Origin of the sequence: Cellulomonas sp. (genome assembly GCF_017744555.1) — a bacterium.
Classification (GTDB): Bacteria; Actinomycetota; Actinomycetes; order Actinomycetales; family Cellulomonadaceae; genus Cellulomonas.
Genome location: NZ_JAGIBD010000025.1, coordinates 1 through 48,806 on the forward strand (window position 1 = coordinate 1; position 48,806 = coordinate 48,806).

At 73.2% G+C, this 48,806-nt stretch carries 48 protein-coding genes and 1 pseudogene; 27 read left to right on the forward strand and 22 right to left on the reverse strand.

Annotated features, from left to right (window positions below):
- Positions 1-336 (forward strand): annotated as a pseudogene (locus J7523_RS15000) (methyl-accepting chemotaxis protein); the annotation flags it as partial.
- A 98-nt stretch (positions 337-434) separates the two neighbouring features.
- Here the strand turns inward: J7523_RS15000 and J7523_RS15005 are convergent.
- Complete coding sequence (locus tag J7523_RS15005) at positions 435-1,883, reverse strand: lipase maturation factor family protein (RefSeq protein ID WP_291888260.1); 1,449 nt, start codon at positions 1,881-1,883, stop codon at positions 435-437.
- A gap of 178 nt (positions 1,884-2,061) precedes the next feature.
- On the opposite strand from J7523_RS15005, the gene J7523_RS15010 reads away from it, so the two are divergent.
- Together J7523_RS15010 and J7523_RS15015 are read left to right on the forward strand one after the other, a co-directional pair.
- Entirely contained in the window at positions 2,062-3,990 is a 1,929-nt protein-coding gene (locus J7523_RS15010) for an ABC transporter ATP-binding protein (RefSeq protein WP_291888262.1), read from the forward strand.
- Entirely contained in the window at positions 3,987-5,768 is a 1,782-nt protein-coding gene (locus J7523_RS15015) for an ABC transporter ATP-binding protein (RefSeq protein WP_291888264.1), read from the forward strand. Before J7523_RS15010 ends, J7523_RS15015 begins: the two co-directional genes overlap by 4 nt.
- A 45-nt stretch (positions 5,769-5,813) precedes the next feature.
- On the opposite strand, the gene J7523_RS15020 is transcribed toward J7523_RS15015, so the two are convergent.
- On the reverse strand, positions 5,814-7,595 hold the full coding sequence (locus J7523_RS15020; RefSeq protein WP_291888267.1) for an alpha/beta hydrolase: 1,782 nt from the start codon (positions 7,593-7,595) through the stop codon (positions 5,814-5,816).
- A gap of 572 nt (positions 7,596-8,167) precedes the next feature.
- Between J7523_RS15020 and J7523_RS15025 the strand changes: the two genes are divergently transcribed.
- Together J7523_RS15025 and J7523_RS15030 are read left to right on the forward strand one after the other, a co-directional pair.
- Positions 8,168-8,662, forward strand: a complete 495-nt coding sequence (locus J7523_RS15025; protein WP_291888268.1) for an FBP domain-containing protein — start codon at positions 8,168-8,170, stop codon at positions 8,660-8,662.
- Between the two features lie 370 nt (positions 8,663-9,032).
- The gene (locus J7523_RS15030; protein ID WP_291888270.1) at positions 9,033-9,677 is read left to right on the forward strand and encodes an Imm5 family immunity protein; all 645 of its coding nucleotides are present in this window, start codon (positions 9,033-9,035) and stop codon (positions 9,675-9,677) included.
- A 78-nt stretch (positions 9,678-9,755) separates the two neighbouring features.
- Here the strand turns inward: J7523_RS15030 and J7523_RS15035 are convergent, their stop codons facing one another.
- A complete protein-coding gene (locus J7523_RS15035) occupies positions 9,756-10,598 on the reverse strand; it encodes an arginase family protein (protein WP_291888274.1) in 843 nt (280 codons plus the stop codon).
- 107 nt (positions 10,599-10,705) lie between these two features.
- On the opposite strand from J7523_RS15035, the gene J7523_RS15040 reads away from it, so the two are divergent.
- From J7523_RS15040 to J7523_RS15050, 3 genes are all read left to right on the forward strand, one after another.
- Positions 10,706-11,350: a TM2 domain-containing protein gene (locus tag J7523_RS15040; RefSeq protein WP_291888277.1), complete on the forward strand. Its 645-nt coding sequence runs from the start codon at positions 10,706-10,708 to the stop codon at positions 11,348-11,350.
- Between the two features lie 42 nt (positions 11,351-11,392).
- On the forward strand, positions 11,393-12,208 hold the full coding sequence (locus J7523_RS15045; protein ID WP_291888280.1) for a MerR family transcriptional regulator: 816 nt from the start codon (positions 11,393-11,395) through the stop codon (positions 12,206-12,208).
- 312 nt (positions 12,209-12,520) lie between these two features.
- Positions 12,521-14,335, forward strand: coding sequence for a family 43 glycosylhydrolase (locus tag J7523_RS15050; protein WP_291888283.1), 1,815 nt, complete (start codon positions 12,521-12,523; stop codon positions 14,333-14,335).
- 75 nt (positions 14,336-14,410) lie between these two features.
- On the opposite strand, the gene J7523_RS15055 is transcribed toward J7523_RS15050, so the two are convergent.
- From J7523_RS15055 to J7523_RS15075, 5 genes are all read right to left on the reverse strand, one after another.
- The gene (locus J7523_RS15055) at positions 14,411-16,105 is read right to left on the reverse strand and encodes a ricin-type beta-trefoil lectin domain protein (protein WP_291888285.1); all 1,695 of its coding nucleotides are present in this window, start codon (positions 16,103-16,105) and stop codon (positions 14,411-14,413) included.
- A gap of 35 nt (positions 16,106-16,140) precedes the next feature.
- The gene (locus tag J7523_RS15060) at positions 16,141-18,219 is read right to left on the reverse strand and encodes a family 43 glycosylhydrolase (protein ID WP_291888288.1); all 2,079 of its coding nucleotides are present in this window, start codon (positions 18,217-18,219) and stop codon (positions 16,141-16,143) included.
- Positions 18,220-18,482: 263 nt separating this feature from the next.
- On the reverse strand, positions 18,483-18,752 hold the full coding sequence (locus J7523_RS15065) for an HPr family phosphocarrier protein (protein WP_291888290.1): 270 nt from the start codon (positions 18,750-18,752) through the stop codon (positions 18,483-18,485).
- Between the two features lie 81 nt (positions 18,753-18,833).
- The gene (gene ptsP / locus J7523_RS15070; protein WP_291888293.1) at positions 18,834-20,519 is read right to left on the reverse strand and encodes a phosphoenolpyruvate--protein phosphotransferase; all 1,686 of its coding nucleotides are present in this window, start codon (positions 20,517-20,519) and stop codon (positions 18,834-18,836) included.
- On the reverse strand, positions 20,516-21,871 hold the full coding sequence (locus J7523_RS15075; RefSeq protein ID WP_291888296.1) for a PTS transporter subunit EIIC: 1,356 nt from the start codon (positions 21,869-21,871) through the stop codon (positions 20,516-20,518). Before J7523_RS15075 ends, ptsP begins: the two co-directional genes overlap by 4 nt.
- 227 nt (positions 21,872-22,098) lie before the next feature.
- Here J7523_RS15075 and J7523_RS15080 point away from each other — a divergent pair, with 227 nt between their 5' ends.
- From J7523_RS15080 to J7523_RS15105, 6 genes are all read left to right on the forward strand, one after another.
- Positions 22,099-23,109: a GntR family transcriptional regulator gene (locus tag J7523_RS15080; RefSeq protein ID WP_291888298.1), complete on the forward strand. Its 1,011-nt coding sequence runs from the start codon at positions 22,099-22,101 to the stop codon at positions 23,107-23,109.
- Complete coding sequence (locus J7523_RS15085; RefSeq protein WP_203756121.1) at positions 23,106-23,351, forward strand: glucose PTS transporter subunit EIIB; 246 nt, start codon at positions 23,106-23,108, stop codon at positions 23,349-23,351. The genes J7523_RS15080 and J7523_RS15085 overlap by 4 nt, the downstream gene beginning before the upstream one ends.
- A 53-nt stretch (positions 23,352-23,404) precedes the next feature.
- Positions 23,405-23,635, forward strand: coding sequence for a glucose PTS transporter subunit EIIB (locus J7523_RS15090; protein ID WP_291888301.1), 231 nt, complete (start codon positions 23,405-23,407; stop codon positions 23,633-23,635).
- Positions 23,635-24,093, forward strand: coding sequence for a PTS glucose transporter subunit IIA (locus tag J7523_RS15095; protein ID WP_291888304.1), 459 nt, complete (start codon positions 23,635-23,637; stop codon positions 24,091-24,093). The genes J7523_RS15090 and J7523_RS15095 overlap by 1 nt, the downstream gene beginning before the upstream one ends.
- 208 nt (positions 24,094-24,301) lie before the next feature.
- Positions 24,302-25,756 (forward strand): Tat pathway signal sequence domain protein, encoded by a 1,455-nt coding sequence (locus J7523_RS15100; protein ID WP_291888306.1) that lies wholly within the window; start codon positions 24,302-24,304, stop codon positions 25,754-25,756.
- A 76-nt stretch (positions 25,757-25,832) separates the two neighbouring features.
- The gene (locus J7523_RS15105) at positions 25,833-26,312 is read left to right on the forward strand and encodes a nucleoside deaminase (protein WP_291888309.1); all 480 of its coding nucleotides are present in this window, start codon (positions 25,833-25,835) and stop codon (positions 26,310-26,312) included.
- A gap of 19 nt (positions 26,313-26,331) precedes the next feature.
- On the opposite strand, the gene J7523_RS15110 is transcribed toward J7523_RS15105, so the two are convergent.
- The gene (locus J7523_RS15110; protein ID WP_291888312.1) at positions 26,332-26,739 is read right to left on the reverse strand and encodes a hypothetical protein; all 408 of its coding nucleotides are present in this window, start codon (positions 26,737-26,739) and stop codon (positions 26,332-26,334) included.
- 155 nt (positions 26,740-26,894) lie between these two features.
- Between J7523_RS15110 and J7523_RS15115 the strand changes: the two genes are divergently transcribed.
- Genes J7523_RS15115 through J7523_RS15125 form a run of 3 tightly spaced genes read left to right on the forward strand, consistent with a single transcriptional unit; the run spans position 26,895 to position 29,332 of the window.
- A complete protein-coding gene (locus tag J7523_RS15115; RefSeq protein WP_291888315.1) occupies positions 26,895-28,022 on the forward strand; it encodes an ABC transporter permease in 1,128 nt (375 codons plus the stop codon).
- Entirely contained in the window at positions 28,019-28,702 is a 684-nt protein-coding gene (locus tag J7523_RS15120) for an ABC transporter ATP-binding protein (RefSeq protein ID WP_291888318.1), read from the forward strand. The genes J7523_RS15115 and J7523_RS15120 overlap by 4 nt, the downstream gene beginning before the upstream one ends.
- A gap of 54 nt (positions 28,703-28,756) precedes the next feature.
- Positions 28,757-29,332 carry a TetR/AcrR family transcriptional regulator gene (locus tag J7523_RS15125; protein WP_291888320.1) on the forward strand — a complete coding sequence of 192 codons (576 nt, stop codon included), beginning with the start codon at positions 28,757-28,759 and terminating at the stop codon, positions 29,330-29,332.
- A 66-nt stretch (positions 29,333-29,398) separates the two neighbouring features.
- Here J7523_RS15125 and J7523_RS15130 read toward each other — a convergent pair whose 3' ends face one another.
- From J7523_RS15130 to J7523_RS15140, 3 genes are all read right to left on the reverse strand, one after another.
- Positions 29,399-30,370, reverse strand: a complete 972-nt coding sequence (locus J7523_RS15130; RefSeq protein WP_291888323.1) for a squalene cyclase — start codon at positions 30,368-30,370, stop codon at positions 29,399-29,401.
- 56 nt (positions 30,371-30,426) lie between these two features.
- Positions 30,427-30,621, reverse strand: coding sequence for a hypothetical protein (locus J7523_RS15135; protein ID WP_291888326.1), 195 nt, complete (start codon positions 30,619-30,621; stop codon positions 30,427-30,429).
- Positions 30,622-30,742: 121 nt separating this feature from the next.
- Positions 30,743-31,504: a DUF899 family protein gene (locus J7523_RS15140; protein ID WP_291888327.1), complete on the reverse strand. Its 762-nt coding sequence runs from the start codon at positions 31,502-31,504 to the stop codon at positions 30,743-30,745.
- 186 nt (positions 31,505-31,690) lie between these two features.
- Between J7523_RS15140 and J7523_RS15145 the strand changes: the two genes are divergently transcribed.
- Genes J7523_RS15145 through J7523_RS15160 form a run of 4 tightly spaced genes read left to right on the forward strand, consistent with a single transcriptional unit; the run spans position 31,691 to position 33,738 of the window.
- Positions 31,691-32,044, forward strand: coding sequence for a dihydrofolate reductase family protein (locus J7523_RS15145; RefSeq protein ID WP_291888330.1), 354 nt, complete (start codon positions 31,691-31,693; stop codon positions 32,042-32,044).
- 1 nt (position 32,045) lies between these two features.
- A complete protein-coding gene (locus tag J7523_RS15150; RefSeq protein ID WP_291888339.1) occupies positions 32,046-32,657 on the forward strand; it encodes a helix-turn-helix domain-containing protein in 612 nt (203 codons plus the stop codon).
- A gap of 2 nt (positions 32,658-32,659) precedes the next feature.
- Complete coding sequence (locus J7523_RS15155) at positions 32,660-33,397, forward strand: SRPBCC domain-containing protein (protein WP_291888340.1); 738 nt, start codon at positions 32,660-32,662, stop codon at positions 33,395-33,397.
- Positions 33,398-33,408: 11 nt separating this feature from the next.
- Positions 33,409-33,738 carry a DUF1801 domain-containing protein gene (locus J7523_RS15160; RefSeq protein WP_291888341.1) on the forward strand — a complete coding sequence of 110 codons (330 nt, stop codon included), beginning with the start codon at positions 33,409-33,411 and terminating at the stop codon, positions 33,736-33,738.
- On the opposite strand, the gene J7523_RS15165 is transcribed toward J7523_RS15160, so the two are convergent.
- The 4 genes from J7523_RS15165 to J7523_RS15180 form a co-directional block, all read right to left on the reverse strand.
- Positions 33,735-36,245 (reverse strand): PQQ-dependent sugar dehydrogenase, encoded by a 2,511-nt coding sequence (locus J7523_RS15165; RefSeq protein ID WP_291888349.1) that lies wholly within the window; start codon positions 36,243-36,245, stop codon positions 33,735-33,737. The genes J7523_RS15160 and J7523_RS15165 overlap by 4 nt on opposite strands.
- A 77-nt stretch (positions 36,246-36,322) precedes the next feature.
- A complete protein-coding gene (locus tag J7523_RS15170; protein ID WP_291888352.1) occupies positions 36,323-36,628 on the reverse strand; it encodes a hypothetical protein in 306 nt (101 codons plus the stop codon).
- 233 nt (positions 36,629-36,861) lie between these two features.
- Positions 36,862-37,617 carry a class I SAM-dependent methyltransferase gene (locus tag J7523_RS15175; RefSeq protein ID WP_291888355.1) on the reverse strand — a complete coding sequence of 252 codons (756 nt, stop codon included), beginning with the start codon at positions 37,615-37,617 and terminating at the stop codon, positions 36,862-36,864.
- A 181-nt stretch (positions 37,618-37,798) separates the two neighbouring features.
- Positions 37,799-38,209, reverse strand: a complete 411-nt coding sequence (locus J7523_RS15180) for a nitroreductase/quinone reductase family protein (protein ID WP_291888357.1) — start codon at positions 38,207-38,209, stop codon at positions 37,799-37,801.
- 133 nt (positions 38,210-38,342) lie between these two features.
- Between J7523_RS15180 and J7523_RS15185 the strand changes: the two genes are divergently transcribed.
- Complete coding sequence (locus tag J7523_RS15185; RefSeq protein ID WP_291888390.1) at positions 38,343-39,320, forward strand: LacI family DNA-binding transcriptional regulator; 978 nt, start codon at positions 38,343-38,345, stop codon at positions 39,318-39,320.
- 20 nt (positions 39,321-39,340) lie between these two features.
- Positions 39,341-39,484 (forward strand): hypothetical protein, encoded by a 144-nt coding sequence (locus tag J7523_RS15190; protein ID WP_291888359.1) that lies wholly within the window; start codon positions 39,341-39,343, stop codon positions 39,482-39,484.
- Positions 39,485-39,512: 28 nt separating this feature from the next.
- Here J7523_RS15190 and J7523_RS15195 read toward each other — a convergent pair whose 3' ends face one another.
- The 3 genes from J7523_RS15195 to J7523_RS15205 all read right to left on the reverse strand — a co-directional run bounded on the left by J7523_RS15195 (position 39,513) and on the right by J7523_RS15205 (position 43,884).
- Complete coding sequence (locus tag J7523_RS15195; protein WP_291888361.1) at positions 39,513-39,638, reverse strand: hypothetical protein; 126 nt, start codon at positions 39,636-39,638, stop codon at positions 39,513-39,515.
- Between the two features lie 27 nt (positions 39,639-39,665).
- Positions 39,666-43,034: a glycosyl hydrolase gene (locus tag J7523_RS15200; RefSeq protein WP_291888363.1), complete on the reverse strand. Its 3,369-nt coding sequence runs from the start codon at positions 43,032-43,034 to the stop codon at positions 39,666-39,668.
- Positions 43,035-43,500: 466 nt separating this feature from the next.
- A complete protein-coding gene (locus J7523_RS15205) occupies positions 43,501-43,884 on the reverse strand; it encodes an HNH endonuclease signature motif containing protein (protein WP_291888366.1) in 384 nt (127 codons plus the stop codon).
- A 115-nt stretch (positions 43,885-43,999) separates the two neighbouring features.
- Between J7523_RS15205 and J7523_RS15210 the strand changes: the two genes are divergently transcribed.
- Genes J7523_RS15210 through J7523_RS15220 form a run of 3 tightly spaced genes read left to right on the forward strand, consistent with a single transcriptional unit; the run spans position 44,000 to position 46,683 of the window.
- The gene (locus J7523_RS15210; protein WP_291888369.1) at positions 44,000-45,142 is read left to right on the forward strand and encodes a low temperature requirement protein A; all 1,143 of its coding nucleotides are present in this window, start codon (positions 44,000-44,002) and stop codon (positions 45,140-45,142) included.
- Positions 45,143-45,200: 58 nt separating this feature from the next.
- Positions 45,201-45,794: a carboxymuconolactone decarboxylase family protein gene (locus J7523_RS15215; RefSeq protein WP_291888372.1), complete on the forward strand. Its 594-nt coding sequence runs from the start codon at positions 45,201-45,203 to the stop codon at positions 45,792-45,794.
- 10 nt (positions 45,795-45,804) lie between these two features.
- Complete coding sequence (locus tag J7523_RS15220; protein WP_291888374.1) at positions 45,805-46,683, forward strand: RNA polymerase sigma-70 factor; 879 nt, start codon at positions 45,805-45,807, stop codon at positions 46,681-46,683.
- Between the two features lie 45 nt (positions 46,684-46,728).
- On the opposite strand, the gene J7523_RS15225 is transcribed toward J7523_RS15220, so the two are convergent.
- Positions 46,729-47,361 carry a glyoxalase gene (locus J7523_RS15225; protein ID WP_291888377.1) on the reverse strand — a complete coding sequence of 211 codons (633 nt, stop codon included), beginning with the start codon at positions 47,359-47,361 and terminating at the stop codon, positions 46,729-46,731.
- Between the two features lie 143 nt (positions 47,362-47,504).
- Between J7523_RS15225 and J7523_RS15230 the strand changes: the two genes are divergently transcribed.
- Positions 47,505-47,966, forward strand: a complete 462-nt coding sequence (locus J7523_RS15230; RefSeq protein ID WP_291888381.1) for a hypothetical protein — start codon at positions 47,505-47,507, stop codon at positions 47,964-47,966.
- Between the two features lie 8 nt (positions 47,967-47,974).
- On the opposite strand, the gene J7523_RS15235 is transcribed toward J7523_RS15230, so the two are convergent.
- Positions 47,975-48,292 carry an isoamylase early set domain-containing protein gene (locus J7523_RS15235; RefSeq protein WP_291888383.1) on the reverse strand — a complete coding sequence of 106 codons (318 nt, stop codon included), beginning with the start codon at positions 48,290-48,292 and terminating at the stop codon, positions 47,975-47,977.
- A gap of 93 nt (positions 48,293-48,385) precedes the next feature.
- On the reverse strand, positions 48,386-48,806 hold a 421-nt coding region (locus J7523_RS15240; protein ID WP_291888385.1), incomplete at its 5' end, for a nitroreductase/quinone reductase family protein.

The window sequence follows — 48,806 nt, forward strand, 5'->3', positions numbered from 1 at the left end:
ACCGAGGACATCGCCCAGCGCGTCGAGGCCATCCAGGCCGACACCACCGGGGCCGTCGACGCCATCGCGGAGATCTCGTCGATCATCGACTCGATCAACGACTACCAGATGAGCATCGCGTCGGCCATCGAGGAGCAGACCGCGACGACCAACGAGATGTCCCGGGGTGTCGCCCAGGCCGCCACCGGCGCCGGCGACATCGCGTTCAACATCACGGGCGTCGCGACCGCGGCAGCCGTGGGCGCGGACGCGCTGAGCGAGATGGGCACATCGGTGCACGAGCTCGCCAAGCTCGCCGCCGACCTGCGCGGGCGAGTGGAGACCTTCACGTACTGACGGCCGCTCGCCCCGGGCTGAGGCCGGGGGTTGTCGGCGAGTCCGTGGGTTGCAGGGCACGGACTCGGCGACAACCCACGGACTCGCGGCGCGGCCGGTCACCGCGGTCGGGTGCGGCGGGCGAACGTGTCCAGGGACAGGGCGTCGACCAGGAGGCCCTGGTCCTCGCGGACCCAGCGGTCGCCCGTCGCACGGTGCTCGGCGGGCCGGGCGTACCGGTAGGCGTACAGCCGGGCCCGGACCCACCGGGGACGTCCGCCGTCGAACGGGTCGTGCGCGAGCAGCCGCAGCGTCGGGCGGTCCGCCTCGAGGAGCCGCCGCAGGAACGGCAGGAACCAGCGCATCTGCACCGACGACCCGAGCGCCAGGAACCACATCAGCCAGTCGAGCCGCAGGTGGTACGGCGCGTACTGCCGGGGCAGGCGGTGCACGTCGCCGGGCTTGCCGCGGAACTCGTACTCCAGCCACGCGGCGTCGAGCCCGGGATCCCGCTCGAGGGTCCCCTCGACGACGACCTCGGTGCGCCGCCGACCGATCGTGCCGAACGCGCCGTACGTGTTGACGAGGTGGAACACGTTGAACGACGCGTTCATGAGCTGGTGGCGGGAGAACAGGTTGCGCGCCGGCCACCAGCTCAGCACCACGCACAGCGCGGACACGGCGAGCACCACGACGACGAACCCCACGGGCGGGTCGGCGGCCGCAGGGGTCGCGTGGACGCCGACCACGGCCCACGCACGGTCGTCGACCGCGGAGCACGCCAGCACGATCGTCAGCCAGTTCAGCCACGCGAAGTTCCCCGACAGCACGAGCCACAGCTGCGTGACGATCATGAGCGCGGCGGCGACCGCCTGGACGGGCCCGGGCACCAGCAGGAACGGCGGGACGAGGAGCTGGACGACGAAGTTCGCGGCCACCTCGACGCGGTGCAGCGGCCGCGGCAGCAGGTGGAACAGGCGGCTCAGCGGACCGGGCATCGGCTGCGTCTCGTGGTGGTAGTAGAGGGCCGTGAGGTCGCGCCACGCCCGGTCGCCGCGCCACTTGATGAGCCCGGCCCCCAGCTCGACGCGCAGCACCAGCCACCACAGCAGCACCAGCACGGTGACCGGCGGCGCGACCGGGTCGGACCCGAGGAACGCCGCGAGGAACCCTGCCTCGAGCAGCAGCGACTCCCAGCCGAACCCGTAGAACGTCTGCCCGACGTTCACGACCGACAGGTACAGCGCCCACAGCAGCAGGAACGCCACCATCGGCACCCACGGCGCGGCCCGCTGCGGCAACCCGGCCACGAGCGCCAGCCCGACGACGACCCCGACCCACCCGACGGCGACGACGAGCCCGTCGGAGTACCGCCACTGGAACAGGCTCGGCGCCCGCCGCCACGGCACGCGCGCGACGAACGCCGGCACCGGCAGCAGCCCGTGCGACCCGAGCAGCGGCCGGAACTGCCGCAGCACGACGACGAACCCGAGGCCGAACACGGCCGCGACGCCGCGCTGCACCACGGCGCGCGCCACCGTGTACCCCTCGGCGTCGAACCACTCCACCGCGACCACCACCCGCACCACCGACCTGCCCAGCGTCCCGTCGCCCCGTGCCGCACGCGACCCGACGACTCGCGGAAAAGCGTGTCCGGCGTGCCCTCTTTACCGGTAATGTCGCGCGCGGCCGGAGCGCGTGGGGCCGGCGAGCGGCGACCAGACAGGGGACAACGTGGCGGGACCTGTGAGCATCGCGGACCTCGACCGGCTGGGCGCGGACGTCGCGCGGCCCACGCTGCGCGGCCTGGGCGCACGCTGGCGTCAGCGCCGCGCGGCGGCCACCCAGCTGCGGCACCTCACGAGGTACGCAGGCTGGCGGCTGGTCACGGCCACGACGGCGGTGCACCTGCTCGCCGGTGCCGCGCCCGTCGTGTTCCTGGTCGGCACGGGCGCCGCGCTGCAGCACCTCGACGACGGTGGCGCGATGCCGTGGCTGGCGCTCGCGATCGGTGCGTTCCTGGCCCAGCAGCTGCTCGCACCCGTGCAGCTCGTGCTGTCGAAGGCGGTCGCCCGACGGGTCGACGCGGCCTGCCTCACCCGGTTCACGGCATTCGCGCTGGAGCGCGCCGAGCTCGCGACGCTCGAGCGGCCGGAGGTCGCCGACCGGCTGGCCCAGGCGGACGAGGCGTTCGAGCAGTGGACGCTGACGCCGGGCACGGCGGTCGAGGGCGGGCTCGCGCTCGTCGCCCGGTACACGCAGCTCGTGGGCGCCGTCGCGGTCCTCACGGTCGTCGCCGGGCCGTGGGTCGCGGTGGCGGGGGCTGTCGTCGCGCTCGTCGCACGTGCCGGTCAGACGGAGGCGTTCTTCCGCTGGGGCCAGCTCATCCGCGGGTTCCAGCCGCTGCGCCGCCGCGCGACGTACGTCCGCGAGCTCGCGACGAGCACACGCGCCGCCAAGGAGATCCGCACGCTCGGCCTGGTCGACTGGCTCGACGAGCGGTACGCGGCCGAGAACCGGGCGGTGCTCGACCCGCTGTGGCGGTGGCGGCGGCGTGTGTACGGCGTCCCGTTCCTCACGTACACGGCGGTCGCGCTCGCGGGGTCGGTCGTCGCGCTCGTCCTGCTCGCGCGGGACGCGCAGAGCGTGCAGGTGGGGGCCGCGGCCGTCGCCGTGCAGGCCCTCGTGCTGTGCGCGCGGTTCGGCGTGATGTTCCCCGAGTCGGACGTCAAGCTCGTCTACGGGCGCAGCGCGTGGGAGGCCCTGCTCGAGTTCGAGGCGCAGGCCGAGCAGGACGCCGGACCCCCGCACGAGCCGACCGCGGGCCGCATCACGCCCACGGGGACCATCACCGCGCACGACCTCCGGTTCGGCTACCGCCCCGACCGCCCGGTGCTCGACGGCCTCGACCTCGACCTCCCGGTCGGCACGTCCACCGCGCTGGTCGGGGTCAACGGCGCGGGCAAGACGACGCTCGTCAAGCTCCTCACCGGCCTGTACCGCCCCGACGCCGGGACGGTCGCCGTCGACGGCGTCGACCTGCGCGACCTCGACACCCGCGCGTGGCAGCGCGCGTTCGCGATCACGTTCCAGGACTACCTGCGCTACGAGCTGCCGCTGCGCGAGAACGTCGCGATGGGCGCGATCGAGCACCGGGACGACGACGCGGGCATCGAGGCGGAGATCCGCCGTGTCGGCCTCGGCGACCTGCTCGACGAGCTCCCGCTCGGGCTCGACACGCCCCTGACGCGCGCGCTGCCGGGCGGCCGCGACCTGTCGGGCGGTCAGTGGCAGCGGCTCGCGCTCGCGCGGTCGCTGTTCGCGGTGCGGCACGGCGCGTCGGTGCTGGTGCTCGACGAGCCGACCGCGCAGCTCGACGCCCGCGGCGAGGCCGAGTTCTACGACCAGTTCCTCGACCTCACCCGCGGGGTCACGAGCCTGGTCATCTCGCACCGGTTCTCGTCGGTCCGCCGCGCCGACCGGATCGTGGTGCTCGACGGCGGGCGGGTCACCGAGGCGGGCAGCCACGACGAGCTCGTGGCGCAGGGCGGCACGTACGCGCGGATGTTCGAGGTGCAGGCGCGCCGTTTCGGCGGCGGAGACGAGGGCGGCACGGGCGGCGGCGACGCAGGCGACGGCGGCGTGGACGACGAGACCAGGGCGGTGCGGGCATGAGGGACGTGGTGTTCTGCCTCGGGCGGCTGTTCGCGATCGGCTGGCGGCTCGACCGCCGGCGCCTGGTGGTCGGCGGCGGGCTGCTGCTGCTCGGCGCGCTCGCGACCCCGCTCGTGGCGGTCGGTGCGGGCCGCCTGGTCGACGCCGTGACGGCCGGCGCGGTGGGCGACGCGACGACGTGGGGCGTCGTCGTGGCCGTCGCGCTGACGGGCGAGCTCATGCTCGGCCACTTCGCGCACCTGTCCTACTTCGAGCTCGCCGAGCTCACCGAGGAACGGTTCAACCGCGACCTCGTCCGGCTCGTGAACGGGCCCGAGGAGCTCGCGCACGCGGACGACCCCGCGTTCGCGGACCGCGTCGACCTGCTGCGCCAGGACGTCATGCAGCTCCGCGCGACCGTGCAGTTCGGGCTGCAGCTCGGTGCGCTGGTGGTCCAGGTGCTGCTCACCGCCGTGGTGCTGGGGGCGGTGTCGCCGTGGCTGCTCGCGCTGCCGCTCGCCGCGATCGTGCCGGTGATCCTCGGCCGGCGGGCCGAGGCCGGGCTGCAGGCGGTCCGCGAGGCGCAGTCGCCGACCACGCGCGGGATCCGGTCGCTGCGTCGTCTGGCCGCGAGCCCGGCGTCCCAGAAGGAGGTGCGGCTCGCGGGCGGCGCGGGCTTCCTGCTCGACCGGCAGCGGGCGCTGCTCGACGACTACGGCACGGCGATGGCGAGGGCGGACCGCCGGCACGCGGTCCTGCGGGCGTCGGGCCAGCTCGTGTTCGGCCTCGGCTACGTCGCCGCCGTGCTCTGGGTCTACGAGCTCGCCCGCACCGGGTGGGCCAGCGCGGGCGCGGTCGTCCTCACCGTCACGCTCGCGACACAGCTCGGGTCGCAGATGTCGTCGGGCGTCGAGCTGCTCGGCTCGGTGCACCGCGCGGCGGCCGGGCTGCGGCGGTTCCTCGCGTTCGAGGACGAGGTCACGCGGGACGCCGGACCGGCGCGCACCGGCGAGGTCCCGGCGACGACCGGCGACGGTCTTCGTCTGGAGGGCGTGACGTTCCGCTACCCGGGTGCGGACGTCGACACGCTGCACGGCATCGACCTGCACCTGCCCGCGGGCGCGTCGGTCGCGCTCGTCGGCGAGAACGGGGCCGGCAAGAGCACGCTGCTGAAGCTGCTCACGGGCCTGTACCGGCCGACGGGCGGGCGGATCCTCGTCGAGGGCGTCGACCTGCGCGACGTCGCACCGGCCGCGTGGCGGGAGCGGACCGCGGCGCTGTTCCAGGACTTCGCACGCGTCGAGCTGTCGCTGCAGCACAGCGTCGGGATCGGGCGGCTCGCTGCGCTGGACGACGCCGACGCCGTCACGGCCGCGGCGGTGCGCGCGGGCGCGACGTCCACCGTGGACCGCGTCGGCCTCGACGGCGTGCTCGGCCTCGGGTACGCGGACGGCGAGGACCTGTCGGGCGGCCAGTGGCAGTCGGTCGGGTTCGCGCGGACGCTCATGCGCACGGACCCGTTGCTGCTCACGCTCGACGAGCCGGCGGCGGCCCTCGACGCGCTCGCCGAGCAGCGCCTCGTCGACGCGTACCAGGCGACCGCCGCCGAGGTCGCGGCGACCGTGGGCGGGGTGACCGTCTTCGTCACGCACCGCATGTCGACCGTGCGGCTGGCCGACCGGATCGTCGTGCTCGACGGCGGCCGGGTCGTCGAGCACGGCACCCACGCCGACCTGCTCGCCGCGGGCGGCCGGTACGCCGACCTGTGGTCCCTGCAGGCGCGTGCCTACGCGGACTGACGGCCGGGCAGGGGGACGACCTCCCGTCCCCCTGCCCGGTTCACCTCAGGACCGCGGCAGCGCCCCCGGCAGCGGCGGCACCACGGGCGGCAGCGACCGCTCGGGCACCGCGCTCCGCGAGCGGTCACCGGCACCCGGCGCCGCGACGAACGGCTGCACGTCACCCGTGCACGTCGTGCCCTTCGCGGGCGGCGTGCTCGTCAGCAGGTACGTGTCGACCGCGTCGGTCACGCACGCCGACGTGCCGTACGCGGTGTGCCCCCAGCTGTCGCTCGACAGCAGCACGCTGTTCGGCAGCAGGCTCGACGCGGCGACGGCACCCTGGTAGTTCGTCGCCGGGTCCCAGTAGTTGCCGACGACGAGCACGGGCGCGGACGTCCGGTGCGAGTACGTGCCCCAGTACGCGTCCTCGTCGCGCACCGTCCAGGTGGACCGGGCGCACGGCGCCGACGCCCACGTCCACAGCGGTCCGAAGCCCGGCGCGGCCGCGTCGGCACGCGCCGCGGCGGGCACCCAGCTCTCGGCCTTGGCGGGGTTCTTGCCGTCGGTGCACAGCACCGACTGGAACGCCTCGGGCGAGTTGTCGTACGGCCAGGCGAACGAGCCGAACGCGTCGCTGCGGGCCGCGGGCGCCGCCTGCGCCGACGCGTACTTCGCGGCGAGCCGTGCGCGCGCCGCCTCGGCGTCACCCGTGCCGGGGTTCTGCAGCGCGTAGACCGCCGAGATGTCCTGGTCCACCCACGTGTACCCGTCCGGCGAGTACAGGTCGCTGAGCAGGAACGCCGTGAAGATCGCGTACGTGATCTCGAACAGCGGCTCGCCGTTCTCGTCCGTGAGCACGACCGGCTGCGCCTTGAGGGACGCGACGACGTCGGCGTAGACCGTCTCGGGGTCGCCCAGCCCTGCCGTGAGACAGAGGTCCGGACCCGCCGTCGCGCACCGGGCGAGGATCTCGTGCAGGGCCTTCGACGCGCCCTCGCCGGACCTCAGCCGTTCCGTCTGCGGGATGCTCGCCGTGGCCGGGGTGCCCGCCCACGCGACCGGGTCGAGGACACCGTCGATGACGACCGCCCGCACGCGGTCCGGGAACAGGTTCGCGTACACGTTGCCGAGATAGGTGCCGTACGAGAAGCCGAGGTACGTGAGCTTCTGGTCGCCGACGGTGCGGCGCAGCACGTCCATGTCACGCGCGACCTCGGCCGTCGACATCGAGCCCGACAGCGGGACGCCCGTCGTCGAGCACCCCTTGCCGAACGCCTTCGACGACGCGACGTACGCACCCGTCTCGGCGTCGCTCACCGGGAACGGCACGTTCAGGCCGGCCAGCGCGTTCGCCTGCTCGCCGAGGTTCTTGAAGCAGCGGACGTTGTCGCTGTAGTTCGTGCCGCGCGGGTCGAACCCGACCACGTCGAACTTCTCGAGCACGGACGGCGACAGGAACTGCGACGCCGCTGCGGCGATCTGCACGCCCGAGCCACCGGGGCCGCCGGGGTTGACGAACAGCGTGCCGACCTTGTGGGCCGGGTCGGTCGCCGGGACCTTGAGCAGCGCGACCTCGGTCGTCGCGCCGTTCGGCTCGTCGTAGTCGAGCGGGAGCGTGACGGTCCCGCACACGGCGCCGTCGGCGAACGCCGCGGCACAGTCCCACCAGCCCGGGTCGGGTGCGGGCACCCGGTCCACCCGGGCGGCCTCGTACGGGCTCGTCCTGTCGGTCTTGGGTGCGGTCTTGCCGGCGGCGTTCGCTGCCGTGGCGCCGACCGTGAGGGTCAGGCTCAGCGCGGCGAGCGCGACAAGCGTGCGGCGGGCATGACGATGTCTACGGAGCATGCATTCCCCCTGCGTATGGGCCCGCCGGCCGTGCGCCGTTGCGTCCGGTCCGGCCCCTGGGCCGCTCTCACCCTCCCGAAGGCGCGAACGACGGTACAAGGTCCGAGATGTGAAGAATCAGGGGAAATGCCGCACCCGGCGGGTCCGCTCCCACGGCCGCCCGTGGGCCCACCCGGTTGCGCCGCCCGTGTCGGGTTCGTCGGCTCGCGGGGACGCCGTCTACCCTGGAAGGCGCCCGCCCGTCCGGCGGCGCACCATCCCGGGGCGCACGCCCCGGACCGTCGACCACGGAGCGCATCACGATGCAGCGGGGAAGCGAGGCGGCCGTCCTGGCCTGCTCAGCCGCGGGCAGCACGCCCGCCGAGCACGCCTGACGCCATCACGGCAGCACCGCACGACCCACCGGACTCCCCGGTCGGTCCTCGCGGTCTCGTCGGCGTCCCTCGTCGGGCGACCCGACCGTCGGCACCGCCGACCGGTCCTTCGCCCCGCCGCCGCGCCTGTCCCGTCGTCGACCCCCGTAGTCGTCGGCACGCTCGCGCACGGCACCCGCCGCACGAGAACCGAGAACCATGCACCCCCTGACCGAGAAGCAGATCCGCTCGTCCTTCGTGAACTGCTCGCGCCGTGAGGCCGCGCAGCTCACCCTCCCGTCCGACCTGGCGGAGCTCCGCTGGGACCGCCTCGACTACCTGGGCTGGGTGGACCGCAAGGCGCCGCTGCGCGCCTACGTGGTCCTCACGGTCGACGACACGCTCGTCGGCCTGACCCTGCGCTCCCCCGAGGGTGTCGCGTCCCGGCGCCGGGCCGTGTGCGCCTGGTGCGAGGACGTCTACGCGACCGGTGACGTGTCGATGTACGTCGCGCGCCGCTCCGGCGCCGCCGGGCGCAACGGCGACACCGTCGGCACGCTCGTCTGCACCACGTTCGAGTGCTCCGCGAACGTGCGGCGCAAGCCCCGGATCGTCGAGGCCGGCGAGGACCCGGCCGGGCTGGTCCTCAAGCGGATCGACGGGCTGCGCGAGCGGTCCCAGCGGTTCGCCCGGGAGATCCTCCGTGAGGTCTGACCCGCACGCGGTCGCGCCGGCAACCGGGACGAGATCCTGGTTGCCGGCGCGGTCGCCTCCCTCACCTCGGGCCCGGCGATCCCCGGACGGCCCGGGCGCCGGACGTGACCGACGTGACGGACGCCAGCGAGAGGGCTTCGACGAGACGCGGGGCGCCGAGCGCGGTCCTCCGCGCCGCGGTGCAGAGCGACCGATTTCCTGTCCGGCCCCCGGTCCGGTCGGCAAACCGCCCCGGGCCTTCCGGACGAGTCGGTACAGTTCGGGCGCCAGCCCCACGAGAGGTGTCCCCCATGCCTGACCTGCACGTCTCCCCCGCTGCCGGCCCCCACCACCACGACCGGACCTCCCCCGCACGCTCCACGGTCCGGGCATGACGGCCCCCGTCGACCTGCCGCCGACGCTCGTCTCCGGTCTCGTCAGGGCCGCTGCCGCGATCGACCCGGACGGTGAGCTCCCGGCCGCCGCGCGCGGGCGGCTGCACGTGCTCCTCGACGCCGCCGCGGGATCGCACCCGGACGCCGGTCGGCACGTGCGCGCGCGGCTCGCGATCGCCAGTGCGTACGGCAGCTTCCCGCAGCTGAGCACGGCCCCCGAGCTCCGGGACGAGGCCGAGCACCTGGCCGTCGCGGCGGCCGCCGCCCTACGCGGTGAGCTCGGCACCACCACGCTCGAGGCCATGCGCGACGCGGCGGTCGCTCGGGCGACCGGTCTGCTCGGCGCCGTCGACCCGCGCGCGGTGCACGCGCTGCTCGCCTGCGCGGCCGCCGTCTCGACCGTGCTGGACGACCCGCCGCTCGACGACCTGGCCGTCTCCGAGAAGGAGGCCGACCCCGCGGACTGGGAGGCGTGCTTCTACGCGTCGCTCGCCTGGACCGGGGGTGCCACCTGGGAAGGAGTCCACGAACCGCTCGTCCGCGGGCGGTTCTGGGAGTGGTACCTGCTCGTCGCGGTGCCGTTCGCCTGGGACGCCGACGCTCCGCTGGTCCCGTACCCGACGGAGCTGCCGTTCGCGTGACGCCGCCTGGCCGCTGCTATCGGAGAGTGATCGGGTACGGCCCGCCGTCGACGATCCGGGGCGCCGGGGCGCCGTAGGTCAGCGGGCCAGGAGCTCCGCGGCGATCTCCAGCAGCGCCAGCCCGGCCTCGCGCACGCGGCCGTCGTCGTCGAGCGCCGGGTCCCACGAGGCGAGCGTGAGCGACGCGAGCGGCAGCCGCCCGGCCGCACCGCGCACGAGCCCGACGACCTCGTCCGGCTGCAGGCCGCCGGGCGTCGCCCATCGGTTCGCGCGCCCGGCCGACGTGTCGAGCACGTCGAGGTCGACGTGCACGTGCAGCCGGTCGACGCGGTCCGCGAGCGCGTCGAGCACCGGCTGCGCCTGCCCGGCTCGGATCCGGTCGACGGTCAGGTGCTCGATGCCCGCCCCGGCGAGCAACCGCTCCTCGGCGGGGTCGAGCGCGTGGGCGCCGACGAGCACGACCCGCTCGTCGGGCACGGGCACGAACCCCGGCACGGTCGCGACCAACGCCTCCCAGCACCGTCCGGTGATCGCACTCAGGCACATGCCGTCGACGTAGCCGCTCGTGGTGGTCGACGGCAGGTTCAGGTCGCCGTGGGCGTCGAGCCACAGCAGGCCGGTGCGCGCGGGCAGCCCCGCGACGACACCGAGCGAGGTCCCACAGTTCCCCGCGAGGACGACGGGCGACGCGCCGGCGTCCCACGCCGCGCGCACCTCGCGGGCGACCTCCCGCGCCACGGCGAACGACGCTGCGAGCTCGCCGAGGTCGGGCGGGCAGACGACCTCGACCGTGGACACCGCACCGCCCGCGAGCCGCTCCTCGGCTCCGGCGGCGAGCCAGGCGGCCGGTGCGGCGCCGAGGCCCACCCGGTGCCGCGCGGAGTCGTACGGGACGGTGACCAGGCGCAGGACGGCGGGCATCGGACCAGCGTAGGGAGCACCCGGCGCCGGCATCGACCTCTCGGGCGACCAGGCTTACGCTCGGAGGATCCGCCGCAGCCCGCGACGCGCGACCCACGGGAGCCCCCGTGACCGACACCATCGACCGGCCCTCGGTCCTCGACCTGGACCTCGACGACGCGTTCGAGCGTCCCGTCGTCACGCGCAAGCCGCCGCGCCCGCCGGCGCCGCCCGGGCCACCGATCTCGGCCACGTTCCGCTACCCGCCCGGCCCGGTGCCGGACCTGCAGGACGCCCCGCGTGACTCCGAACCGCCGGCCGACCCGTGGTCGTGGCCGTGGCAGGCGTGGTTGGTGCGCGGTGCGTGGGGGCTGTGCGGCTCGCGCGCGCAGTGGGGCCGCTGGGGTGGCCGTGCGTGGTCGGGGTCGGGAGGTGCGTGGTCGCAGCCCTCGCCCGCTCGCACGACGACCTCGACGGTGAGACGGGAGGGCGCGACGGTCGGGTCCGCGTGGCCGTGGACGTGGCAGCGGTCGCGGGTGGCCGCCGGGCTGCTCGGGGTGTTCCTCGGGGCGTTCGGCCTGCACCGGATGTACCTCGGGTACTGGAAGCGCGGCCTGACGATGCTCGCGATCACCGTCGTCGGCGGGTTCTTCACGCTCGGGCTCGCGGCGCTCGTCATGGTCGTGTGGGGGTTCTTCGAGGGGCTGCTGTACCTGTCGGTGCGGCGCGGACGGTTCGCCCGGGACGCCCGGGGACGCCCGCTGCGCGGCTGACCCCTTGACCTTCGAGTCGGGTCGAAGGTCTACGTTCGCGGCATGACCTACCGCATCGCCGAGGCCGCGGGCCTGGTCGGCGTCGCACCGACGACGCTGCGCTACTACGAGGACATCGGGCTGCTCGAGAAGCCGGCCCGGGGCAGCAACGGGTACCGCGCGTACGACGAGGACGACGTGGCCCGGCTCCGGTTCGTCACGGCCGTGAAGAACCTCGGCATCCCGCTCTCCGACGTGCGCGAGCTCGTCGCCGCGTACGCCGTGGAGGACTGCTCGACGGTCGCGCACCACGTCGTCGAGACCGTGGCGGCCCGGATCACGGAGACCCAGGAACGGATCGGCGAGCTCGTCGCCCTCGCGGCGCAGCTCCAGACGGTCGCCGCGCGGCTCGCCGACGCCCCCACCGGCACCGCGTGCGGCGACGGGTGCCCGTGCGCGACGGTCGCCACGGAGCCGCCGCCGACCGCGCGCACGCTCGTGCCGCTCACGCTCCGCCCACGTTCCGAGTCGCGCGGGCACGACGCCACGACGCTGGCTGACGCCGGCTCCGACGGGCGCGCTCCCGACGCGGCTCCCGTCGCCTGCTCGCTCAGCGCCGCGGACGTGCCCGACCGGGTGACCGACTGGCAGACGCTCCTCGCGTCGGCGGTCCGCCGCGAGCCGGTCGACGGTGGCACGGCGCTCGACTTCGACCCCGCCCCGGGCCTCGCCGCCGAGGTGGCCCGCCTGGCCGCCGCCGAGCAGGAGTGCTGCGTGTTCTTCGACTTCACCGTGCGGATGACGGCGGGGCACGTCCGCCTCGAGGTCCGCGCACCGGGCGAGGCCGCCGACGTCGTCGCCGCGATGTTCGGCGCCTGACGCGCGTCGCGCGCACCTGACGCGGTCCGGGCCCGTTGCGTCGCCGCGAAACGATTACGGCGAAATGTGAGCGATAACATCCAGCCGTCGCGCAAGGGCGAGGACGCCCTGAGCCGGACATCCCGGTGCGCGACGAGGGGCGACGACCGCGAGCCGGGCACCCGGCGGGGACCGGCCTCCCGCCTGAGGACCCGACCGCACGCCCGACGTGGCACACCCCCGTCCACGCCGCCGCCGGCCGGCACGGACGCAGCGGCGCCGACCGGCACCGGGTCCGCGACAGCACCCGCTCGTGACACTCGAGGAGCCACGTTGAAGCAGCCACCCTCACGCCCGCCCCGGAGGCGACTCCGGTCGGCGATCGCCCTGCTCGCCTCGGCGGTCTGCGCCGTCGCCCTGCTCCCTGCGCCGGCGCAGGCGGACAACCCCATCGTTCAGCACATCTACACCGCCGACCCGGCACCCCTGGTGTACGACGGCCGCGTCTACCTCTACACGGGGCACGACGAGGACGGCTCGTCGTACTTCACGATGCGCGACTGGCACGTGTTCTCGTCGGCCGACATGGTCAACTGGACGGACCACGGCTCACCGATGTCGCTCGCGACGTTCAGCTGGGCGGACGCCGATGCGTGGGCCGGTCAGGTCGTGCCGCGCAACGGGAAGTTCTACTGGTACGTGCCGGTCCGGCAGCGCTCGACGGGGCAGCGCGTCATCGGGGTCGGCGTCGCCGACAGCCCGACGGGGCCGTTCCGCGACGCGATCGGCCGCCCGCTCGTCGGCAACGGCGAGATCGACCCGACCGTGATGATCGACGACGACGGTCAGGCGTACCTGTACTGGGGCAACCCGCACCTCTGGTACGTCCGGCTGAACGCGGACATGATCTCGTACTCGGGCAGCCCGACCCAGATCCCGCTCACCACCGCCGGGTTCGGCACCCGGACCGGCGACGCGAACCGGCCGACCCTCTTCGAGGAGGGGCCGTGGGTCTACAAGCGAGGCGGGACCTACTACAACGTGTTCGCGGCCCGCTGCTGCTCGGAGTTCATCGGCTACTCGACCGCACCCGGGCCGACCGGGCCGTGGACGTACCGCGGGACCGTCATGCCGACCCAGGGCAGCAGCTTCACCAACCACCCGGGCGTCATCGACTTCGCGGGCGGGTCGTACTTCTTCTACCACAACGGTGCGCTGCCGGGCGGAGGCGGTTACACGCGGTCCGTGGCGGTCGAGAAGTTCACGTACGGCGCCGACGGCAGCATCCCGACGATCACCATGACGTCGACGGGTGCGCCGCAGGTCGGCACGCTCGACCCGTACGTGCGGCAGGAGGCCGAGACGATCGCCTGGGAGTCCGGGATCGAGACGGAGCCGTCGACCGAGGGCGGCATGAACATCGGCTGGATCGAGAACGGCGACTACGTCAAGGTGAAGGGCGTCGCGTTCGGCACGGGCGCGACGTCGTTCTCGGCACGGGTCGCGTCGGCGACCAGCGGCGGCCGCATCGAGGTGCGGCTCGACGGCACCGGCGGTCCTGTCGTCGCGACCTGCACGGTCGGCGGCACCGGCGGGTGGCAGAGCTGGACGACCACCACGTGCCCCGTCACCGGCGCGACCGGCACGCACGACCTGTACCTGCGGTTCACCGGCGGCAGCGGCACCCTGTTCAACGTCAACTGGTGGCAGTTCTCCCGCGGGACGAGCACCGCGACGGCGTACCGGGTGACCAACCGCAACAGCGGGCAGGTGATCGACGTGCAGCAGGGCAGCCTCGCCGACTCGGCGGTCGTGGGCCAGTGGCCCAGCACCGGCTCGGCGTGGCAGCAGTGGCGGTTCGTCGACGCCGGCAGCGGCAACGTGCGGCTGCAGAGCGTCAACAGCGGCAAGTGCCTCGACGTGAGCGGTGCGTCGACGGCCGACGGCGCGGCGGTCATCCAGTACACGTGCCACGACCGGAACAACCAGGTCTTCACCTGGCGTTCGACCGGCGACGGCTACAACCAGCTCGTCAACCTGAACAGCGGCAAGTGCCTCAACGTGGCCAACGGCTCCACGACCGCGGGTGCCGCGCTGGAGCAGCGGTCGTGCAGCACCGCGACCAGCATGCAGTGGACGCGCTCCTGAGCGCACCGCACGACAAAGGCCCGGGGGGCGGCGGTCCGGTCCGCCGCCCCCCGGGCTGTCTCGCGCGCTGGTCGCCTACCCGCGCGACCAGCGCTGGTTCGCGGACGCCGTGCACGTCCACAGCAGCACGGCGGTGTTGTTCGCCGTGAGGTTGTGGTCGACGTCCAGGCAGAGCCCCGACCGGACGCCGCGGATCGTGCCGTCGCCCTGCAGGGTCCACTGCTGGTTGTTGCCGCCGTTGCAGTCCCACAGCTGGACGCGCGTGCCCGCGGTGGCGGTCAGCGGGGCGTCGAGGCACTTGCCGAGCGAGCGGAGCGTGCCGTCCGTGCCGGCGGCCCACGTCTGGTTCGGTGCCGAGTGGCAGTCCCAGATCACGAGGCCGGTGCCGTTCGTGGTCGCGCTTCCCGGCACGTCGAGGCAGCGCCCGGACGACGCGCTGACGAGCGCGGTGCCGGTCGGCGGCGGGGTGGTGCGGCCGGCGCTCACCACGAACAGGGCGACGCCGTGCTGGGCGACCTGCGCGGAGAGCTGGCTCGTCGTCGAGCCGGTCGCACCCGTCCAGACCTCCCGGTAGGTGTACGTCCCCGAGCCGAGCCCGACCTGCCCGAGCGTCGTCGAGATCTGCCGGCTGCCCGACCCGCGGTTGAGCAGCGCGACGGCGACCGAGCCGTCCGCGAGCGGCTTCGCCCACACCTCGGCGTCGCCGTCGTCACGCACCCGGTCCGCCTGGCGCACGAGCGGGTCCTGGTCGATCGCCAGCACGTCGCGGTTGGTCAGGACGGACCGCACGTCGGAGGACATGTTCCGCAGGTCGTTGCCCGCGATGAGCGGAGCACTGAGCATCGCCCACATGCTCATGTGCGCGCGGTTCTCGGTGGCGTTGAGCGCGTTCCGCACCCCGACCATGAGCATGTCGGGGTCGTTGTACTGGCCCGGCTTGGTCCACTCCCGCATGGGCTCCACGATGTCGAGGGCCTCGGTGATGCCGACGAAGCAGTCGGCGGACGGCGAGCACCCCGTCGACCAGGAGGCGGACAGGTCCTCGGACGTGCGCCACATGTCCGCGAACGCGCCCCAGCCGGAGTACGTCGGGGCGGTGTTCGAGTGCGCGCTGTTCGGGTTGATCGAGTAGACGATCGGGCGGCCGGTGGCCTTGAGCGCGTCGCCGAACTTCTTGAAGGTGGCGGCCTGCTCGGAGGCGGTGCCCCGGGGGTCGCACCAGTCGTGCTTGACGTAGTCGACGCCCCAGGACGCGAACAAGTTCGCGTCCTGGGTTTCGTGCCCGTACGACGACGTCCCCGGGAGGTTCGAGAAGTACTGGTTGCACGTCTTCTCGCGCGGGGCGTGGTACAGCCCGAACTTCAGGCCCTTGCCGTGGATGTAGTCGCCCAGCGCCTTCATGCCGGACGGGAACCGGTCCGTGCGCGCCCGCAGGTTGCCGCTGCCGTCGCGGGTGTCCTGCATCCAGCAGTCGTCGACGACCACGTACTGGTAGCCGGCCGCCGCCATCCCCGAGCTGACCATCGCGTCCGCCGTCTCGCGGATCATCTGCTCGTTGATGTTGCAGTAGAACGTGTTCCAGCTGTTCCAGCCCAGCGGCGGCAAGGGTGCCGGCTCCTGGACCGTGGGGGCAGCCGCCGTGGCGACCGGGCCGGCCGCCGTGCCGACCGTCGCGGCGGCCTGCACCGACGTGCCGAGGCCGACGACGGACAACGTCAGGGCGGTCGTGGCCAGCGCGGTGCACCAGCGACGACGACGAGAACTTCTCACGAGAGCACTCCTTTGTGCGGTGGTCATGGTGAAGGTCACGGGGTGGTGAGGTCGAAGCGCTGCACGGTCACCGCACCGCCGAGCGAGCCGGTGGCGTAGTTGAAGATCCCGAAGCGGTACCCCATGAAGAACTGCCAGGCGTTGCCGAGCGTGAACGCGGGCCCGAGCCGGCTGAAGCTCACGCCGTCGGTGCTGTACGAGAACGTCGCCTGCCGGCCGGAGCCAGGACGGATGTCCGCCGTCGCGCGCAGCCAGATCCGCCCGCCGCTGACGGACGCGCTCGCCGCCTCCGTGCCGGTGCCGGTCGTGTTCCAGCTGCCGTCCATCGTCAGGCCGTTCGTCATCGAGACCCGCGTGACGCCGTTGTCGCGCCGCACGCCGATCCAGGCCGACGAGTCCCGCAGCATCGCGAGCCCCGCCCGGTCGCCGTCGCGCATGGTGCTGTAGTCCAGCTCGATCGTCGCGGTGGAGGACGGGCCCTGGATCCGGTGGGTGAGCGTGTTGCGGGCGTTGTAGAGGTCGTTCGTGACGGTGGCCGTCTGCAGCCGCAGCCCGTTGCTCACGGTGAACTTGCTGGTGTCCGGGTTGTGGTTCCACTCCCACCGCGGGCCGAGCGTCGGTCCGGCGAACGTGTCCGGGCCGATCATCGACGCGACGGTCTTCGTCGTCGTGATGTTCGGCTTCGGGTAGGTCGCACCCCAGCCGCCGTTGACGGTCTGCACGGTGGGCCAGCCGTCCGCGCTCCAGCTGATGGGGGCCAGGGCGGGGACGCGCCCGCCGGGGTACGCGTCGACGAAGGCCATGTAGTACCAGTCGCCGTTCTGCGTCTGCACGAGCCCGCCCTGGTGCGGCACGCCCCCGCCCGAGATCGGGCTGGGCATGTTGAGCAGCACCTGACGCATCTCGTACGGCCCGAACGGCGAGGTGGACCGCAGCACGTACTGGCCGTTCGCGGGCCTGGTCAGCCAGATGTAGTAGTAGCCGTTGCGCTTGTAGAACCGGGAGCCCTCGAGCGTGCCGACGCTGGACGGCGTCGTGAACACCTGCTGGCTGCGGACCTGGCTGGTCCCGTCGGCCGACAGCTGCGCGACGCTGATCGTGCTGTTCCCGTAGGCGACGTACATCGTGTCGTTGTCGTCCACGAGCAGCCCGGCGTCGTAGTAGCACCCGTTGATCCGGGCGCGCTTGCTCCACGTGCCGTCGACCGCCGTGGCCGTGTACACGTACGTGCGGTTGAACTCGGTGCAACCGATCCAGTAGAAGGTCTTGTTGCTGGGCCGGTAGTTGAACGCCGACGCCCAGATCCCCTTGACGTAGGCGCGGCCGCCGTTGAGGTCGTACGCGTTCGAGTCGAAGTCGAGGCGCGGCACCGAGTGGCCCGCGTACTCCCAGTTGACGAGGTCGTACGAGCGCAGGATGGGTGCGCCCGGCGAGTAGTGCATCGTCGACGCGGAGTAGTAGTAGGCGTCGCCGACGCGGATGATGTCGCCGTCGGCGAAGTCCTGCCAGACGACGGGGTTGTTGTACGTGCCGGTGGGCGGCGGGGTGGTCGTGCCGCCGCTGCCGACCTTGACGAGCTGCCACTGCTGGTTGGTGCCGTTCCAGTCGGAGTACTGCACGATGTTGCCGCCGTCGGCGGTGGAGGCACCCTGGACCTCGACGGCCTTGCCGCTGTTGCGGCTGATCAGCTGGACGTACCCGTCGACGTCCTGGACGCTGAACTGCTGGTTCGTGGCGTTGTTGTCGGTCCACTGGATGATCGCGGCGCCGTCGGCGGTGGACCTGCCGGTCACGTCGAGGACCTTGCCGGACAACCGCGACTTGAGCCGGTAGTAGCCGCCGCCCGAGTCGACGAACTGCCACTGCTGCTGGTTGCCGTCGTTGCGACTCCACTGGGTGATGCGGGCGCCGTCGTTGGTCGCCAGGTTGTAGACGTCGATCGCCTTGCCGCTGTTGCGGTTCAGCAGCACGTACCACGCGGTGGTGTCGATGCTGGCGGCGGACGCCGGCGAACCGGGGACCACCGCGAGGAGGGCGCCGGCCAGGACGACGGCGAGGGCGGCGAGGAACGCCGTCACGCGGCCGTGGCGCCGGGGGGTGCTGGGGGAAGACATCGTCGGCTTCCTTCGGGTCGGGGATCGCGTCGCCACATGCCGAACCCGTCCCGCAGCGCAGCGCGCGACGTCTCTCCGGCCGGTGGGCGAATCCATGTGAGCGCTAACATCGATCGCTCGACATCGTGCCCAGCCCTCAGGCCACGCGGAACCCCTGGGCGTCGTCCGAAACGGTTAGACGACGCGATCGGCACTCGGGCCTCGCGGCCCGACCGGGCCCGAGCCCGGCGGGCGGCGCGACGGCGCCGGAACCGGTCGGTCCCCTACGCGACCGCCACCTGCTGCAGGAACGTCTCCAGCGCGTCGAGCGACGCGACCGCGCTGTCGTCGTCGGCCGGGGTCTCCAGCACGACCTCGTCGCCGGCGCCGATGCCGAGCGTGATCACCGACAGGATCGACCGGGTCGACGCGGGACCGGAGCCGTTCTTGGCGATGGTCACGGGTGCGGGCTGCCGGGCGGCCTCCGCGACGAAGAGCGCGGCGGGCCGGGCGTGCAGCCCGTCCTGGATCGCGACGACGACGGAACGCTGCATGGGTGCCTCCTGGCGGTCGACGATGACGAGATCGAGCGTACTGGTCTAGACCACAGTCCTACCAGTGCTCTCGGGGACGGATCAGAGACCTAGGTCCTCCAGAACGGGCAGCATCGCCCGGACGGCCTCGCGAGCGGCCTCGGCGCCGTCGGCCGCGAGCGCGACCTGCGCCAGCTCGCGGCACCGCTGCGTGGTGACGGTCGCGAGCACCGCGGCCACGTCCGGCAGCGCGCGCGGCGTCATCGACAGCGACGACACCCCGAGCCCGACGAGCACGGGAGCGAGCGCCGGGTCCGCGGCCGCCTCGCCGCACACGCCGACCGGACGGTCCCGCAGCGCGCCCCCGGCGCACGTCGCCGCGACGAGGTCCAGCACGGCCGGCTGCCACGACGTCGACAGCTGCGCGAGCCGCGCGAGCTCCCGGTCGGCGGCCATGGCGTACTGGGTGAGGTCGTTCGTGCCGATGCTCGCGAACCGCGCGTGCGCGAGCAGGTCCCGGGACCGCAGCGCGGCCGACGGCACCTCGACCATGACGCCCGCCTGCAGCAGGCCGTGCGACGTGCACCGCTCGACGAAGTCCCGGGCCTCGGCGGACGTCGCGACCATGGGCGCCATGACCCACACGTCGGCGTCCTCGGCGCGCGCCGCCGCGGCGATCGCCGCGAGCTGGTCGTCGAGCACCTGGGGGTGGTCCCACGCGGTCCGCAGACCGCGCACGCCGAGCGCGGGGTTCGGCTCGTCGAGAGCCGTGACGAACGGGAGCGGCTTGTCGGCGCCCGCGTCGAGCGTGCGGACCACGACCTTGCGGCCGGGGAACGCCGCGAGCACCTGCCGGTAGGCGTCGACCTGCTCGTCGATCCCCGGCGCGACCGTGCGGCCGAGGAACCGGAACTCGGTGCGCAGCAGCCCGACGCCCTCGGCGCCCGCCTCGGCGGCAGCCGCCGCACCGGTGGTGTCGGCGACGTTCGCGAGCAGCGCGACGGGCATCCCGTCGGCGGTCGCACCGGGCGCGCCCAGCTTCGACGGGCGACGCATCGCACGGCCGGCGCGCGCGACGGCCTCCTCGTCCGGGTCGGGCGTGACCGAGCCGAGCGCGCCGTCGACCAGCACCAGGTCGCCGTCGCGCAGCGACCCGGCGCCGGCCACCGCGACGACCGCGGGGATGCCCAGCGCGCGGGCGAGGATCGCGGTGTGCGACGTCGGGCCGCCGCCCTCGGTGACCAGCGCGAGCACATGGTCGGGGTCGAGGCGGGCGGTGTCGGCAGGGGCGAGGTCGCGCGCGACCAGCACGAACGGCTCACCGGGATCCGGCACGCCCGGCAGGGGCGCATCCGTGAGTGTCGCGACGACGCGGTCGCGCACGTCGTCGACGTCCCGCGCACGCTCCGCGAACAGGCCGCCGAGCGCGACGAGCTGCTCCACGACCACCGCCGCCGCGTCCCACACGGCCCGCTGCGGCGTCGACGCGTGCTCGACGACCCGGCGCCGCGCCTCGTCGACGAGCGTCGGGTCGGCCGCCATCTCGGCGGTGACCGCCAGCACCTCGGCCCCCTCGCCGCGCGCGGTCGACGCCGCCACGAGGAGCGCGTCGTGCACCGCCGCCGCGGCCGCGTCGATCCGGTCCGCCGCCGCCGCCAGGTCGGTACCGGGCGGCAGCGGCTCGGTCGACGGAGCCGGGAGGGGGTCGGGCATCCGCGCGACCACGCCTGCGCGGCGACCGGGGCTGACCCCGACGCCGCGCAGGACGAGGGACGTGCTGCTGGTCATCGCGCGCCGTCGGTCGCCGGCGTGGGCACGGCCGGGGTCGGGACGCCGGGCTCGGGGCGCGGCGACGGGGTGTCGACGTGCTCGACCTGGTCGGCCGTCGGGTCGACGGGCGTGCCGTCGTCGTCCTCACGCCCCGGGGTGCGCAGGTTCCACTTGGTGATGACCCAGCGGAACAGGAAGTAGTAGACGACCGCATAGCCGAGGCCGATGACGATGAGCAGCAGCGGCTGGTGCGCGATCCGGAAGTTGAGCGCGTAGTCGATGACGCCGGCGGAGAACCCGAACCCGTCGCGGATGCCGAGCGCGTTGACGAGCGCGAGCGACGTGCCGGTGAGCACCGCGTGGATCGCGTACAGCGGGTAGGCGACGTACACGAACGCGAACTCGAGCGGCTCGGTGACCCCCGTGACGAACGAGACGAGCGCGGCGGACCCCATGATGCCCGCGATGACCTTGCGGTTCTTGGCCTTCGAGGTGTGCACGATCGCTAGGGCGGCGGCAGGCAGGGCGAACATCATGATCGGGAAGAAGCCGGTCATGAACGTGCCGGCCGTCGGGTCGCCGTGCAGGAAGCGGGCGATGTCGCCGTTCCACACGTCGCCGTTCGCGTCGGTGTACGAGCCGAACTGGAACCACGGCATCGAGTTGAGCAGGTGGTGCAGGCCGATCGGCACGAGCAGCCGGTTCGCGGTGCCGTAGACGAAGCCGCCGAGGATCGTCGAGCCCGTGACCCACTCGCCGACCGCGGTGAAGCCCGCGTCGAACGCCGGGTAGATCAGGGACGCGAACACCGCGATGAGGATGGCCGCGCCGGCGGTGACGATCGGCACGAAGCGCCGTCCGCCGAAGAACGCGAGGTAGGGCGGGAGCTTGATCCGGTAGTACTTCTGGTACAGCAGCGCGGCGACGAGGCCGATGACGATGCCGCCGAGCACGCCGTAGCTGATGAGCTCCTGCTTCTCGCCCTCCGCAGCCTCGCCGAGGATGTACGGCGACAGCGCGTCCGTCACGCCCTTGAAGACGAGGTACCCGATGACGGCCGCGAGGCCCGTCGACCCGTCGGACTTGCGGGCGTACCCGACGGCGACGCCGAGCGCGAACAGCAGCGCCAGGTTGGCGAACAGCGCGTTGCCGGCGGCACCGAGCACGGAGGCGACGGGGAGCATCCACTCCCACGTGCCGCCGACGCCGTTCTTGCCGAGCATGTCGTCCTGGCCGAGGCGCAGCAGGAGCGCCGCGGCGGGCAGGGAGGCGATGGGGAGCATGAGGGAACGGCCGATGCGCTGCAGCTGCGCGAGGCCGGGGATCCCCTTGCGGGGGGTCTCGACGGGGTCGACGACGGCGGTGGTCATGGAGCACTCCTCGCTGAGGTTCGATGAGTAGCCGGTGCGGGGGTGGTACGAAGACGGGCTGGGAGCGTTCGCGGGGGGCCACGCTCGGTCCTGGTCTGGACCAGTTGCGCTCAGAGTGGTCTAGACCTCATCATGTGTCAAGGGTCACACCGCGACGACGCGGAGCCGCCTCCGGTCCGCCGGGGCGGCACAGCCCGACGCCGCGACGAAGGAGTGGACCCCTGGACGTGCAGCAGCCGGCGCAGGACGCCCCGGACGTCGTCGTGACGCCCGCGCCCGCCCCGCCGACCGGCGCCTCGGACGAGACCCCCGTCGCGCACAAGTACCTCGCCGTCCGCGACCACCTCGTCGGGCTCGTCGCCCGCGAGCTGCGCGTCGGCGACGCGATCCCGTCCGAGCGCACCCTCACGCAGCAGTTCGGCCTGTCCCGGATGACCGTGCGCCAGGCCGTCGACGCGCTGGTCACCGAGGGCGTGCTGGTCCGCGAGCAGGGGCGCGGCACGTTCGTCGCACCGCAGCGCATGGACTTCGAGATGCGCCTGACGACGTTCGGCGAGGAGATGCGCCGGCGCGGCATGGAGCCCACGACCGCCGTGCTCGCCGCCCAGACGGTCGCCGCGACGCCCGACGTCGCCGCGGCGCTGGAGATCGAGCCGCGCGCCAAGGTGCACTACCTGTACCGGGTGCGCAGCGCCGACGGCGAACCCATGTGCATCGAGCAGGTGTGGGTGCCCGCCGCGCTCGCGCCCGGGCTGCTCGACGACGGCGCGCCGCCGAGCATGTACGACGCGCTGCGGGCCCTCGACCTCGCCCCCGAGTGGGGCGAGGACACGCTGTCCGCCGACGAGGCCACCGACACCGAGGCGTCGCTGCTCGGGCTCGGCGAGCGGCGGGCCGTGCTGCGGGCCGCCCGCCGGACGTACTCCGCGGCCGGCGCGACGATGTACTCGCGGTCCTGCTACCGCGCCGACCGGTACACGGTGTGGGTGCCCCTGAGCGCGCCCCGCCCGTCGCTCGTGCCGCGCCGGCGCACGCCCGGCGAGCCCGCGACGGCGCGGACCGGCACGGCGACGGACGTCGAGGCCGCGCCCGCCGACGTCCGGCCGCTCGACTTCTCGACGGTCGATGTCGCTCGTACCCCGCACAGCGACGGCCCCACCCCCGCCGGGGACCCGGCGACGCCCACGACGACGAGGCGCGCACCCGCGGCCGCGGCAGCACGAGGAGAACGCGCATGAGGCCCGAAGGCATGGAGCAGGCGGCAGCGATCCTCGCCGCGCTCGGCGGGGTCGACAACATCGACGAGATCGAGCCCTGCACCACCCGGCTGCGCTCGCTCGTGCGCGACACGACGCGCGTCGACGCCGCCGCCCTGCGCGCGGCGGGTGCGTTCGGCGTCATGATCTCCGGCCGCGTCGTGCAGGTCGTCGTCGGCCCGAACGTCGACACGATCGCGAGCGACCTCGACGACCTGATGTGACCCGCACGGGCCCCCGACGCACGCCCCGAGTCCCCCGCACGAAGGAGCACGAGATGAGCAAGGCAGCACAGATCCTCGCGGCCCTGGGCGGCGACGACAACGTCGTCGACCTGGAGCCGTGCATCACCCGGCTGCGCATCGAGGTCGAGGACCCGTCGCGCGTCAACGAGGCCGCGCTCAAGGCCGCCGGTGCGATCGCGGTCGTCCGCTCGGGAGTCGCGTTCCAGGTCGTCGTCGGGCCCGAGGCCGACACCCTGGCCTCGGACATCGAGGACCTGCGCTGATGACGCTGCAGGTCCTCGCGCCCGTGACCGGTGCGGTGCTCGCGCTCGCCGACGTCGACGACCCCGTGTTCGCCGGCGAGCTCGTCGGACCCGGCCTCGCGGTCGACCCGTCGCAGGACGGGCCGTGCGAGGTGATCGCACCGGTCGACGGCGTCGTCGCGAAGCTGCACGCGCACGCGTTCGTGGTCGAGACTCCGGACGGCCGCGGGCTGCTCGTGCACCTCGGCATCAACACCGTGCAGCTCGGCGGCGAGGGCTTCACGCTGCACGTCGCCGAGGGCGACACGGTGACCGCCGGCCAGGTGCTCGTCGCGTGGGACCCGGCGGCCGTCGCGGCGGGCGGACGGTCGCCGGTGTGCCCCGTCGTCGCGCTCGACGCAGCGCCCGGGACGCTCGTCCGACGGGCGAAGCCGGGCGACTCGGTGACGGCCGGGGAGCCGTTCCTGGAGTGGTCCTGACGGCCGTCGCGGGCCCCCCGGTGACGGTGTGAGCCGACACGTGTCACCGACAACATCCGGTGCGGAGGTCGACACGTGTCACCCTTGCGGGTGGGAGCGTGCCCATATCCGATCCGTCTAACTCTTCCGTTGTGCCCGATGCGTCCCTACGGTGGTCACGGGCCGCACCGTCGCGGCCCGTTCGCCCGCCCAGGAGGGGTCCCCCGCGATGCCGGACACCACGATCGATCCCGTCACGAACCAGTCAGCCCGCCGTCACGTCCTGCCGCCGCTCAGCCGGCGCTCGTTCCTGGTCCTGACGGGTGCGGCCGCGGCCGTCGCCGCCGGGGCCACCAGTGCGGCCGCCCGCCCGCTGCCCGCCACGATCCCCGCGCACGGAGGCCCGTCCCACGGCCACGCGCACGGCAACCCGAACGCCGCCCGCCGCGCCGCCGTCGACTTCCTCACGGCCGCCACCAACGCGTACCCGACGCTCAACACCGGCCCCCGCCTGCCCCAGAGCTACGCCGACGAGCTCGGCCTGTTCAGCACCGCGTTCGTCTACGACTCCGCCCTCGCCGTCATCGCGCTCCTCGCCGACGGCCGCCGCGCCGCCGAGCAGACCGCCCGCGCGATCGGCGACGGCATCGTCTACGCCCAGGAGCACGACCCCGGGTACTCCGACGGCCGCCTGCGCCAGGGGTACAACGTCGGGCCGTACACGTTCTACGACGGCAACCCGCAGCCCTACGGCTTCATCCAGCCGGACGGGACGGCGAACATCGGCTGGCAGTTCGGGTTCCTCGGCACGGCCGTCGGCGACATGGCGTGGCCCGGCATCGCGCTGCTGCAGCTGTTCTCCCGTACGGGCGACCGTCGCTACCTCGACGCCGCCGTCCGCATCGGCACCTGGATCACCACGAACACGTGGTCGACGCAGCCGCTCGGCGGGTTCTCGTTCGGCGTCAACGGCTCGAACGTGCCCGTGCCGAACGGGTCCACCGAGCACAACATCGACTGCGTCGCGTTCTTCACGATGCTCAAGCAGCTGACCCACGACAAGAAGTGGGGCGACGCCGTCGCGCACGCCCGCGCGTTCGTCGACCTCATGTGGGACCCGGCGACCGGCTCGTTCTGGACGGGAACCAACGACGGCGTCGAGATCAACAGGTTCCCCGTGCCGCTCGACACGGCGACGTGGAGCTGGCTCGCGCTGCGCGACAAGAAGTACGCCCGCTCGCTCGACTGGGCCGGCTCGGCGCTCGCGACGACCGACGAGGCCGCGCAGACGAACTCCCAGCTGCCCGACGGCGAGACGCTCAGCGGCGTCACGTTCAGCACCGCGAGCCTCACGTCGACCGCGCAGTACAACGGCATCACCGTCAACCCGCAGGGCGTGTGGCTCGAGGGCACCGGCCAGCTCGCGACGGCCCTCCGCGACCGGAGCCGTGGCCGCGACCGGCAGTCCGCCGAGGCCCTGCTCGTGCAGGCCCGGCACGCGCAGGACGTGCTCGGCGTCGGTCAGCACCTCGGCGGCGTGGTCGTCGACGGCGGTGTCGTCGCGGCGTCCTCCCTGCTCGACACCGGGTTCGGGTTCGGGTACTTCCAGGTGCAGCACGTGGGTGCGACGTCGTGGTTCGTGTTCGGCTCGACCGGCACCAACCCGATGCGCCTGCGCAGCTGACCTCGCGGCGACGGCCGGTCGGGACCCACGTCCCGGCCGGCCATCGCCGTGCGCACGTCCCTGACAGGGTGGGGCGATGACGCTCTCCGACACCGACCTGACGTACCTCGCCCGGGCCGTCGCACTCGCCCACGAGGCGCTCGACGACGGCGACGAGCCCTACGGGTCGGTCCTCGTGGACGCCTCCGGCGTGGTCCTGTTCGAGGACCGCAACCGTGTGAAGGACGGCGACCAGACCCGGCACCCGGAGCTCGAGATCGCCCGGTGGGCGGCCCGGCACGTCGCCCCGGAGGACCGCGCCGCCGCGACCGTCTACACGTCGGGCGAGCACTGCCCGATGTGCGCGGCCGCGCACGCGTGGGTGGGGCTGGGGCGGATCGTCTACGCGGCGTCGTCCGAGCAGATCGCCGCGTGGCGTGACGAGTGGGGCGTGCCGGCGGGGCCCGTCGCGGTGCTGCCCGTCAGGACCGTCGCCCCCGGCGTCCCCGTGGACGGACCCGCGCCGACGCTCGAGGACGAGATCCGGTCGCTCCTGCGTCGCCACGCGCTGGGCTGAGGACGTCGGCGCACCGACGTCATCCCATCCGCCCGGCCCAGCGGACGTCGTCCTCGGCGAGCAGCAGCACGTCGCCGGATCTGCTGCGCCACTCCGAGACGTTGCCCCGTGCGCGCTTGGTGTTCCGGATGACAGGTGCCCCGGACGCCGCCATCGCCTTGACGTCCTGCGCGGAGAACCACTCGAAGCCGCAGTACCCGCCGCACCCGCACGAGTCCCAGACGACGACCGCCCCGGCGGCCGCGAGAGCGAGCGCCCTGTTGGCGGTGAGGGTGTCCTCGACGCGCCTGTACTCGCGGCCGTCCGGGTCCGTCAGCACGCCGTCCACCAGCGTCCCCGCGGCGGGGGCCTCGAGGGGCTGCCGGGGTGTCGACTCGACCTCGCGCACGATGTCGGCGAACGACCGCTGTGCGGGGCGTCTCCTCATGCCGCCCATTGTCGCGGAGCGGTACTCGGGCGCGCGGCGCGGGGTGTGGAGGTGGTCACACTCGCGCGACGGGCGGGAAGTTGTTGACGCCGTGTCGATAAGATGTCGACACCGCGTCAACAAGATGCGTGAATCGCTACCCGGGAGGCCCACCCGTGTTCCTCGCACTGCGCGAGCTCGTCTTCGCGCGCACCCGATTCGGGCTCATGGGCGCCGTCGTCGCGCTCATCACCGTCCTCATGGTCCTGCTGTCCGGGCTGTCGTCCGGCCTCGTCGTCGACGGCGTCTCCGGCCTGCAGCGCAGCCCGCTCGACGCGGTCGCGTTCGAGGAGGGCACCAAGACGGACTCCGCGTTCACCCGTTCCGTCGTCACCACGGCCGAGCGCGACGCGTGGGCCGCACGCGACGACGTCGCGGGCGCCGAGCTGCTCGGCACCGCGCTCGTCAACGCGAAGAACGATGACGGCACGCCCGTCGACCTCGCGCTGTTCGGCGTCGAGCGTGGCGGCTTCGTCGAGCCTCCGACCGGTGCGGGCCGTGCGCTCGCGGGCGAGGGCGAGGTCGTGCTGTCCGTGTCCGCGAAGGACGAAGGCGTCGCGCTGGGCGACGTCCTGACGATCGACCGCGTCGGCACCCAGCTCGAGGTGGTCGGCTTCACCACGGACCAGCGGACGTTCGGCCACGTCGACATCGGTTTCCTCGACCTGCGCACCTGGCAGGAGATCCACTCCGCGACGCCGCCCGGTCAGGAGGCGCCCGCCGACGCGTACGACGAGGCGAGCGTCGTGGCGCTGCGCGGCGTCGACGGCGTGCCGGACCTCGCCGCGGGTGACGCCGCGGCCGGGACCGACGCGCGGCCGATCGGGGAGGCCTTCAACTCGTCGCCCGGGTACCAGGCCGAGATCATGACGATGGACCTCATCAAGGGCTTCCTCTACGCCATCTCCGCGCTCGTCGTCGGCGCGTTCTTCACGCTGTGGACCGTGCAGCGCACGCGCGAGCTCGCCGTCATGCGCGCGATCGGCGCGTCCACGCGGTTCCTCGTGCTCGACGGGCTCGCGCAGGCCGCGATCCTGCTCGCCGGGTCGATCGGCGTCGGCCTGGCCGTCGGCCTCGGGCTCGGCTCGCTGCTCGTCGGCAGCGGCATGCCGTTCGAGCTGCAGGGGCAGCCTGTCGTCCTGGGTGGCGTCTTGCTGCTCGTCCTCGGGCTGGTCGGCGCGATCGTCGCCACCGCCCGCATCGCCCGTGTCGACCCCGTGACCGCGCTCGGAGAGAACCGATGACCACCACCACGACCCGCACGGGCCTCGCCCTGACCGACGTCACCCTGACCTTCGGCGACGGAGACACGCAGGTCGCGGCCCTCGACCACGTCGACCTGACCGTCGCCCCCGGCGAGCTCGTCGCCGTCGTCGGCCCCTCCGGCGCGGGCAAGTCCAGCCTGCTCGCGGTCGCCGGCGGCCTGACGCGTCCCACGTCGGGCTCGGTCGTCGTCGCCGGCACCGACCTCACCACGCTGTCGGGCCGGGCGTTGGCCCGCTTCCGCCGCGACCACCTCGGCCTCGTCTTCCAGTCCGGCAACCTCGTGCCCGCGCTGACCGCGATCGACCAGCTGCGTCTGGTGGAGAAGATCACCGGCCGCCGCGCCACGACGTCGCCGGAGCAGCTGCTCGAGTCCGTCGGCATGTCCGAGCACGCGCACCGCCGCCCCGGGCGGCTGTCCGGTGGTGAGCGGCAGCGCGTCGGCATCGCCCGCGCGCTCGTCGCGTCGCCGTCGGTGCTCCTGGTCGACGAGCCGACCGCCGCGCTCGACCGGCGCCGCAGCCACGAGATCGTCGAGCTGCTCGCCCGCGAGACCCACGGGTTCGGCGTCGCTACGGTGATGGTCACGCACGACCACGACGTGCTCGAGCACTGCGACCGCGTGCTGGAGATGGTCGACGGGCGCCTCGCGGCCGTCTGACACGACAGCGGCCGTCCGACACGACAGCGGCCGTCCGACACGACAGGAGGACGCGTGCCACGCATCACGGCGCGCTCGGTTCCCGAGCACCGCGAGGCACAACGCCGCGCGATCCTCGACGCGACCCGCGAGCTGCTCGCGGCCGCACCGGACGTCGAGCCCACCTTCGCGGACATCGCCGCGAAGGCCGGGCTCGCACGCCCGAGCATCTACCACTACTTCCCGTCCCGGGAGGACCTGTTCCGGGCCGTCGTGGTCGAGGCGCTGCCCCGATGGCGCGAGGCGATCACCGAGGCCGTCGAGGAGCACGACGACCCCCTCGCCCGCGTCGCCGCCTACGCCGACGCGAACCTCCAGCTCGTGGCCGAGGGAGAGCACGCCGTCATCAGCGCGCTCGCGTCGTTCAGCCCGCGCGCGTTCGCGGACCCGTGGGTCGCGCAGATGCACGGCGAGCTGCTGGAGCCGCTCGTCGCCGCGCTCCGCGACGCGGACGTCGCGGAGCCGGACGTCGTGGCCGAGCTCGTCAACGCCGTCGTGCACAAGGCGAGTGCGCTCATCGAGGGCGGCGCCGACGTCGCGACGGTGCGGGGCGCGGTCCGGGGCCTGCTGGCTCCCGACGCCCGCCCCTGACCTGCGGGGCCGGACCGCGGCGGCTCCGCCTCGTGGTTCGCGGACGTCACCGTGGAGGATCCTGGCTCACGCGGTGGACTGAGACTCGTCCCACCAGCGGAGCACCCGCAGGGCGAAGAATGTGAGCCACGGCGACGGCTCACCGGGCGGCACGTCGACGTCGAACCACACGCGTCCCGGGTAGCGCCGCCCCTGCAACCACCGCCCGTCGGCCTGCTGGGCACCCCGCACGACTCCGACCGCCTCGGCCATCCGCTGGTCCGGGGCCACCCCGTCGTGCAGCGCCGCGGCCCGGAACCAGTCGGTCGCGTTGAGCGCGGTGTACGTCGACCGGAACGGGTAGGCGAACCACGTGGTCCACGGCCCGACGATCTCCCCGGTCGTCGCGCGGTGCAGCAGCCGACGGGACAGCAGGTACTCCTGTGCGGCGACGCGGGCGGCCCGCAGCTCGTCGTCTCCTCCGGTCGCGACCTCGTACGCGAGCACGCCCTTGAGAGCGTTGAGCGTCGAGTGGAACGACGACCGCACCGAGCCGGTCTCCCACTCGCAGTTCCAGCCGCCCTCGTCCATCTGGTGCTCGACGAACCACCGCGCGAGCCCGGAGACGTCCGCCCCGAGCCAGGCACCGTTCGCGATCGTCCAGCCGTTGATGCAGCAGTCGACCTCGCCGCCCCAGTACGCCGAGCCGTCGTACTCCCAGCGGCTGTGCTCGGCGAGCTTCTCGACGGTGCCCGCGAGCACCGCGGGATCGACGCCCCACTCCCGCAGGGCGTTGAGCGACCACGTCGTCGCGGTCCACGGCTGGCCGGGGTCGTCGTCCGTGGGACCGGCGAACCCCGCCGGGAAGAACGCACCGCCGGCCCACTGCCCGTCGTCGTCCTGCAGCGCGAGGAGCCGCGCGCCGAACCCCTCGGTCGCGACGCGGGCGCGGGTCGCCGTCCACACCTCCGGCGGCGCGTCCGCGAGGTCCCGCTCGACCTGCCAGCGGAGGGCAGGGTCGGTGTCGAGCAGCCAGTCGAGCAGCGCGGGGTCGACCATGCGTGCCACGGTAGCGACGACCACCGACGCGGCGACCGGTATCGGGTCTCAGCAGGTCAGACGGCACACTCGCACACGAGGTTGTACTCGACGACCTGGTCGCCCTCGTCGGGCCGCGCCCACTGCTCGGCGTCCTCGCGCGACGCGAACCTCCGCCCGGCCAGGCGGCCGTTGGCGAGCAGGACGCTGAACTCGATCATGGTGCGCGGGTCGTCCAGGTCGACGGCCGGGGCGCTCATCGTGCTGGTCACGTCGGAAGAACACGGGCCGCCTCGCCGATCTTCCGTCGACGCCCGGTGCCCGATCGTGCCCTTCCGCGGCGAGCCGCCGGGCGCGTCGCGCTTGTCGCGGGGACCACGGCCGCGTGGCGCGCTAGCAGCAGTGGTCGTGCGCGGTGTCGCCGACCGGGCTCACCCCCGTGCGGGTCCACTGCGCGACCGGGCGTCCGTCGCGGCGGAACCACTCCTGGGTCGGACCTTGCGGCCAGCCCTCGGGCGAGTCCTCCCACTGCTCGCCGCGTCCGTGCACGGTGAGGTCGAGGAGCTGCAGCGCGGGCATCATCACCTCGCAGCCGCGCCCGTCGGTCTCGTACGTCTGGAACACCCGGTCGCCGACGCGCAGGTAGGTCGTGATCCAGCCGTCGGAGATGCCGGGCGAGTCGACGCCGTGCACCGAGTACCAGGGCACGGTGTAGCCCATGAACGCGCGGTAAGGCGCGAACTCGTCGTACGGACCCTCGCACCAGATCGCGAACGCGACGCCGCGAGCCTCGAGGTAGGTGGCGTCCTGGAAGTTCCAGACCGTCGCCGTGCAGCCGGGACACTGGCCCTCGAACCCCTTCCCCGTGTGCCACATGTGCTTGCAGACGAGGAGCTCGTCGCGGCCGTCGAACATGTCGAGCACGGTGCGTGGCCCGTGCTCGCCGACGAGAGCGACGGTGCCGTCCACCTCGACCATCGGGAGGCGGCGCCGGGCGGCGGCGAGGGCGTCGCCCTCGCGCGTGTGGGCCTTCTCGCGTAGCAGGAGGGTGGCGCGGTCGCGGAGCCAGGTCTCGCGGTCGACGACGGGCGGGGTCGCCGTCTGCGGGGTCGTGGGGCGCCAGGCGGTCGGCTGGGTGGTCGTCTGGGTGGTCATGTCGGGCTCCTTCGAGGGTCGACGGAGGACGGGCGGTCGGTGACATGACGAGCGAGCCCGTCGTCGGTCGACACGGCGCGCCGACGAATCTTTTGGTCTGGACAAACGAATCGTTCGGCGAGATGCTGGACCCGTCGTCGTCCTCGGGATCGCCCGGGGCCCCCACGGACAGCAAGGAGAGAGCCGATGCGCACGCTCACGCTGGGGATGAACGTCTCGCTCGACGGCTTCGTCGCGACCACCGACGACCTCGGCTGGATGTTCCCGAACTTCAGCCCCGAGCTCATGGCCGACACCGAGACGCTCCTGTCCGGCTTCGGCACGATCCTGATGGGCCGGGTCGACTACGAGGGCCAGGCTGCGACGTGGCCGACCCGCGAAGGCCCGCTCGCGGACATCATGAACGGCGTCGAGAAGGTCGTCTTCAGCACGACCCTGCAGCACGCGGGCTGGCAGAACAGCCGGGTGTTCGCCGGTGAGCCGAGCGACGACCCGAACGGCGTCGTGGTGCGGACGTTCCGGCCGAGGCGGGAGGGCTGACGTGCGCGACGTCGCGGTCATCGAGGACGCCGCCGCCGCGGAGGCGTCGCTCGACCCCCTGCGCACGCGGCTCCTGCACGAGCTCGTCGAGCCACTGTCCGCCGCGGCGCTCGGCCAGCGGCTGGGCCTGCCTCGGCAGAAGGTCAACTACCACCTGCGCACGCTCGAGGAGCACGGGCTCGTCGAGCTCGCGGAGGAACGCCGGCGCGGCAACGTGGTCGAGCGCGTGATGCGCGCGACGGCCTCGTCCTACCTCATCTCGCCCGCCGCGCTGGCGTCGCTGCGGCCCGACCCCCGACAGCACCCCGACCGGCTCTCGGCCGCGTGGCTGCTCGCGCTCGCGGGCCGGCTCGTCGAGGACGTCGGCGCGCTGATCACCGGTGCCGCGCGCGAGAAGCGCACGCTCGCCACGTTCGCGCTCGACGGCGAGGTCCGGTTCGCCTCAGCGGCCGACCGCGCCGCCTTCGTCGAGGAGCTCAGCGCGGCCGCGCTCGGCCTCGCGTCCAAGTACCACCACGACGACGCCCCGCAGGGACGCACGTTCCGGCTCGTCGTGGCCGTCCACCCCAGCACCACGTCCCGCGCCGACCGCGCGGCCATCCCCGAGGAGTGACCATGCCGCACCAGTTCGAGAACCCCGACGAGCTCACCTTCGACCTGTCCCCCGAGGCCGTCTGGGACGCCATCGCCACCGGACCCGGGCTCAGCTCCTGGTTCATGGGCGCGACCGAGGTCGACGTCGACGCGGGCCTGGTCCGCACCGAGATGGGCGGGTGGGTCGGCGAGTCGCAGATCGTCGCCGTCGAGCCCGGCAAGCGGTTCGCGTTCCGCGGGATGGAGGGCGACGAGGGGCGGTTCTTCGCGATGGAGTTCCTGCTCGAGGCGCGCTCCGGCGGGTCGACCGTGCTGCGCGTCGTGTCGAGCGGCTACCTGCCTGGCGACGACTGGGAGGACGAGTACGAGGCCATGGTGAGCGGCGGGCGGATGTACCTGCACACGCTCGAGGAGTACCTCACGCACTTCGCCGGACGGCCCGGCATCGCCGTCACGCCGTCCGCCGCGCCCGGTGGCGACCTCGAGGCGAGCTGGGCGAAGGCCCGCGCCGACCTCGGGCTCGACGGCGACCTCGTCGTCGGGCAGCACGTCACGCTCACCCCGACGGGGCTCGCGCCCGTCGAGGGCGTCGTCGACCACGTGGCCGACGACGTGATCGGGGTCCGGTCCGACGACGCGCTCTACCGGTTCTTCCGTGGCTTCTTCGCACCGTGCGTCGGCCACCACCTGTTCGGCACGTCCGACGAGGCCGCCGCGACCGCCGCCTGGCAGGGCTGGCTCGACACGGTCGCGGCCTGAGGAGCACCGCCATGGACATCGACGAGTACGTCGCCGCCCTCCCCGCCGACCAGGCGGCCGTCGCCACCGCGCTGCGCGCCCGCCTCGACGCCGGCCTGCCCGGCACCGAGGCCCGCATGTGGCACGGCCACCCCGTGTGGCTGCGGGGAGGCGACCCCGTCGCCGGGTTCAAGGCGTTCCCCCGCTGGGTCACGCTGCTGCTGTGGCACGGCGCCGACGTCACCGAGTCGACCGACTCGCTCACGGCCTCGGCCGACGGCACCCGGTGGAGCCTGAAGATCGGCGGTCCCGACGACCTCGACGAGGCGGCGGTCGACGGCTGGCTGACGCAGCTCGCCTAGGGCCGCAGGCGGGTCGTCGGGACGATCTGCGACGCCTGGGAGGTGCTCGACCAGCGGAGCTCGGCGACCGCGTGCCGGGTGCCGTCGAAGTACTCCACGACGATCGGCACCGGCTGCCCGGCGGTCAGAGCGACGGTCCCGGTGTCGACCTGGCGGGCGTGCTTCGTCCACTTGTCGATCACCAGGCGTCCGTCGACCCACAGCCGCACGCCGTCGTCCGACGTCGTCGCGAACGTGTACGTCTGCGAGTACCGCGGCACGACCGACCCGCTCCAGCGGACGGAGAACGTGTCCGCCCCGATGCCGCTCACGGGCGCGGCGAGTCCCCAGTCGAACGCGATGCTCGCGTCGATGCGGGAGACCGTCGTGCCCGTGAGGTCGGCGTTGTCGTAGTAGACCGCGCTGAGGCCGCGCAGCCCGAGCGTCGCGGTCAGCGTCGTCGTCGCGGTGGGGGTCGGCCAGGTCCGGGTCGCCGCCGTCGAGCCGTCCGACCACCGGTCGAGCTCGTACGTGCGACCTTGCGCGTCGACCTGCGACGGCACCGCGAGCCGCAGGTCGAAGCCCGCCCACGAGGTCACGGCCGTGGGGCCGGCGATCGTCTGACCGTTGACGGTGAGCGTGCGGCCGGCGGGCGACGTCGCGAGCGTCACGGCGACCTTGCGCGGCAGGAAGTCGCGCGTGACGGTCGTCGTCGCGCCCTGCGAGTCCGTCGCCGTCAGCGCGATCCGCAGGTAGCTGTTCGCGGCGGCGGCGAGGTCCTCCGGTCCGGGCGCCTCGAACGACACCGACGTCCCCGTCACCGGCCCGAGGAACGGGTGGGTGTGCTGGTCGTGCACGCGGACGACCGTCCACGACAGGCGGGACGCAGGCACCGTGCCGTCCTGCGCGTCCATCGCCGACCCACTGAGCGTGTACGACTGCCCGACGACGAACGTCGCCCCCGCGGCCGGGGACGTGATCTGCACGCTCGGCGCGGTGTTGCCCGAGCTGATCCGCACCGTCACCGCGGCCGACGTCGCCCCCTGCGGGTCGCGCACGCGCAGCGACGCGGTCCACGTGCCCGCCGCGTACGTGTGCTGGACGGTCGGGCTCGTCGTCGTCGCGTCGGCCGTCCCGTCGCCGAACTGCCACAGGTACGTGAGCGTGCCGCCGTCCGGGTCGCTGCTGCCGCGGCCGTCGAGCGTCGTGGTGAGCGGCGCCGCGCCGCTCGTCGGGGACACGGTCAGCGCCGCCGTCGGGGTGCGGTTGGCCGTGCCGGTGTAGGCGAGCCGGCGGACCTCGCCGCCGTTCGCGTACGTCGTGTAGTACAGCGCCTGGCCGCCCGACCACGGCCCGAACTCGAGGTGCACCGCCGCGCCGAGTCCCGTCGAGACGTCTGTGCGCGTCCCGCCCTTGAGCATCATGAGCTTGCCGCAGTTGTAGTCGGAGAACAGATACCCGTCCTCGTACGCCGCGGGCCAGACGCCGTCGGGGACGAACGCGCCGCCGGTGATCGACCCGCAGCCCGTGCTCCTGCCGTAGTCGTGGATCGGGTTCGTCATCCCGGCCGGGAGCGGGCCGCCGCAGTCCGTCGCCGAGCCCGTCTGCGCGCAGTGCCCCTCGCGTACGGGCCAGCCGTAGTCCGCGCCCGACGTGCCTTGGTCGATCTCCTCCCACATGTTCTGGCCCACGTCGTCGATGCGGAACACCGTGCCGCTCGCGTTCGGGTCGAACGCGAACCGGAACGGGTTGCGCAGGCCCCACGCGAACGTCTCCCGGCACACCGTGCCCGCGGCCGCAGGAGCGAGCCGACAGCTCGCCGTGTCGGTGCCGAGGAACGGGTTGCCCGGTGCGGGTGCGCCGGTGGTGCGGTCGACGCGCAAGATCTTGCCGTTGAGCACGTTGCGGTCGCGCGACGCGTCGTTGTCGCCGCCGCAGCCGCTGTCGCCCTGGTAGTCGCAGCCGCCGTCACCGGTCGAGACGTACAGGTACCCGTCCTTGCCGACGTGCACGTCGCCCGCGTTGTGGTTGCCCGCCGGGGACGCGATGCCGTCGAGCAGCACCGTCTCGCTCGCCGGGTCGACCACGTTGTCGTCGCCGAGCACGAAGCGCGACACCCGGTTGACCGGCGCACCCGCGGGGGTGCCGCCCTGGCTCGTCGGGCACGACGTGCTCGTGCGCGCCGTGTAGAAGAGGTAGATCGCGTGCGTCGCCGGGTCGGGGTCGGTCGCGACGCCGAGCAGGCCGCGCTCCGAGTTCGTGCAGAGACGGCTCGACAGGTTCAGCGCGGGCGTCGTCAGCAGGGTGCCCGCGGCCGTGCGGACCCGCAGGCTTCCCGACTGCTGCGTGACGAGCATGCGGCCGTCGGCGGTGAACGCGATCGCGGACGGGTTCGGGATCGTCGCGACGAGCGACTCGGTGAACCCCGCCGGGACGGCGGCCGTCGCGGGCGGCGGACCGACCACGACCAGCGCGGCGGCGACCAGGCCCCCCGTCACCACGGCCACGAGCGAGCGCACAGCGTTCATCAGGGTCCCCCGTCGCCGTCGACGCGTCAGACCGCCACCATCCCGCCGGAGGGGAGGACACGCAACGGGGTCGCTCGTCAGCGACCGCAGGCCGGGCAGACACCTCCGTGGCCGCCCGCCGCGACCGGCACGGGTTCGCCGGACTCGGCGGCGATCGCGGCGGCGGTCTCGTCCTGCTTGACCTCGACCCGCGCCGCCTCCCAGGCCGACCAGTGGCCCGAGACCAGCGCCCACAACGAGAGCGCGGAGACGTACAGCACGCTGTTCACCCACCCGGTCGCCAGCGACACGGGGATCATCGCGATCCAGAAGATCGTCAGCCAGCCGTTCACCCGACGCATGAAGACGGGATCGTCCTGCACCATCGCCCACAAGGACTTCACCGGGCCCACGTCTGCCTCCGCTCTCTCTCGCCCACGGGCGCGCCGATGCTGCGGCCGGACGCTAGCGGCGCGGCAGGGCGGCCGCACGTCAAGCGGGACGTTTCAGCCGGTCGGCGCAGACGCCGGCAGACGAGCGCGTCCCGGACCGGGGGCACACTCCCACCGGCTGTCGGCGGCCGTCGCCCAGGGCACGCTCCACCCGATCGGGCTCGCGGCGCCGCCCAGCAGCTGAGTCATGCGAGGGACCGTACCGGTCGGCGCAGCCGGTACACCGACACGTGCGACGTGGACTCGGCGGTGAACTCGGCACCCGACCAGTCCGCGTGCCTGCTCTCGAGCTCGAACCCGGCGAGCTGCCCCATGAGGTCGAGCTCCGCGGGCCAGACGTACCGGTGCGGGCTGCGGAACAGCTGCGCGTCCGTCCCGTCGCCGAAGTGGACGTGGTGGGACACGACGTGCTGCGCGAGCACGTCGTACGTGTCGAGGCCGAGGTACCCGGGCTCGTCGGCCCACACCGTCGCACGCACCCCGGGCGGGAGGACGCGCAGCTGCGGCACCCACAGCTCGATGAGGAACCGTCCGCCGGGCTCCAGGTGCCGGGCGGCGTTGCGGAAGCACTCGACCTGCTCGGCCTGCGTCAGCAGGTTCGAGATCGTGTTGTACACGAGGTACACGAGCGAGAACGAGCCGGGCGCGCGCACGGTCGCCATGTCGCCCATGACGACGGGGATCGTCGCGTCGTCGACCTTCGTGCGGAGCACGTCGACCATCGGCTGCGACAGCTCGATGCCCGTCACCGGCACGCCGCGCTCGGCCAGCGGGACGGCGACGCGTCCCGTGCCGATGGCGAGCTCGAGCACCGGGCCGCCGTCCGCGAGCGCCGCGAGCCGGTCGACGGTCGGGCCGAGCACCTCGGGGGCGAACATGCCGGTGCCGGGGGTGTCGTAGCGGGAGGCGGCGTCGACGCCCCAGATCTGCTGCTGAGTCACGGCGTCGACCGTCGCACCGGTCCGCTCCGGCCGTCCATGGGATTCGCGCCGGACCGCTACAGCTCCACCTCCGCCTCGCTCAGGTCGAGCAGGCTGCCGAGCGCGCCTGCCCGCGCGCCGGGTCGTCCTCCTCGTCGGGCGTGGTCGCTCGCACGATCCGCAGGCTACGACCGGCGGGTCCTCACCGGCGGGTCAGGCGGAGCACCGGGATCGTGCGCGTCGTCTTCTGCTCGTACGACCGGAACCCTTCGGAACGCTGCTTGAACTTCTCCCACGCCGCGTCCCGCTCGGCGCCCTGCAGGTCTGTCGCGTGCACCTCGACGACACCCTCGTCCGGGTGCTCGATCTCCACGTCGGGGTGCGCGAGCAGGTTGTGGTACCAGCCGGGGTTGGTCGGCGCGCCGCCCTTCGACGCCGCCACGAACCACGCGCCGTCGCCGTCGGGGATCGCCGCGACCGGACTGACGCGCGCCTCCCCCGTTCGGGCGCCACGGTGGTGGAGCAGGACGAGACCCCTGCCGAAGCCCATGGTCGTGACGGTGCCGCCGTTCGCGCGGAACTCGTCGATGATCTGCTGGTTCCAGTCGGACATCCCGTCAGTGTGTGTGCGCCGGACGCGTGGCGCACGTGCAGTCCACCCGCGACGGTGCTCACGGGCACGGGAGCCGCGACACTAGGGTGGGCGCCAGTCCAGCTGCGGGCGTCGAGGAGGAGCTGTGGCACGGGTGACCAGCGCGGACGTCGCTCGGGAGAGCGGCGTGTCGCGGACGACCGTGAGCTACGTGCTGAACGCGAAGCACGGCGTCACCATCACGGAGGCGACGCGCCTGCGCGTCCTCAGCACCGCCGAGCGGCTCGGGTACACCCCGTCGGCCGCCGCGCGGACCCTGCGGTCCGGACGCTCCGACCTCGTCCTGTGCGTGCTGCCGAACTGGACCGTCGGCCCCGTGATCGACGCCCTCATCGACCACCTGACCACCGAGCTCGCCGACCACGGCCTGTCGATGCTCGTCTACAACGGCCGCTCGAACCGCCCGCTCGCCGAGCTGTGGCGGGCCGTCACGCCGTGCGCCGTCCTGGGGCTCGGGGCGTTCACCGAGTCCGACGCGCAGGCGATGCGCCGCGCCGGGATCCAGGTGGTCGGCTCCGCGCTGGACGAGGACCCGCACCCCGAGATCTTCGTCGTCCCGCAGGCGAACATCGGCGGGCTGCAGGTCGAGCACCTCGCCGCGCGCGGCCACCGCGTCATCGCGTACGCGGCACCCGCCGACGACCGGCTCGCCGCGTTCGCCGACCGGCGCCTGCGCGGTGTCGTCGCCGAGTGCTCGCGGCGCGGGCTGCCGGAGCCCGTCGTCGCGCCCGTCGATCTCGACGTCGCGTCCGCCGTCGCGGCCGTCCGGACGTGGCGCTCCGGCTCGTCGCCCGTGACGGCGGTCGCTGCGTACAACGACGAGGTCGCGCTCGCCGTCCTGTCCGGCCTGCGGGCCGAGGGGCTGCGCGTGCCCGAGGACGTCGCGGTCATCGGGGTCGACGACATCCCGACCGCCCGTCTTGCCGCCCCCGCGCTCACCACCGTGTGGCAGGCCATCGACGCCCAGGCGTCGTACCTCGTGGCGTCCGTGCTCGCCGCGCTCGACGACGACGTGGAGCCGCCGCAGCGGCCCGACGACGTGTTCCACGTGATCGAGCGCGACTCGACGTGACCCGGGGACGGGGGGACCGTATGCACAGCCCGAAGCCATGGGTCGCCGGTGATGCCCTGAACGCCCTGCCCGGCTCGGACTCGGATGACGACGAGAGCATCAAGGCGGACATCGCTGGCGTGATCGCCGACGACGACTACGTCTCCGACCCGTGGCAGCGCTAGGCACGGTCGCCGTCGACCGCGAGTACGCCTAGACCCGACGGCCGTCAGGCTGCACGACGACCGCGAGGTCCATCACGGCGCCGCCCGTGACCGAGGCGGCCGCGAGGGCGTCGGCGACGTCCGCGTCGTCCAGCAGAGGCGCCCCGTCGGTCATGACCGGCGGGGCGCCTCGGGTGGTGGATCAGCTGAACGTGAGCCAGTTGAGGTTCACGAAGTCGGCCGGCTGGCCCGACTCGAACGTCAGGTACACCGTGTGGTTGCCGGTGACCCCGGTGATGTTCGTCGGGACGGTCCGCCACGACTGCCAGCCGCCGGTGTTGCCGATCGCGAACGAGCCGACGGGCTGCGCGGTGAGGCTGTCGAGCCGCACGACGACCAGGCCGCTGACACCGCCGGCCGCCCCGGACGCGACCCGGGCGCTGAACTGCGTCCGGGCCGTGCTGCCGAAGCTCACGTTGTCGTAGCGGACGTAGTCGCCGTTGCTGATCCAGGCGATGTTCTCGCCGCCGTCGACGTCGGACGTCGCCTCCTTCGCGACGCCCGTGGCGGCGTTGTAGGACTCGGCCTGGATGCGGGACGTCGCGTCGACACCGGTCGTCGCGCTCGCGGTCGTGACGTTCACGGACGACGAGGTGGCGGACCGGTTGCCGGCCGCGTCGTAGGCCCGCACCGCGAACGTGTACGCCGTCGCCGGCGAGAGGCCCGACGCCGTGTACGTGGTCCCGGTCGCCGTGCCGACGACCGTGCCGTTGCGCAGCACCTCGTACCCGGTGACGCCCACGTTGTCCGTCGACGCCGACCACGACAGGGTCGTCGCGGACGTCGTCGTGCCGGACGCCGTCAGGCCGCCCGGAGTCGACGGGGCCGTCGTGTCACCGCCGCTGCCCGAGGTCGTGACGTTCACCGACGACGACGTCGCGGACCGGTTGCCCGCCGCGTCGTACGCCCGCACCGCGAACGTGTACGCGGTCGAGGCCGACAGGCCGGACGCCGTGTACGACGTGCCGGACGTCGTGCCGACCACCGACCCGTTGCGCAGCACCTCGTACCCGCTGACGCCCACGTTGTCGGTCGACGCCGACCACGACAGGGTCGTGGACGACGACGTCGTGCCGGACGCCGCGAGACCCGACGGGGTCGACGGGGCCGTGGTGTCGACCGGGGCCGACACGTTCGAGCTCGCCACCGACCGGGCCGGGACGTTGAGCGTGACGCCGTTCGAGAAGGTCACCGTGATGGCCGACCCGCTCATGTTCGCCGCCTGGTACGTGCGGACGCCGTCCTTCACGAACACCGCGTGCAGCGGGGTGTTGGCCGTGACGGACCGGTCGACGGTGCCGAGGCCGGACAGGCTCTTGAGCCAGTAGAACGTGTGCGCCCTCGACTCGCCCTCCTCGACCGTGTACGAGTCGGCCTGCGAGCGGAACTGGCTCAGCGCCGTCGGGGCGTCGGCCAGCGCCTGGAACTCCCAGAGGATGTCCTTCCACACCGTCGCCGGGCCGCCGTTGTTGGTGGTCAGCTCGTTGAGGTTCCGCGTGATGTACGACGGGTTGTAGCCCAGGTACAGGTGGCCGGCCGTGCTGGGCAGCAGGTTGATGCCCTGGATCATCTCGGGCTCGGCGCTGAACCACGTCGAGTACGAGCCGCCGTCGCCCCACACCATGCCGACCGTGGAGTGGCCGAACGCGGCGGGGAACGCCTCGTCGTCGGTGTCGAACCAGTAGTTCTGGATGGCCGACGCCTGCGTCGTGTAGAGGTAGATGCCGAGGTCGCGGACCGTCTTGTTGCCGGTGGCCTGACCCCACTGGATGAGCCCGCTGGCGAAGTTCATGCCCTCGGACGACGACTCCTGGTTGTTGCCCGCGCCGAACGCGCCGTGGCCGGCGGCCCAGTCGTGGCCCGCGTAGATGTCGAAGTCACGCAGGAACGGGAAGCGGGTGTCGGTACGGTCCCAGTTCGCCGCGTCCTTGATGACGGTGTTGACCATGCCGCCGTACGCGGAGTCGGCGGCCCACGACGGGTCGAACTCGGCGACCGTCGCCGCGCCCACCACGTAGTAGCCGTAGTGGAAGTGGTGGTCGTTGAGGTCGGTGTCGGAGCCGTACGACGTCGGGTAGCCGATGAGCGTGCCCCACGCGGAGTTGTACCAGAACGACCGCTGCGTCTCGCCGGGCGAGGCGGTCATCCAGTCCGTCAGGCGCGTCCTCATCGCACTGACGAGCGTGTCACGGGCCGACGTGTTGCCGGTCGCGTTCGCGATCTGCGCGACCTGCGCGATCCGGCCGAACGCCTTGCCCGTCCAGTACGTGTCCTCGGCGAAGCCCGCGAACGGGTCGCTGCCGGCGACCTGGTTGACGTAGTTGTTGAGCTGCGTGGCGTCCGCCGAGCCGGCCGCGAAGCCCGTGTTGGCGAGCTGCGGGAGGACACCGTTGAACGGCGTGACCGTCTGGAACTGCGAGCTGCCGATGACGACCTTCATGGGGCCGCGCGGCGAGACGTACGAGTACCCGCTGGGGTTCACGCCCGACAGGGCGTCCCGCTGGTGCGGGTACAGGGCGTAGACGGTGCCCGTGCCGGAGCCCTGACGGGCCGTGGTCGTGAACGCGTACGTCGCGGTCATCTTCGCGGTGGCCTCGTCGTACGACCACGAGACCTTGGTGCCGGTCACGTGGTTGTGCGCGTAGGGCGCGTACGCGTTGAGCGCGGTGATCTTGTCGGCCGTGCTCGTGCCGGTCGTCGTCGGGAGCACCGCGACGGAGAAGAACGTGCCGCCGTTGAGCGACGAGCTGATCGTCGACCCAGAGATGTTCCACGTGGAACCGGTCGGGGCGAAGGCTGCGTAGTCGTGGCCGTTGATCGTGAAGCCGATCGCGGCGTTGCTGTTGCTCCAGACGGTCGGTGCGGCCACGCCCGTCAGGGTCGCGTTGCCGCCGGTCTTCGTCGCGTAGACGAACGGCAGGCCGTGGCCGAACGTGGTGCGCAGGCTGTTGCTGCCGCTCGACCAGAGCTCGCTCACGGTCCAGTCGGAGTAGCCGTCGACCTTGCCGTCGGACGTCAGGCCCGCGATGCCGAGCCGGAAGTCCTCGGCGTAGTTGTAGTGGTACTCGCTCACCCCGGTCGAGGTGCCAGAGATCGACGGGGTCGTCGCGTAGCTGACGCCGAGACCGTTCGTGTACGCGTGGAACGAGAGCGGGTGCGCCATGAGGTTCTCGGAGATCGACGCGCAGTCGAACTTGCGCCACAGCAGCGACGTCCACCAGTCGTTCGTCGGGATCGCACCCGACGGGAAGTTGGACGTCACGTGCGCGCGGGGGTTCGTGACCGGGGTGTTGTTGCACTCGGTGGGCACTCCCCCGCCGGACGGCGTCCCCTCGGCGTAGCTGCCCGAGCCGACGGACACCGCGGCCGCCCGGGCGACGGGCAGGGCGATCGCCTGCACCAGGTACGCCACGACGGCGCCGATCACCACCATCGCCACGACGGCGCGGCGGTCCAGGGTGGGTCGGGGCGTCGTCGCCCCTGAACCTGAGAGCTCTGCTCGAGCTGACATTCCGGTCATCTCCGATCTCTGACGCGTGCGCCGGGGCGTCGTACACGTCCGGGCACGAAGGGGCGACGGTGCGCCAGCCACGGGTGGCGTGCGCACCGGAGGTCCCGGAGCTGTCACGTGGGGCGTGGCACCGGGCGGGAGCGACGACCGCCCGCCCGGACGCTCGCCGTCGTGTGGAGCCGACGGGGTGCGTCCGGGCATCGCGATCGGTGGGGCACAGGCGCCGTGGCGGCCGCCCTTGAACCGGCAGCTCCGGGGGTCCGAGCACCTCAGCGCTGAGGCGCCCGCACCGTTGACTCGTGTCAACGGGGCTGCGGGGACCAGGGTGGCGGTCGACGCCCTGGGAAGTCAAGGCTCTGGCCAGCGACGACGCGCTGCATGCGGCATCCCGCGCTGCCGAGCGCGGCAGATCCACACGATCGGGTGACCCCCGCGCCCTCAGGCGTCGCGGCTCACCGAGGTCGCCTCAGTGCGACTCGTCAGCCGACGTCCGGGGTGCGACCTCGACGAACCGGAGCCGCAGCTCGCGCTGGATCTCGACGTGCCGAGCGAGGAACGCCCGCTCGTCGAGCCGCTTGCGCCGCAGCCACCCGGTGACCTCGTCGTTGCACTTGCTCGCGTTGCACGAGCGGCACGCGGGGGCGATGTTGTCGAGCGTGTAACGGCCGCCCCGGGAGATCGGCAGCACGCAGTCGCGCTGCAGCGGGACACCCGTCGCCCCGCAGTACGCGCATCCGCCCCAGGCCTCGACGAGCGCGGCCCACTGCTCCGGACGGAGGTCGTGCTCGACGGCGTCCATCCGCCGCTTGCGGCGCTTGGCGTACCGCGCCTTGCGGGTCTGTGCCGGCATGCCGGCGAGCGTACGACCACGGTCGGCGCGCGCCTGGCGGGCGCGCGGACGGGCCCGGCGTCAGCCGAGGGCAGAACCCCGTGACCTGCCGGTTCGCCGCACCTACGATCGCGCCATGCGCATCAGGGGGGACGCCGCAGGGAGCACGTCGGAGGTCGCGGCGGCCGGTCGCCGGGCCACGCGGGTGACGACCGTCGAGCTGCTGTTCGACCTCGTCTTCGTGGTCACGATCGCCCAGCTCGCCACGGTCGTCTCGCACGATCCCGGCTGGGAGTCGGTCGCGCGGGCGGGGCTGCTGCTCGTGGTCGTCTGGTGGATGTACGACGCGTTCGCCTGGCTGACCAATCAGGCGACGCCCGACACCCGCGCGGTCAGGCTTCTGTTCATCGCGGCGATGGCCGCGTTCCTGGTGCTGTCGCTCGCGATCCCCGACGCGCTCGAGGGCGCGAGCGTGCTGTTCGGCGCCGCGTACGCGGTGATCGCGCTCGTGCACGGCGGCCTCTTCATCGCGCTCGGCGGCGTGACGAGCGCGCGCGTGATGCTGCGCGTCATGCCGATCAACGTCGGCATCGGTGCGCTGATCGGCGTGGCCGGGCTGGTCGAGGGGCCCGCGCACACGGTGCTGCTGCTCGCGCCGCTCGTGCTCATCGCGGTCGCCGCGGGCATCGCGATGCGTTCGCCGTTCGACCTGGTCGCGGAGCACTTCGTCGAGCGGCACGGGCTGCTCGTCGTGATCGCGCTCGGCGAGTCCGTCGTGTCCGTCGGCGCAGGTGTCGGCGCGCACGACCTCGGCGCGGGGTCGGTGCTGGGCGCGGTGCTCGTCGTCGGTGTCATCGCGGCCCTGTGGTGGTGCTACTTCTCCGGGGACGACGAGCGCGCGACGCTCGCGTTCGGCGCGGTCGAACCCCGCCGACGGACCGCCGCGGCGCTGCGGGCGTTCTTCGTCGACCACCTGCTCATGCTGTTCGGCCTGGTCCTGCTCGGCGCCGGCCTGCACCTCGCGGTCGAGGACGCCCTGCACCCGCCGACGGTCGCGACCGGCTGGCTCATCGCGGCGGGCGTCGCCTTGTTCCTCGTCGGGGACGCCGACTACCGCCGCTACCTCGGGCTCGGCGCGTGGTGGTTCCGGGCCGGTGGCGCGGCGGCGGCGCTGCTGGTCGGAGCGCTGGCGTCGCTCGTCCCGTCCGTCGTCGTGCTCGCGGCGCTCGGGCTCGTGGTGGTCGCGACGATCGCCGTCGACCGGCCTCGTCCGGAGTAGGTGTCACAGATCCGCCCCGGCCGGTGTCTTCATGCCGACACCTACTGAGGAGGAGACGATGACCAGCACCACCCGGGTCCCCGTGGTCGAGATCACCGGCATGTACGGGGCCGTCGTGAAGTGGTTCAGCAAGCGCATGTTCGGCAAGGTGCCCGAGTCGCTCGGGGTCGCGTGGAACAACCCGGCGATCCTCAAGTTCCAGATGTCGCTGGGGCAGCGGTCGCGGAAGTGGGACGCCGTCGACGAGGACCTCAAGTCGTACGCGCACATGGCGGTCGCGTCGCTGATCGGCTGCTCGTGGTGCCTCGACTTCGGCTACTTCGCCGCCGCCAACGAGGGGCTCGACCTCTCCAAGGCCCGCGAGGTGCCGCGGTGGCGGACCTCCGACGTGTTCACGCCGCTGGAGCGCGACGTGCTCGAGTACGCCGAGGCGATGTCGCAGACCCCGCCGACCGTGACCGACGAGCTCTCCGCCCGGCTGCTCGACCAGCTCGGGGCGCCGGGGCTCGTCGAGCTCACGACGTGGATCGCGCTCGCGAACCTGTACTCGCGCACCAACTCCGCGCTCGGGATCGAGTCCGAGGGGTTCGCGGCAGCATGCGACCTGCCACCGCTGGCCGCCCGGCCCGCGTCCGCGGTCTCCCCCGCGTAGCGTCGCCGCCATGACCGACGACCCGTTCGTCACCCACCGCAGCCTGCTCTTCACGGTCGCGTACGAGATGCTCGGCTCCGCCGCCGACGCCGAGGACGTGGTCCAGGAGACGTGGCTGCGGTGGGCGGACCTCGACCCGTCCGCCCGGTCGGACGTCCGTGACCCGCGTGCGTACCTCGTGCGCATCACGACCCGGCAGGCCCTCAACCGGCTCCGCACGCTCGCGCGCCGCCGGGAGGACTACGTCGGCGAGTGGCTGCCCGAGCCGCTGCTCGTCAGCCCCGACGTGGCGGAGGACGCCGAGCTCGCGGAGAGCGTCTCATTCGCGATGCTCACCGTCCTCGAGACGCTCGGCCCCACCGAGCGGGCGGTGTTCGTGCTGCGGGAGGTGTTCGACACCCCGTACGACGAGATCGCCGCGGCCGTCGGTCGCACGCCCGCCGCCGTCCGGCAGATCGCGCACCGGTCCCGCGAGCACGTCGACGCCCGCCGCCCACGCCACCAGGTCAGCCGTGCCGAGCAGACGCAGGTGGTCGAGAAGTTCCTCGCGGCCGTCCGGGTCGGCGACCTCGACGGGCTCCTGCAGGTGCTCGCGCCCGACGTGGTCGTGGTCGCCGACGGTGGCGGGATCGTCAAGGCCGCCCTCCGGCCGATCACCGGTGCCGAGCGGGTCGCGACGTTCCTCAGCGTGCTCGCCGAGTCGTTCACCGACTTCTCGACGACACCGATGTGGCTCAACGGCGGGCCCGCCGCGCGCGTCGACCTGGCGGGCGAGCTCAACACCGCGATGAGCCTGGTCATCGAGGACGGCCGGATCTCGCGCATCTACGCGATCCGCAACCCGCACAAGATGGGCCGGCTGGACGAGGAGACGGTGCTCAGCCGGTGACGCTGCGGGGGCGGGCTGGTCTCGGCTCACCCGCCCCCGAGCCGGCTACCGGGTGGCCGGGCGCACCGCGTCCGACGGCTCCCACACGAACCCGTCCGGGTCGGCGAACGCGCCGCCGTCGCCGACGATCGCGATGCGGTGCGACCCGGTCCCCTCGGGCGAGACGCCCGCGTCCTTCGCCAGCGCCCGACGCCCGTACAGCGCGAGCTTCACGGCACTGCCCGGCGTGGCGAACTCGACGTACTTGCGGCCGAAGCTCTTCGCGACGGACAGCCCGCGCTCGACGTAGAACTTCTTGGTCACCGCGACGTCGTCGACACCGAGCAGCAGCACGAGGTCGTCGACCGCGAGCGTCGCCGGGCCGGTGTCCTTCTTCGCCGAGGTCGCGACCTTCCAGATCGTGCCGTCGGGCGCCTGGACCACGCCGCCGGTCCCCCAGAAGGACTTCGCGACGGGCTTGATCACCGTGGCGCCCGCGGCGACGGCGGCGTCCACGAGCCCGCTGACGTCGGCGGGCTGGGAGACGGTCAGCGACAGCGTGAACCCGCGGAAGCCGGTCGTCGGTGCGTCCGAGGCCCGCACGCGCAGCCGCGCGCCGAGGCCGAAGGCGGACGAGTAGAAGTGCTCGGCGGCCGACTCGTCGGCCACGTCCAGGATCAGGGAGTCGATGGTTGCCATGCCGACGACGCTACGGAGGCGCCCTCGGCCGGTGCTTCTCGATTCCTGACCGCTTGACGGCGCGCTGCGGTCGCCACGGTCCGGAGGACGGCGAGGTCCGCGATGCGGGCAGGACGGTCGAGGTCGCGGCGTAGGCTCGTCGGGTGGCCACGTTCTCTGCGGTGACTCGTCAGCACATCCTCCAGGCGATCGCGGAGTACGACTCCCGCGGCCGCGACGACTTCCTCGGGGTCTACGGCTACGACCCGTCGGTCGGCTACACGCTCCTGCACGACGGGCGCACGTACGACCCGGCCGCCGTGCTCGGCGTCGCCCACCGGTACGCGACCGGCCGCCTCGCGCCGGCCCACGAGCTCAGCGACGGCCTCGCCGGTGCCACCGCGATCCTGCGCAAGCGCGGGTTCGACGTGACCGAGCCCCCGTCCGCCCGGCCCGCCGTCGTCGCCCCCGCGCGTCGCGCCCCCGCCGCCCGGAAGACGGCCGCAGCCGCCCGCCCGAGCACCCGCACGACGACGCGGGCCGCCGCCCCCGAGCGCGCTGTGGCCATGTGCCCGACGTGCTCGATGACGCTCCCGGCGACGGGAATCTGCGACTACTGCTCCTGAGCCGGGCTTCAGACGAGCACGACGGAGCCGTCGACGGTGATCTCGTCGGCGTCGGCGTCGTCGAACCAGCGACCGTTCTCGCCGAGGTAGCGGAACTTCACCGTCGTCCCCACCGGGACCTTGACCGACGTGCTCGCCGTCCCGTTCGAGCGGCGACGCAGCAGGTGCGCGCCCGGCGTCCAGTCGTTGAACGTGCCGACGACGCTCACGTTCCCGTCGAGCGCGGCCGTCGGGAGGGCGAACGTCAAGGTGCAGGTGGCGGCGGAGCGGGACTTCTTGAGCACAGGCGGGTCACTCCCTCGGTCGAACGGCGCGTACCCGGGCATCGTCGCGTGCTCATGTTTCGGGGAGTGCATCCGTCCGGTGATCGGGAGGTGACGCGTCGCCGTCGCAGGTGACCGGCGGGTGTCGTCCGGGTCTCAGGTGCGCCGAGGTTCCAGGACGACGACGGCAGTCTCGGTCGGTCGTCGGACGGAGAAGCCGTCGACGTCCGTCCCGAGCTGCTCCCACCGGGCCCACAGCCGCGCCCGCTCGTCGCCGACGGCCGCCCGCCCGCGCACGGCGGCGGTGCGGCCCTCGAGCTCGACGGTGGCGTCGGGCTGCGCCTGCAGGTTGAGCCACCACGCGGGCTCGGGGGCGGCCCACCCGTTCATCGCGAGCGTCACGAGGTTCGGACCGTCCTCGAAGTACGCGACGATCGCGGCGCGCTCCTGCCCGGTCTTCCGTCCGACGGTCCGCAGGACGAGCATCCCCCACTTGTCGGGCCTCGGCGGGCGCAGGCCCAGCCGTCCGCGGCTCAGCCGGTAGATCGCGCGGTGCACGACCCACGCGGTGCGGACG

Excerpts from the sequence above, each read along its gene's own strand:
- J7523_RS15015 (WP_291888264.1), top strand. The coding sequence starts at position 3,987 with ATGAGGGACGTGGTGTTCTGCCTCGGGCGGCTGTTCGCGATCGGCTGG.
- J7523_RS15020 (WP_291888267.1), bottom strand. The coding sequence starts at position 7,595 with ATGCTCCGTAGACATCGTCATGCCCGCCGCACGCTTGTCGCGCTCGCC.
- J7523_RS15025 (WP_291888268.1), top strand. The coding sequence starts at position 8,168 with ATGCACCCCCTGACCGAGAAGCAGATCCGCTCGTCCTTCGTGAACTGC.
- J7523_RS15030 (WP_291888270.1), top strand. The coding sequence starts at position 9,033 with ATGACGGCCCCCGTCGACCTGCCGCCGACGCTCGTCTCCGGTCTCGTC.
- J7523_RS15035 (WP_291888274.1), bottom strand. The coding sequence starts at position 10,598 with ATGCCCGCCGTCCTGCGCCTGGTCACCGTCCCGTACGACTCCGCGCGG.
- J7523_RS15045 (WP_291888280.1), top strand. The coding sequence starts at position 11,393 with ATGACCTACCGCATCGCCGAGGCCGCGGGCCTGGTCGGCGTCGCACCG.
- J7523_RS15060 (WP_291888288.1), bottom strand. The coding sequence starts at position 18,219 with ATGTCTTCCCCCAGCACCCCCCGGCGCCACGGCCGCGTGACGGCGTTC.
- J7523_RS15065 (WP_291888290.1), bottom strand. The coding sequence starts at position 18,752 with ATGCAGCGTTCCGTCGTCGTCGCGATCCAGGACGGGCTGCACGCCCGG.
- ptsP (WP_291888293.1), bottom strand. The coding sequence starts at position 20,519 with ATGACCAGCAGCACGTCCCTCGTCCTGCGCGGCGTCGGGGTCAGCCCC.
- J7523_RS15075 (WP_291888296.1), bottom strand. The coding sequence starts at position 21,871 with ATGACCACCGCCGTCGTCGACCCCGTCGAGACCCCCCGCAAGGGGATC.
- J7523_RS15085 (WP_203756121.1), top strand. The coding sequence starts at position 23,106 with ATGAGGCCCGAAGGCATGGAGCAGGCGGCAGCGATCCTCGCCGCGCTC.
- J7523_RS15090 (WP_291888301.1), top strand. The coding sequence starts at position 23,405 with ATGAGCAAGGCAGCACAGATCCTCGCGGCCCTGGGCGGCGACGACAAC.
- J7523_RS15095 (WP_291888304.1), top strand. The coding sequence starts at position 23,635 with ATGACGCTGCAGGTCCTCGCGCCCGTGACCGGTGCGGTGCTCGCGCTC.
- J7523_RS15100 (WP_291888306.1), top strand. The coding sequence starts at position 24,302 with ATGCCGGACACCACGATCGATCCCGTCACGAACCAGTCAGCCCGCCGT.
- J7523_RS15105 (WP_291888309.1), top strand. The coding sequence starts at position 25,833 with ATGACGCTCTCCGACACCGACCTGACGTACCTCGCCCGGGCCGTCGCA.
- J7523_RS15110 (WP_291888312.1), bottom strand. The coding sequence starts at position 26,739 with ATGAGGAGACGCCCCGCACAGCGGTCGTTCGCCGACATCGTGCGCGAG.
- J7523_RS15120 (WP_291888318.1), top strand. The coding sequence starts at position 28,019 with ATGACCACCACCACGACCCGCACGGGCCTCGCCCTGACCGACGTCACC.
- J7523_RS15130 (WP_291888323.1), bottom strand. The coding sequence starts at position 30,370 with ATGGTCGACCCCGCGCTGCTCGACTGGCTGCTCGACACCGACCCTGCC.
- J7523_RS15140 (WP_291888327.1), bottom strand. The coding sequence starts at position 31,504 with ATGACCACCCAGACGACCACCCAGCCGACCGCCTGGCGCCCCACGACC.
- J7523_RS15145 (WP_291888330.1), top strand. The coding sequence starts at position 31,691 with ATGCGCACGCTCACGCTGGGGATGAACGTCTCGCTCGACGGCTTCGTC.
- J7523_RS15155 (WP_291888340.1), top strand. The coding sequence starts at position 32,660 with ATGCCGCACCAGTTCGAGAACCCCGACGAGCTCACCTTCGACCTGTCC.
- J7523_RS15160 (WP_291888341.1), top strand. The coding sequence starts at position 33,409 with ATGGACATCGACGAGTACGTCGCCGCCCTCCCCGCCGACCAGGCGGCC.
- J7523_RS15165 (WP_291888349.1), bottom strand. The coding sequence starts at position 36,245 with ATGAACGCTGTGCGCTCGCTCGTGGCCGTGGTGACGGGGGGCCTGGTC.
- J7523_RS15180 (WP_291888357.1), bottom strand. The coding sequence starts at position 38,209 with ATGTCCGACTGGAACCAGCAGATCATCGACGAGTTCCGCGCGAACGGC.
- J7523_RS15190 (WP_291888359.1), top strand. The coding sequence starts at position 39,341 with ATGCACAGCCCGAAGCCATGGGTCGCCGGTGATGCCCTGAACGCCCTG.
- J7523_RS15195 (WP_291888361.1), bottom strand. The coding sequence starts at position 39,638 with ATGACCGACGGGGCGCCTCTGCTGGACGACGCGGACGTCGCCGACGCC.
- J7523_RS15200 (WP_291888363.1), bottom strand. The coding sequence starts at position 43,034 with ATGTCAGCTCGAGCAGAGCTCTCAGGTTCAGGGGCGACGACGCCCCGA.
- J7523_RS15205 (WP_291888366.1), bottom strand. The coding sequence starts at position 43,884 with ATGCCGGCACAGACCCGCAAGGCGCGGTACGCCAAGCGCCGCAAGCGG.
- J7523_RS15210 (WP_291888369.1), top strand. The coding sequence starts at position 44,000 with ATGCGCATCAGGGGGGACGCCGCAGGGAGCACGTCGGAGGTCGCGGCG.
- J7523_RS15215 (WP_291888372.1), top strand. The coding sequence starts at position 45,201 with ATGACCAGCACCACCCGGGTCCCCGTGGTCGAGATCACCGGCATGTAC.
- J7523_RS15220 (WP_291888374.1), top strand. The coding sequence starts at position 45,805 with ATGACCGACGACCCGTTCGTCACCCACCGCAGCCTGCTCTTCACGGTC.
- J7523_RS15225 (WP_291888377.1), bottom strand. The coding sequence starts at position 47,361 with ATGGCAACCATCGACTCCCTGATCCTGGACGTGGCCGACGAGTCGGCC.
- J7523_RS15235 (WP_291888383.1), bottom strand. The coding sequence starts at position 48,292 with ATGCCCGGGTACGCGCCGTTCGACCGAGGGAGTGACCCGCCTGTGCTC.